The organism is Rhodanobacter spathiphylli B39 (assembly GCF_000264295.1).
In the GTDB taxonomy this organism is placed as follows: domain Bacteria; phylum Pseudomonadota; class Gammaproteobacteria; order Xanthomonadales; family Rhodanobacteraceae; genus Rhodanobacter; species Rhodanobacter spathiphylli.
Window position 1 is genome coordinate 619085 of the sequence record NZ_AJXT01000004.1, and the last position, 56766, is coordinate 675850.

Here is a 56766-nt window from a genome sequence, read left to right on the forward strand (position 1 = left end):
GGCGATGAACTCGTTGATCAGATAGCCTTCCGAGCCCATCACCTCGACACCGTCGTAGCCGGCCTCCCGCGCTAGCCGGGCGCAATCCACGAAGTCATTGATGGTGCGCTCCACCCCGCGGGTGGACAGCGCGCGCGGCGTGAACGGGGTGATCGGCGACTTGATCTTCGACGGTGCCACCGACAACGGGTGGTAGCCGTAGCGTCCCGCGTGCAGGATCTGCATGCAGATCCGTCCGCCCTCGGCATGGACGGCGTCCGTGAGCTTGCGATGGCGGGGCTTGTGCCAGGGCATCGTCAGGCGGCCGCCGAACGGCTTCAACCAGCCCTCGATGCTGGGCGAGATGCCGCCGGTGACCATCAGCCCCACGCCGCCGCGGGCGCGCTCGGCGAAATACGCGGCCAGCTTGTCGTAATCGCCGGCCTTGTCTTCCAGCCCGGTGTGCATCGAGCCCATCAGGATGCGGTTGGGCAGGGTGACATGGCCCAGATCGAGCGGGGCAAACAGGTTGGGGTAGTTCATGCGATCCACGGCAGACTCAAACGATCGTATGAATGTGCCGGTGTTCGCTATCCGAAAGCAAGCACCATCTGCGGGTGCAGGCGGTGCTTTAGGCCAGCAGTTGCTGCACCAGCGCGATGTAGCGGCGCATGGCCTCGTCTTGCGGAACACCGCTCAATTGGGCCCACGCCTCGTGTTTGGCCGTGCCGACAAAATCGAAGAAACCGGGTTGGGTGCGCTTCAGATCACCCTCCGAACCCTGTTTGTACAGGGCATACAGCTTCAGCAAGGTGTCGTTGTCGGGGCGCATTCCCAGTCGCTGGATGTCTGCGGCAGCCTGTTCGAACTCGCGGCGAAGATCGGTCATAAGGCAGTTCGACAACGCAGACAGGCAAGGTGGGATCGGCTAGATAGCACGCGTCCGGTAGCGGGTCAACGCGTTAAACTGCGCGCTTTGCCGTTCAGCCAGGATACGCCATGAGCCATGCCCCAGCCCCCGTACTCACCATCGACGGACCATCGGGATCGGGCAAGGGCACCATCAGCGCGCTGGTGGCCGAGCGGCTGGGCTGGCGCCTGCTGGACTCGGGGGCGCTCTATCGTGCCGTGGGTTACGCCGCGGGGATGGCCGGGCTCGACCTTTCGGACGTGGAGGCGGTGACCCGTTGCGCGCAGGGGACGAAGATCCAGTTCCGGGCCGCGCCCGATGGCGGCGAGACCCGGGTGATCGTCAACGGCCACGATGCGACCGACGAATTGCGTACCGAAACCGCCGGTGCAGCCGCTTCGGCGATCGCCTCGATGCCCTCGGTGCGCGAAGCGCTGGTGGCGCTGCAACTGGGCTTCCGCAAGCTGCCGGGCCTGGTGGCTGACGGGCGCGACATGGGCACGGTGATCTTCCCCGATGCCCGGTACAAGGTTTTCCTCACCGCCAGCGCCGTGGAACGGGCGAAAAGGCGCTATAAGCAGTTGAAGGAAAAGGGACTCAGCGTTACACTTGCTGGCCTTCAGCGCGAAATTGAGGCGCGTGACAGCCGCGATGCTTCGCGTGCCGTGGCGCCGCTCAAGCCTGCCGCTGATGCCTTGCTGGTGGATACCACCGGCATGGGCATCGACGAGGTCGTTGCGAAAGTATTTGCCGTCGTGCAGCCCTGAACGGGTTGCGCGGCGGCTTTTGTGCCCCTGCCATGGCAGGGGGTTTTGGCCAACGGTGATGGCGGTCGGTTCCTTGTTGGAACCCCTCATGCACCCTCAACCGGTGGATCGGAAGTTCGCGCACCAACCATTCCAGCGCAATGAACCACGATCCTTTCCCACTATGGAATCAACATGACTGAAAGTTTTGCCGAACTGTTTGAACAGAGCCAGCAGGCCATCTCCAAGCTGAAGCCCGGCGCCATCGTCACCGGCATCGTTGTGGAAATCCGCAACGACGTCGTCGTGATCAACGCTGGCCTGAAGAGCGAAGGCATCGTCCCCATCGAGCAGTTCAAGAGCGAAGAGGGCGTGCTGGAGGTGCAGGTAGGCGACGAGGTGAAGGTAGCCCTCGAAGCTTTGGAAGACGGTTTCGGCGAGACCAAGCTGTCGCGCGAGAAAGCCAAGCGCTCGATGGTGTGGGACGACCTGGAACAGGCGTTCGACAAGGAAGAGACCATCAAGGGCATGATCTCGGGCAAGGTCAAGGGCGGTTTCACCGTCGACATCAAGGACGTTCGCGCGTTCCTGCCCGGTTCGCTGGTCGACGTGCGCCCGGTGCGCGAGCCGACCTACCTCGAGGGCAAGGAACTCGAGTTCAAGATCATCAAGCTCGACCGCAAGCGCAACAACGTGGTGGTCAGCCGCCGCGCCGTCGTCGAGACCGAGTTCTCCGCCGAGCGCGAGCAGCTGCTTGAGCGCCTGACCGAGGGTGCCGTCGTCAAGGGTGTGGTGAAGAACCTCACCGATTACGGCGCGTTCGTGGACCTGGGCGGCATCGACGGCCTGCTGCACATCACCGACATGGCGTGGAAGCGCGTGCGTCATCCGTCCGAAGTGGTCAACGTCGGCGACGAGCTGGACGTGCGCGTGCTGAAGTACGACAAGGAGCGCAACCGCGTTTCGCTGGGCCTGAAGCAGCTGGGCGACGACCCGTGGGTCGCCATCGCCCGCCGTTACCCGGTCGGCAGCCGCCTGTTCGGCAAGGTCTCCAACGTCACCGATTACGGCTGCTTCGTGGAGATCGAGCCGGGCGTGGAAGGCCTGGTGCACGTGTCCGAGATGGACTGGACCAACAAGAACGTCAATCCGGCCAAGGTGGTTCAGGTCGGTGACGAAACCGAAGTCACCGTGCTGGACGTGGACGAGGAGCGTCGCCGCATCTCGCTGGGCATCAAGCAGACCCGCTCGAACCCGTGGGAAGCGTTCGCAGCGATGCACAAGAAGGGTGACAAGGTGTCCGGCCAGATCAAGTCGATCACCGACTTCGGCGTGTTCATCGGCCTGGACGGCGGCATCGACGGCCTGGTGCACCTGTCCGACATCTCCTGGCAGATGTCCGGCGAAGATCTGGTTCGCAACTTCAAGAAGGGCGACGAGATCGAGGCCGTGGTGCTGGCGGTTGATCCTGAGCGCGAGCGCATCTCGCTCGGCATCAAGCAGATGGAGCAGGATCCGTTCGGCCAGTTCATGGCGGCGAATCCGCGCGGCACCATCGTCAACGGCACCGTCAAGGAAGTCGATGCGAAGGGTGCGGTGATCGATCTGGGCGAAGGCGTCGAGGGTTACCTGCGCGCCAACGACATCGCCAAGGAGCGCATCGACGATGCCACGCTGCATCTGAAGGTGGGCGACAAGGTCGAGGCCAAGTTCACCGGCATGGATCGCAAGGGTCGCCAGCTGGCGCTCTCGATCCGCGCGAAGGACGAGGAAGACGCACCGGATACGTCGGTCGACTATTCGTCTGCCGCCAGCGGCACGACCAAGCTTGGTGCGCTGCTCAAGGAGCAGTTCAACAAGGCTGACTGATCGCGTTGCATCCGTCTGACACGGGGCGGCTTCTGCCGCCCCGTTGTTTCACGTCACGGACATTGGGGCCCATGACTAAATCCGAATTGATCGAGGCGCTGGCCAGGCGTCAGACCCATCTTGCGTTTGCCGATGTCGAGATGGCCGTCAAGAGCGTCATCGAACAGATGAGCCATGCCCTGGCTCATGGCGAGCGTATCGAGGTGCGTGGTTTCGGCAGCTTCGCGCTGCATTACCGGCCACCGCGCATGGGGCGCAACCCCAAGACCGGCGAAGCCGTGGCATTGCCCGGCAAGCACGTTCCGCACTTCAAGCCAGGCAAGGAGCTGCGTGAACGGGTCAACCAGGATCTCGAGACAGGCACCGTCTGACCGGCAGGTCATGCACAGTGCCATGGAAACAAGGCAGGCGACGCGAGTCGGCCTGCTTTTTTTCGTCTTTGATCCGGGCCGGCGCACACGCATGAATCATCGCCGCACGGAATCCCTGTGGCGCCTGTGCCAGTCATCACCAATCGGGTAAAGTCGCCCCATGCGACTGCTCGCCATCATTCTCCTGCTGATCTTCATCGCCGCCGGCATCGTCTTCGGTGCGCTCAACGCCGACCTCGTCGGCTACGACCTGGGCATTGCGCAACTCCGTCTGCCCAAGGGCGCAGCGCTGCTCGGCGCGGTCGTGATCGGATGGCTGCTCGGTGGACTGACCGCCTGGCTGGGCGTGAGCATGCGCCAGGGTCGCCAGCAGCGCCGCCAGTCGCGCGCGGACAAGAAGTCGCCGGTCAAGCCATGAATCTCGTGCTCGTGCTGGTTTCCCTGGTGCCGATCGCGTTCGTGCTGGGCTGGTGGACTTCGCGCCAGTTCGGCGCACGCCGCTCCGGCGCCGAGGTCAGCGCGTTGTCGTCGGACTACTTCCGTGGCCTGAACTACCTGCTCAACGAGGAGCAGGACAAGGCGATCGAGGTGTTCCTCAAGCTGGCCGAATACAACCGCGATACGGTCGAGACGCACCTGGCCCTGGGCAACCTGTTCCGCCGGCGCGGCGAGGTGGATCGGGCGATCCGCCTGCACCAGCACCTGGTTTCGCGCCCCGGCCTCACCGATGCAATGAAGACGGTGGCGCTGCTGGAACTGGGTGAAGACTACATGCGGGCGGGGCTGCTCGATCGCGCCGAGGCGCTGTTCTGCGACCTGGTGGCGATGAACGCACACGCGCCCTCTGCGCTGCGGCACCTGATTGCCATCTACCAGCACGAACGCGACTGGCACAAGGCGATCGAGCACGCACGCCGCCTCGAGGTGATGACCGGCGAGGACGAGGCGCCGATGATCGCCCAGTTCTATTGCGAGCTGGCCGACCGCTCGCGCCAGCACGGAGCGCGCGCCGAAGCACGCGACTATCTCAGGCAGGCCTTCGACTGCCAGCCGGATTGCGTGCGGGCATTCATGTTGACCGGCAGGTTGCTGTCCGAAGATGGCCAGCACGCCGACGCCGTGACGGCGTATGAATCGGCGATCCAGGCCGATATCGCATTCACCCCGGAAATCCTGCCGCCGCTGCTCAACAGTTACGCCAGGTCTCAGCAGATGGAACGTGCGGAAGTTTTTCTGCGCGAGATGATCGGTCGCTACCACGGCGTCTCGCCGGTGCTGGCGCTGGCCCACCTTTACAAGGAGCGCGACGGCGAGCGTGCGGCGATCGATTTCCTCACCACCCAGCTGCGCCAGCGGCCTTCGGTGCGCGGCCTGATGGCGCTGATCGACGCGACCATGGACAAGATCGAGGGGGAGGCACGCGAGAACTTCCTGATCCTGCGCGACCTTACCCGCAAGCTGCTTGAAGGGCAGGCGATGTACCGCTGCAGTCGATGCGGTTTCGGTGCCAAGGCCCATCACTGGCAGTGTCCGAGCTGCAAGAGCTGGAGCACGATCCGGCCCATCCATGGTGTGGCCAGCGAGTGAGCAGCGGATGTTCGTGACCATCGGATGGTTGTCCTGCAGTTTCCTGATCACCTTGCTCGTGGTCCGAGCTTCGATCAGTTATGCCCGTCGACGCGGCATGCTGGATCTGCCCGGGCAGCGACGATCCCACAGCGTGGCCACGCCGCGCGGCGGCGGGATCGGCGTGGTGGTGGCCATGCTGGGGTGTCTTCCGGGCGTGTTGTGTGCGGCGCCGGCGGGCTGGCCCCTCGGCGTGACGGCCGGGCTGCTCGCCGGATTCCTGCTCGTCGCCGTCGCCGGGTGGTGGGACGACCATCGCTCGTTGCCGGTGTTGCCACGGCTGTTTGCCCAGTTGCTCGGCACGGGCCTGTTTTCGGCAGGCTTGCTGGCGACTGGCATGCCGGCGTGGTGGTTGCCCCTGCTGCTGGTAGGTGGCGTATGGAGCATCAACCTGCACAATTTCATGGACGGCATCGATGGTTTGCTGGCGCAACAGGCGATCTTCCTCGGCGCGGGGCTGGCCCTGTTGGCATGGCAGGCGGCGCAGCCGGCCCTGGCGCTGGCGGCGGCGGTGATGGCGGTGTCGCTGGCAGGATTCTGGTGGTTCAATCGCCCGCCCGCGAAGATCTTCATGGGTGATGTGGGCAGCGGCAGCATCGGCCTGCTGATCTTCGCCTTTACCGCCATGCTGTGGCGCGTCGAGGCGGCGCTGGTCTGGCCCGCTCTGATCCTGTCCTCGGCGTTCGCGGTGGACGCCAGCCTGACCCTGTTGACGCGCATGTGGCGGGGGCGGCGCTGGTACACTGCGCATCGCGAGCATCTCTACCAGTGGACGGTACGTCGTGGTGCCACCCACGCCCAGACCGATCTCGCCTATCTGGGCTGGAACCTGCTTGTTGCCGCGCCAACGGCCTGGTTGGCCTGCAGTCATCTGCGCCTGGCCCTGCCGATTACCATGGCGGTCTATGCAGTGGCGTCGACCGTGTGGCTGGCGCTGAAACGTCGTTGTCTGCGGCGCAACTTGAACGGGACATCTCATGTCGCTGCGTAAGCTTGTCGGTTTCATCCATCCCCGCATCGCCGTCGTCCTGCACGACTTGATGATGGCCGCGCTGGCCTGGTGGATTGCCAAGCTGTTCCGCTATGCCTTGAAGCCCGATGAAGTGGTCAGCTTCCAGCTGCTGGAGTTTCCCATCGTGCTGCTGGTGCAGGGCCTGATCTTCCGCTGGACCGGGCTGTACAAGAGCGTATGGCGCTTCGCCAGCCTGCCTGATCTGTGGAACATCGTGCGCGCGGTGCTGGCGGGTACGATCTCCATCGGCGTGACGCTGTTCCTCTACGAGCGCCTGGAAGGCGTGCCGCGCTCCGTGCTGGTGCTCTATCCGCTGCTGTTGTCGATACTGCTTGGCGTACCCCGACTGGCTTATCGCTACTGGAAGGACAGCCGCAACGACCTGCTGCAGAACCAGAGCGTCAAGCGCGTGCTGATCGTGGGCGCGGATCGCGCCGGCGAGGTGCTTTCGCGCGACCTCCATCGCGACCGACGTTACGCGGTGGTCGGTTTTGTCGACGACAAGTCCAGCCTGCGTGGCGCCAGCATCAACGGACATCCGATCCTGGGACGACTGGAGCAATTGCCCGAAGTGGCACGCGAGGCGGCGGTCGACATGCTGCTGATCGCACTGCCGGGCGCTTCCACGATCGAGATGCGACGGGTGGTCGCGCTGTGCGATGCCACCGACCTGCCATACCGCACGGTGCCCCGGCTGGAGGACGTGGTTGCCGGCCGGGCCCAGTTCAACCAGATCAAGGAAGTGGCGATCGAGGACCTGCTTGGTCGCGACGCGGTCGAACTGGACTGGACGGCCATCCGCGAAACGCTCAGCGGCCGTCGCGTGCTGATCACCGGTGGTGGCGGCTCGATCGGTTCGGAGCTGTGCCGGCAGGTGGCTCGTCTGGGGGCGCAGTCGCTGACCGTGGTGGAGCAGAGCGAGTACAACCTGTACCGCATTGGCCAGGAACTGCGCGCCGAGTTTCCCGAGTTGATCTTCGACGGCGTCCTGGCTCGCTGTGGCGACCGGGTGGCCATGCGCAAGGTGTTTGCCGACCTGCAACCTCAGGTCGTGTTCCACGCGGCAGCGTACAAGCACGTGCCGATGCTGCAGGGGCAGCTTCGTGCAGGCTTCGACAACAACGTGCTGGGTACCTGCGTGGTGGCCGATGCCGCACGCGAGACGGGCGTCGAATGCTTCGTGCTGATCTCCACCGACAAGGCGGTCAACCCGACCAGCGTCATGGGCGCGTGCAAGCGCGTGGCCGAGATCTACTGCCAGAACCTCAATGCGCAGACCACCACCCGTTTCATGACGGTGCGCTTCGGCAACGTGCTGGACTCGGCCGGATCGGTGGTGCCGCTGTTCCGGCGGCAGATCCGTGCAGGTGGCCCGGTCACCGTCACCCATCCCGAGGTGTCGCGCTATTTCATGACGATTCCCGAAGCCTGCCAGCTGATCCTGCAGACTGCGAGCATCGGCACGGGCGGCGAGATCTATGCCCTGGACATGGGCGAGCCGGTGAAGATCCGCGACCTGGCCGAGCAGATGATCCGCCTGGCCGGCAAGAAGCCCGGCAGCGAGGTCCCGATCGTGTACACCGGCCTGCGCTCTGGCGAGAAGCTGTTCGAGGAATTGTTCCATCCGCTGGAAAACTATTGCGCGACCACCCACGCCAAGATTTTTCTGGCCCAGCACCGCGAAGTGTCGTGGGAGCTGCTGCAATCCCTGCTGAAGAAGGCCGCCGAAGCGGTGGACGCCTTCGATGAGGAAGAACTTCGCCGTTGCGTGTCCAGCCTGTTGCCCTCGTTCCGCTGGAGCGAGTCGGCGCAGCCGGACAACGTGGTGTCCATCCGTCGTGCCAATCCGGAGATCAATGAGTGAGCAAGCCTCTGCGCAAAGTGGTGTTCCCCGTCGCCGGCCTCGGCACGCGCTTTCTGCCGGCGACCAAGGTCGTCGCCAAGGAAATGCTGCCGGTCCTGGACAAGCCCCTGATCCAGTACGCCGTCGACGAGGCTGTCGATGCCGGCGCGGACACGCTGATCTTCGTCACCAATCGCTACAAGCACGCCATCGCCGACTACTTCGACAAGGCCTACGAGCTGGAGTCGAAGCTGCAGGAAAAAGGCAAGGCCGAACTGCTGGCGCTGGTGCAGGGCACCCTGCCGCGCAACGTCCGGGCGATCTTCGTGACGCAGCCCGAAGCGCTCGGCCTGGGCCACGCCGTGTTGTGCGCCAAGCCCGTTGTCGGTGACGAGCCGTTCGGCGTGGTGTTGCCCGATGACCTGATCTGGAACGGCCCCGGCAAGGGCGCGCTGCGGCAGATGGCCGAACTGGCCGATGCGCAGCAGGCCGGCGTGATCGCGGTCGAGGAAGTGCCGCACGACGAGACGGACAAGTACGGCATCGTCGACGCCACCCCGATCGATGAGCGCAGCGCGCTGATCCGCAGCATGGTCGAGAAGCCCAAGCCGGCAGACGCCCCGTCGAACCTGGCCGTGGTCGGTCGTTATGTGCTGCCTGGCCGGATCTTCCAGTTGCTGGAACAGACCACGCCGGGGGCAGGGGGCGAAATCCAGCTCACCGACGCGATCGATGCCTTGCTCAGGGAACAGGGCAAGGTGCTGGCGCATCGTTTCGAAGGCATCCGCTTCGACTGCGGCAACAAGGCCGGACTGGTCCGCGCCACCATGCACATGGCGATGCAGGATCCGAAGCTCGCTCCGACGGTCCGCGCGTTCCTCGAACAGCTTTGAGCGTTACCGCGCCCGCGTCTGCACCGGCCAGGTCAGCAGCGCGGGCATGGGCCACGGCCTCGGCATGAATCAGGTTTCCCTTCCTTCGTACTACCGCGCCACGGCGACGCCTTACCCGGCGTACGCCCCGTTGCAGGGCAGCGGACGTGCCCGGGTGGCGATTGTCGGTGGCGGCTTTGCCGGACTGAACACGGCACTCGGACTGGCCGAGCGCGGTGTCGGCGAGGTGGTGCTGCTGGAGCGCGAACAGATCGGTTTCGGCGCCTCCGGTCGCAACGGCGGTTTCGTGTTCGCCGGCTATTCGCTGGGCGAGCAATCGCTGCTCGATCAGCTGGGCGAGGCGCGCGCGCAGGCCATTTTCCGGCTCACCACCGAAGCGGTGCAGCGCATTCGACGGCGCATCGCCGACTACGCCATTCCCTGCGATGCTGTCGACGAGGGCGTGATCTGGGCCAACTGGTTCCGCGATCCCGCGGTGTTGCGCCAGCGCCAGCAGTTGCTGGCCGGGCACTACGGCGTGCAATGGCAATGGCTGGCCGAGGCGGAACTGCGCCAGCGCATCCACAGCGAGCGCTATCACGATGGCCTGTATGAGCGTGACGCGCTGCACCTGCATCCGCTCAACTATGCGATCGGGCTTGCCGCGGCCGCAGCCGGAAAGGGCGTGCGCATCCACGAGCACAGCGGTGTCCGCAGCCTCGAACGCGAAGGCCTGCAATGGCGCTTGCGCACCGCGCAGGGCGACCTGCTGGTCGACCAGGTGGTGCTGGCCTGCGGCGGCTACCTGGCGGGCCTGCAGAAGCCGATCGACCGGGCGATCCTGCCGATCGCCACCTATGTGATGGTGACCGAACCGCTGGGGCCACGCATGGACGACTGCCTGGCCACCCGTGCCGCGGTCTACGACAGCCGTTTCGCATTCGACTACTACCGCGCGCTGCCGGACACCCGATTGCTGTGGGGCGGCCGCATCTCGATCCGCAACCGCTCGCCCCAGGCGGTGCAGCGGATGCTGACGAAAGACCTGCTGCGGGTGTTTCCCCAATTGCACGGGGTGAAGATCGACTACGCGTGGTCGGGCCTGATGAGCTACGCGCGCCACCAGATGCCGCAAATCGGCGGCAGCGACAACGGGCTCTGGTGGGCACAGGCGTTTGGCGGCCATGGCCTGGCGCCGACCTGCGCGGCCGGCGAACTGCTGGCGGCGGCGATCGCCGATGGCGACCAGGGCTGGAAGCAGTTCGCCGACTACGGCCTGGGCAGCACGCACCGGCCGTTCGGTTATCTTGGTGCGCAGGCGACCTACTGGTGGCAGCAGGGCCGCGACTGGTTGAAGACGAGGCTGGAAGGATGAGCGAAGCAGGGCAGGGTGAAATCAGCTGGGCCGATTTCGAGAAGGTGCGGATCGTCGCCGGTACGGTGACACGGGTGGAAGCGTTCCCCGAGGCGCGCAAGCCGGCCTGGAAAGTGTGGGTGGATTTCGGCGGGTACGGCGAGAAGAAGACCAGCGCGCAGATCGCCGCGCTGTACAGCGCCGAGCAACTCGTGGGCCGGCAGGTCGTCGGCGTGATCAACTTTCCCGAAAAGCAGATCGGCCCGTTTCGTTCGCAGTTCCTGCTGACCGGGTTTCACACCGACGACGGGGTGGTGTTGACCGCCGTCGAGCGGCCGGTGCCGAACGGTACGCGCCTGGCCTGAGTCGTCAGCGGTCCAGCCAGACCTCCAGCCCCTGCGCATTGAGTTCGATGTCCATGCCCAGCAACTGGCGCAAGCTGCTGCGTCCGCGGTTCCAGCCGTGCGCTTCGGCGCGGGTGGCGTAGAGATCGGTGAGCGATTCCATCAACGCGGCGTGTCGGTCAGGTTGGCCGTGCGCCGCGCGGGCCAGCGCGACCATCGCGTCGATCTGCGTGTGCAGGTCGGTGGCCAGCCGCTCCACTGCCTCCACCCGGCCGTAGTGGGTGAGGTACATCGCCTCGGGGCGCAGCGCGATCAGTCGCTCGATCGAGGCATGCAGCGCTTCCGGGTCGAACTGCACCGGCGAGGTGGTGGGCAGGATGAACGGGCCCTGCGCCGTGTCGAAATCGCGATACGACAGGCCGAATACGTCGCCGGTGAAACAGATGTTGGCACGCTCGTCGTAGACGGTGAGGTGGTGCTTCGCATGGCCCGGAGTATCGATGCACGACAGCGGCCGCCCGGCCAGGTCCACCACGTGCCCGTCCACCGCCTCGATCACCCGTTCGGCCGGAATGGGCCGCAGCCGGCCGTAGGTCTGTTCCATCACCGCCTCGCCGTAGACGGCGCTGGCGCCGGCCCACAACACCGACGGATCGACCATGTGGCGTGCCCCGCGCGGATGCACCACCAGCTTCGCGTTCGGCAGCTGCGCGATCAGCTCGCCGGCACCGCCGGCATGATCCAGATGCACGTGGGTGAGGATCAGCCAGTCGACATCGGCTGGCGTGATGCCGGCGCTGCCCAGTGCATCCAACATCCGCGGCACCGCGAAGTTGGTGCCGCAGTCGATGAATGCGCCGCGACCGTTCTCGACGACCAGGTAGGCCGCGTCGAACCGTGGCCGCACGAAGCCGGTGTCGATGGTGTGGATGCCGTGTTCTGCCATGCCTGCCTCGCGATCGGTGGGTTCCGCGAGGGTAGCAAGTTGCCGGGGCCCGGGCACGATCGCCCGGGTTGATTCCGGTGAATCCGGCCAGCAGGCAAACTGCGGTAGGCTAGCTGCCAATGAGGGGATCGGGGGACTCCGTCAATGCGCTGCCTGCTCGTGGTTGCGTCACTGCTGCTGGGAAATGCATGGCCGGTGCTGGCGGCGGAGGTCACCGTCCACCTCGACGATGGCCGCGGCCATGCGGTGAGCGATGCGGTGGTCATGCTGATCCCGGATGCGGCTCCGGCTGCGGCAGCCGCGCCCCCGGCACCGGCCACCCACGTCGTCGACCAGCGGGACGAGACCTTCGTTCCCTACGTGCAACTGCTGCGCCCCGGCGACGAGGTGGTGTTCCGCAACAGCGACAGCACCCGCCATCACGTCTATTCGTTCGCCGCGATCAGGACGTTCGAATTCGTGCTGCGGCCGGGGGAAAGCTCGCCGGCCCTGGTGATGGACAAGAGCGGCATCGCCGCGGTGGGCTGCAACATCCACGACCACATGATCACCTACCTGTTCGTGTCCGCGGTGCCGGCGATCGCGCTGTCCGGTGGTGACGGCAACGCCACCATCGGCCATCTGGCGCCGGGTCGCTACACCGCGCACGTCTGGCACCCGCAGTTGCATCCCGGTCATCCGCAACCGAGCCAGAGCGTGACCATCGGTGGTGATGCCGACATCGGGCATCTGGATTTCACGCTGTCGCTGATGCCCGATCCGCGCATGTTCATGGATCGCGAGCACCTGGACTACTGAGCCGACCATGCGCACCATGGGTTTCCGCCTTCGCCTTGCGCTGTTTTTCGTCGCCACCCTGGTGACGGTGCAGCTGCTGACCGCCGGCCTCGTCTATGAGGTGACCCGGCGCGCGCTGGTGACCGAGGGCGAGCGCCAGCTGACCGCCAACGCGCAGGCATTCGTGGCGCAGATGGATGACATCTCGGCGCGGATCGGCGGCAACGTCGAAGTGCTGTCGCTCGACTACGCGCTGCGCTCGGCCATCGCCGAACGCGATCGCGGCACCGTGTTGTCGGTGCTGCGCAACCACGGCCGGCGGGTGGGCGCCTCGCGCATGCTGCTGATCGGCCTGGACGGAACGGTCGAGGCCGATACTGCCGCCACCTCGAGCACGCCGCAGCGCTTTCCGTTTCCCGACCTGATCGATGACGCCTATGACCGGCGCACTGCGGCGGTGGTTGCGCTGGACGGCAAGGCGTCGTGGATGGTGGTGGTGCCGATCTACGCGCCGCAGCCGGTGGGCCTGGTGGTGGTCAACGTGCCGCTCGATGACGTGCTGCTGGCGCACATGCAGCGGCTTTCCGCCTTGCCACGCGACATCGAGCTGGCAACGCAGAGCGCACCGGGGCGCTGGGACGTGGTGGCGCGGGGCGATCGCCACACCGGGCTGGTCGACAGCCTCGCCAGCGCACATCGCGGGCTGCCATGGAAACCGCTGCTGACCGAAGTCGACGGCAAGGAATACATGGTGCTGGCGCAGCGCCTGAAGCAGCCGAAGCAGGGCGCGCCGGTGGTGGCGGTGCTGGGCTATTCGCTGGACGACGCGTTGAGTCCGTTCCGCTCGATCGCGATCGCGTGGGCGACCCTGCTGGCGCTGGGCCTGGGCGTGGGCCTGCTCGGCGCGTGGTTCACCGCGCGCAGCGTGTCGCGCCCGGTCGAGGCGCTGGCCGCCGCGGTGCGACGCATCGGTGCGGGTGATTACCGCACTCCGGCCGGCACCCGGCGACATGACGAAATCGGCCAGCTGGCCGGCGCCTTCGACGCCATGACCGAAGCGGTGCGCCAGCGCGAGCTGCGTATCCGCCACCAGGCCATGCACGACAGCGTCACCGACCTGCCCAACCGGCTGGCCGCCGAAGCCAGCATCGATGAGAGCCTCGGCGGCCAGGCGGGCGGGGGTGCACTGCTGATGGTCGGCCTGACGCGGGCCCCGGAAATCATCAAGACGATGGGGCACGCCCTGTGCGACCGGCTGATGCGCGACGCCAGCGAACGCATTCGCCGGGTCGCGATGGATGCCTTCCTCGCCCGCACCAGCGACACGCAGTTCATGCTGTGGCTGCCGCGCGCCGGGCAGGACGCCGCGATCGCCGCCGGGCTGCGCGTGCTCGACGCACTCAACGAGCCGTACCAGGAAACCGACGTCAGCATCGACCGGCTGCCGTCCGTGGGCATCGCGATGGCGCCGGCCGATGGCCGGCAAGCCGACACGTTGCTGCGCCATGCCGAGGTGGCCCAGTTCGCCGCCGCCGGTTCGGCCAGCGCGCTGAGTTTCTATGACGCGGCCACCGACCCGCATCGGCCCGAGCGGTTGTCGCTGATGGGGGACCTGCGCGAAGCACTCGACCGCGACGGCCTGCTGCTGCACTACCAGCCCAAGTTCGACCTCGCCAGCCAGCGCACCGACGGCGCCGAGGCGCTGCTGCGCTGGAACCACCCGCGACGTGGCTGGGTGGCGCCGGACACGTTCGTCGGCATGGCCGAGGAAACCGGCAACATCCATCGCGTCAGCCGCTGGGTGCTGGCCAGCGCGCTGGCGCAGGTTCAGCGCTGGATCGAACGTGGGCTGGCGCTGCACATCGCGGTGAACCTGTCGACCCGCGACCTGGAGGATGCCGAGTTGCCGGCGTGGATCGCCGCGCTGCTGTCGATCCACCGGGTGCCGGCATCCTGCCTGACCGTGGAAGTGACCGAGCGGGCCGTGATCGGCGAACCGGACACGGCGATCCGCATCCTGCGGGGGCTGGCCGAGCAGGGCATCGGCATCGCGATCGATGATTTCGGCGTGGGCCAGGCCACCTTCGCCTATCTGCGCCACCTGCCGGTCAGCGAACTGAAGATCGACCAGATGTTCGTCAGGCACCTGGCCACCGATGCGAACGACCGGATCATCGTGCGTTCCATCGTCGAGCTGAGTCACCAGCTGGGCTATCGCGTCACCGCCGAAGGCGTGGAGGACCAGGGCGCGCTGGATTACCTGGCCGCGGTCGGCTGCGATCATGCGCAGGGCTTCTTCATCGCCCGGCCGATGCCGGCCGAGGCTTTCGCGACCTTCGTCGGCGGACAAGCCGGGCAGGCCGCCGGGGGATCGCGACGATGAGGCGTCGGATATTTCTGTGCTGCCTGCTGGGCCTGTACGTGCCGGCGGGTCTCGCCCAGGATTTCAAGTTGCATGCATGGCTGGACGGACGCCTGGTCGCTGCACCCGCCGAAACCAGCTGGACCCACGGCGGTCTGGGCAAGACGCGTTTCGGCGGTGGCGGCGTCGATGCCCGCTTCGGCGGTGCGGGCGTGGTCGGCACCGCCCAGTTCACGCCCGCGCTGATGGCGCTGGCCTCCGTCCAGTGGCAGGACACCGACTACGCCACGCTGGACACGATCGAGGCCTACCTGCGCTACCGCCCGGTGTCGCTGTCGCGCTGGCGCTGGTCGCTGCAGGCCGGCGCCTTCCTGCCGCCGATCTCGCTGGAGAACGATGCGATCGGCTGGACCAGCTCGTGGACGCTCACGCCCTCGGCGATCAACAGCTGGGTCGGTGAGGAATTGCGCGCGACGGGCGCGGAGGGCCGGCTCGAATGGCGCGGCGACGACGCCAGCTGGGAACTGCGCAGCGCCCTGTTCCAGCGCAACGATCCGGCCGGCAACCTGCTGGCCGTGCGTGGCTGGTCGCTCAGCGACCTCACCTACGGGCTGGGCAGCCGCCTGCACGAGCCCGACGCGGTGGTGCGCCGAAACGGTGGCCAGCCGCCGGGACGCTACGATCCGTTCCAGAACATCGGCCATCGCAGCGGCTGGTACGCGAACCTGGACTGGCGAACGTCTGTCGGCGGCAGGCTGAGCCTGATGCGTTACGACAACCGCGCCGATCCGGCCGCGCACAGCGACAGTGGCGTGTTCGCCTGGCACACCTGGTTCTGGAGCCTGGGCGCCTCGGCCGACACCGGCCCGATCCGCTGGATCGCCCAGGCGATGGACGGCGCCACCGTGATCGAGCCGGTGGACGGATTGCAGTTCGAAACGCGCTTCCGCTCGGCCTTCCTGCTGGCGGGATGGAACCGCGGGGCATGGCGTCCGGCATTGCGCATCGAGCACTTCAGCACCCGCGAACTCGCCGCCGCCGTGGGCACCGGCCAGGGCGAGCACGGCAACGCCGTCACCGCGGCGCTCAACTGGCGCCCGCGCGACTGGCTGCGGTTGAGCGCCGAGGTGCTGCGCATCGACAGCGTACGTAAGCAGCGCGTCGAGGCGGGGCTGGCACCAGCGTCGGCGGTCACCCAGGTGCAGCTGGGCGTGCGGCTGATCTACTGAGAGGTTGTGAGTTTTACAACCTCTCAGGTCGGCCAGGCACGGCCGACCGCGGATCGGTCACGCCAGTGACTGATTCGCGTGAGCGAGTCCGGGCGTGTACCGGACTCGCGATAGAAGAAAACCACAGGACGTGGTTTTCTTCACAGGCTCTGAGCGGCTTCCGCGAGATCCTCGCCCGGCATGCGGGAACCTCCGGCGCATGACTGCATCCGATCCATGACGATCCGCTTCATCCATGCCATGCCACGAGGGGAGAACGACATGTTGCTCTATGCAGTCCTGATTTTTGCGGTGGCCGCCATCGGCGGCCTGGTGCTGGCCTCCAGCGTGCTGCGCGGCAAGCTGGCGCCGTGGGCGATCTCGGCATTGCACGCCTTGCTGGGCGCCAGCGGCCTGGTGCTGCTGATCCTGGTCGCGCTGCAGGGCGCGGCGCCGGGACGGCTCACTGCGGCGCTGGCCTTGCTGGTGCTGGCGGCACTGGGCGGCTTCTTCCTCGCTTCGTTCCACATGCGCAAACAGGTGGCGCCGAAAGCCGTGGTGCTCGTGCATGCCGGCGTCGCGGTGGTCGGCTTCCTGACCTTGCTCAGCCTGCTGCTGGGCTGAGCGGCCATGCGCCATCCGCTACACCCCGCACTGGTCCATTTCCCGATCGCCTGCTGGTCGCTGGCCACGGCGGCGGATCTGGCCAGCCTGGTCTGGGGTGAGCCGGCGTGGCATCTTGCCGGCGTGTTGCTGGTGGCGGGGATCGGCTTCGCGATACCCGCCATGCTGGCCGGTTTCCTGGAGCTGGCGAAAGTCGCCGCGGACCACCCGGCGATCCGCGACCTCAACCGGCACATGATCGCGGTGATGAGCGCACTGTCCTGCTATGCGGCCAGCCTGTTCCTGCGCCTGCAGGGCGCCCGGCTGACCGAACCGGGCGTGCCGGCGATCGCGCTGAGCGTGCTGGGTTTCGTCGCGCTGGGCGTGGCCGGCTGGCTCGGCGGCAAGCTGGTGTATGGACACCGGCTCGGCGTCACTCCGCCGTCGGCGTAGTGGTCCGCTTTGCCTTCACCGGTCGGGGCACGCGCCACAGGTACCACGCCGCGGCCGTGCGATGCGGGCTCCACGCCTGGCCGATCAGCGCCATCGCCTTCGGCGTCGGCGCCGCGTCGAGCGACTTCAGCAGCCGGTAGCCTTCGCGCACGCCGAAATCGTCAGCCGGCAGGATATCGGGCCGGGCCAGACTGTAGATCAGGAACATCTCCACGGTCCACCGACCGATGCCCTTCAGCGCGCCCAGGCGGGCGATGAGCTCGTCGTCGGCGAGCGCCTGCGCGGTGGCGAGGCCGGGCACCACGCCTTCCAGCGTGGCCGCGGCGATGCCCCGGATCGTCTCGATCTTGCGCGCCGAGAAACCACAGGCGCGCATCGCGTCGAAGCTGGCGTCGAGCAGTTGCCGCGGCGACGGAAACGCCGACCGTGGATGCAGGGTGAGCAGGCGGGCGACGATCGCATCGCCGGCCTTGACGTGCAGTTGCTGGTAGGCGACCGCGCGCACAAGCGCCTCGTACGGTTCGCGGGCGGGTTTCGGTTCGTGCCCGCAAGGACCGAGTTGCGCCACCAGTTGCGCCCAGTCGGGGTCGATCGATGCCAGATGTTTCGATGCATCGACGGATGCCGGCTTGCGGCCTTTCATCGGGCGAACTCCCTGGCTAGCCGGCGCGGCGAAAGGTGAGGTTGATGCGGCATTCGCCCAGCGCTTCGTGATGGTTCGGCTTCAGTGGCAGCACGCCGTGATGACGCAACCGCGCCGGGCCGCCCCACACGACCACGTCGCCGTGAGCCAGCGGCACCCGCATCGCGGCGTCGCTGCGTTGATCGCCACCGAACAGGAATATGGCGGGAATGCCCAGCGACACGGAAACGATCGGCTGGCCGAAGTCGCGCTCGTCGCGATCCTGATGCAGGCTCAGCCGGGTGCCTGGCTCGTAGCGGTTGATCAGGCAGGCATCCGGCGCGAAACCGGCAAAGCCGGCCTGCGCGGCCGCGCTGGTGGCGAGCTTGCGGAACACGTCGGGCAGCGGCGGCCAGCGCTTGCCGCTGTCCGGATCGACCGGATCGTAGCGATAGCCGCGCCGGTCGCTGACCCAGCCCAGCGATCCGGCGTTGGTCATCGCCACCGACATGCGCAAGCCGCCGGGGGTGATCAGGTGGCGGAACGGCGCCTGCGCCACGATCGCATCGATCGCCTGCAGCAGCGGCGCCTCGTCGGCCAGCGCAAAGCCGCGCAACACCACCGCGCCCGCGCACAGGGACTCGTCGCGCCGCGGCGCCTGGATGCCGGCGAACAGGTCGGTGGTGATCATGTGGCGTCGTGGAAGATGATGCCCAGCGTGTGGCGATGGCCGCTGCGCAACCGGCTGACGCCATGACGCTGGTTCACCCGGTAGCTGCCCCGCGTGCCCTGCACCGGGCGCTGGTGCACCGCGAACACCACCGCATCGCCCTGGTGCAGCGGCACCACGTCGGCGCGCGACTGCATGCGCGGGCGCTGTTCGGTCAGCACGAATTCGCCGCCGCTGAAATCCCGCCCCGGCTCGGACAACAGGATCGCCACCTGCAACGGGAACACGTGCTCGCCGTAGAGATCCTGGTGCAGGCAGTTGTAGTCACCGGCGCCGTACTGCAACAGCAGCGGCGTGGGCCGCCGCTGGCCGGCGCCATGGCAGCGCGCGAGAAACGCCGCGTGGGAATCGGGATAGCGCACGTCGATTCCCATCGCCGCATTCCAGCGATTCGCGATCGGTGCCAGTCGCGGATAGATCGCGCCGCGCAGACTGGCCACGGTGTCCGGCAGCGGGTAGGCGAAATACTGGTACTCGCCGCGCCCGAAACCGTGCCGGCCCATCACGACACGGCTGCGGAAGATCGTCTCGTCGGCGTAGAGGCCGGCCAGATCGCGGCACTCCCGCGGCGACAGCAGGGCTTCGAGCATCGCAAAGCCCTGCGCGTCGAGGTCGTCCGCGACGTCGGCCCAGTCGAAAACCTGCAGTCGCGCAGCGGCGTCATCCGTCATCGCGTCAGGCATCGCGTTCATGCCTTGGCCTCGCGTGCGAGCAGGGTGCGCTTGCGTTCCACGCCCCAGCGATAGCCGGACAGGCCGCCGTCGTTGCGCACCACGCGATGACAGGGGATCGCCACCGCCAGCATGTTCGCCGCACAGGCACCGGCCACCGCCCGCACCGCCCTGGGCGAACCGATGCGCTGGGCGATCTCGCTGTAACTGACGGTGGCGCCGGCCGGAATGTCGCGCAGCGCCCGCCAGACCCGCTGCTGGAACGCGGTGCCGCGCACGTCCAGTGGCAGGTCGAGGCCGAGTGCCGGCGCCTCGACGAAACCGACTACCGTCGCCACCAGCTGCTCGAAGGCGCGATCGCCACCGATCAGGTTCGCCCTGGGGAAGCGGTCCTGCAGGTCACGGGCCAGGGTGTCCGGGTCGTCGCCGAACAGGATCGCGCAGACCCCACGCTGGCTCTGCGCGACCAGGATGGCGCCCAGCGAGCACTCGCCGATCGCAAAGCGGATGTCGTGGTCGACGCCGCCGGCGCGGTAGCTGGACGGCGTCATGCCGAGCAGCTGGTTCGAGCTCTCGTAGAAACGGCTGCTGGCGTTGTAGCCGGCGTCGAAGATCGCCTCGGTCACGCTGCTGCCGCGACCGAGTTCGCTGCGCACCCTGCTGGCGCGGTGTGCCGCGGCATATTGCTTCGGGGTCACCCCGGCGATGGCCTTGAAGATGCGGTGGAAATGGAACGGGCTCAGGCCGGTCGGTTTCGCCAGTTGCTCCAGCGTGGGCGCGGTCTCTGCGTTCTCGATCAGGCGGCAGGCCGCGGTGACCATGGCCGCGTGCTGCTCCTGCAGCGACAGCTGGTCGGGCTTGCAGCGCTTGCACGGACGAAAGCCGGCGCGTTCCGCCGCCGCGGCCGAATCGTGGAACGCCACGTTCTCGGGCCGGGCCGGGCGGGCTGCGCAGGAAGGGCGGCAGTACACGCCGGTGGTCCTGACCGAATAGAAGAAGCTGCCGTCGGCGCCCGCATCGCGCGCCTGCAGCGCGGCCCAGCGGGGGTCGCTCAGGGTGGCGGCGGCCTGTTCGGCGATTTTGTCGGCGGTTTTCATGGGCGTGCTCCCGAAGATTATCTCGTGCAGCCAATCTACGGGGCGGTGGTCGTGGCGGCACTCCGGGTCTTGCGGTCGAATTCCCGCGGCGGCGCGCGTGCGGGAGGTGGCGATTTACCGCGGGCGCGAACGCGTATACCTTCATCGAGTCGCCGCCACGCCACATCCGCGGCGACACTACTGTTCAGGGCCGGGGGTTCGCGATGACCAAGCAGGGGACGCGAGCGGGCAGGGATGCGCCAGGCACGGCGTCCCTGCGGTGCTGCGCCTGCGTGGTGGGCCTGATCCTGGCGCTCTGGGCCGGTGTCGCGGGCGCGGCCACGCAGACATTGTCCAGCGGCTGGCGCTTCCGCCTCGACCCGCATTCGCCAGCCACGCAGACCCACCCGGAAGCTGCGGGCTGGCGCGCTGCCCAGGTGCCGGGCAGCGTGCAGACCGACCTGCTGACGGCGGGCGTGATCGTCGATCCGTTCCAGCGCGGCAACGAGGCCGCGCTGCAATGGATCGGCCTGGCCGACTGGCAATACCAGTTGCCACTGGCGATCGATGCGGCGACCTTGCGGCATGACCACGTCGACCTGGTCTTCGACGGCCTGGACACGTTCGCCGACGTCTCGCTCAACGGCCAGCCGCTGCTGGCTGCGGACAACATGTTCAGGCGCTGGCGCGTGCCGGTGAAGGACGTGCTGCACGCGGGCAGTAATACGCTGCAGGTCACGCTGCATTCGCCGATCGCCCGGATCCAGCCCTGGCTGCTGAAACAGCCCCACGCCTTGCCGGGCGAATTCGATTCCGCGTTCGGTGACGAGCCGAAGGGCAGGCAGACGGCCAACTACGTGCGCAAGGCGAACTACCAGTATGGCTGGGACTGGGGCCCGCGCTACGTCACCGAGGGCATCTGGCAGCCGGTGCATCTGGAAAGCTGGGACGAACTGCGGCTGGCGGATTTCCACGTCGCCCAGCAGCACGTCGATGCGCAGGCCGCGCAATTGCTGGCGCAGTTCGATCTTCGTGCCGACCATGCCGGCGAGGCCGGGCTGCGGGTAACCTGGACGGCGCCGGACGGCAGCCAGCGCAGCACGACCCTGGCGACCTCGCTGACTGCCGGCGACAACCATGTCGAGCTGCCGTTGCGCATCGAACATCCGCAGCGCTGGTGGCCGGTCGGCTACGGCGAGCCGAACCTGTATCGCTTCCATGCCGAAGTGGTGGTGGCCGGCAAGGTCATCGCCAGCGCCGAGCGCGATACCGGGCTGCGCAGCGTGGAGCTGCGGCGGCAGCGCGATCGCTGGGGCCGCAGCTTCGCCTTCGTGATCAATGGCGTGCCGGTCTTCGCCAAGGGCGCCAACCTGATCCCGCTGGACAGCTTCCCCGAGCGCGTCACCGGATCGCGCCTGCAACAGATCCTGCAGTCCGCCCGCGACGCCAACATGAACATGCTGCGCGTGTGGGGTGGCGGCTATTACCAGAGCGATGCTTTCTACGCGCTGGCGGACCGGCTCGGCCTGATGATCTGGCAGGACTTCATGTTCGGCGGCGCGATCCCGCCGTACGACGCGGCGTTCCGCGAGAACACGAGGATCGAGGCCACCGAACAGGTCATCCGCCTGCGCGATCACCCGAGCATCGTGCTGTGGTGCGGCAACAACGAGGTGCAGACCGGTTGGGAGTCCTGGCCTGACCGCAAGCAGTTCGCCGAGGCGATCGGACCGGTCGAGCGGGCGCGCGTTGAGCAGGGCATGCGCACCCTGTTCGGCGAAACCCTGCGCGACGTGGTGCAGCGCCATGCGCCGGACGTGCCGTACTGGGCCAGCTCGCCCGGCACGGATTTCGACGGGCCGGCCAACGTGCCGGACGATGGCGACATGCACGTGTGGGACGTCTGGGCCGGCTCCGCTCCGATCGAGGACTACCTGAAGACCACGCCGCGCTTCCAGTCCGAGTACGGCCTGCAATCGTTCCCGGCGCTGGCCACCCTGCGCAGCTTCGCCGCACCGTCCGACCTGTCGCCGGAGTCGCCGGTGATGCGGGCGCACCAGAAATTCGACGGCGGCAACGGCAACCAGCGCCTGCTGTCCTACATCCGCAAGTATTACGGCGAGCCGAAGGATTTCGCGTCCTTCGTCTACCTCAGCCAGGTGATGCAGGCCGAGGGCATCGAGCTGGCCGCCGACCACCTGCGCAGCGCGCGGCCGCAAAGCATGGGCTCGCTGTACTGGCAGCTCAACGACGTGTGGCCCGGCGCCTCGTGGTCGAGCGTCGACTACTTCGGACGCTGGAAGGCGCTGCAGTTCCACGCGCGCCGTTTCTACGCGCCGCTGCGGGTGGCGCCGATCCGTCGAGGCGGACGTACCGAGGTGTTCCTGGTGTCCGACCGCACCGCGCCGCTGGACGCCCGGCTGCGCCTGCGCGTGATGGACATGGATGGACGGCTGCTGCACGAGCGCGTCGAGCCGGTGCGTCTGCCCGCGTCGAGCAGCACCCGCGTGGCGGAGCTGAATGATGCGGCGTTGCTGCAAACTGCCGATCCCCGTCGCAGCTTCGCCGTGTTCGAGCTGGTCGGGCAGGGCAGGACGCTTTCGCGTCACCTGCTGTATTTCGAGCCAGCGCTCGCGTTGCAGCTCCCCGATCCCGGCCTGCATGCCGAGCTGGCCGAAGATCATCAGGGCACCGTGCTGAGAATTCGTGCGAAGCGGCTGGCACGCGAGGTCTGGGTCGACTTCGGCTCGCTCGACGCGCAGCTGTCCGACAATGCGTTCGACCTGCTGCCGGGCGAGCAGGTCGAACTGCGGGTTGCCGGCACGGCCGACATCGCCTCGCTGCGCAACGCGCTGCGGGTGCATTCGCTGGTCGATGCCACCGCCCATGCCGCAAGCGCCCAGGAGAGTGCACGGCCATGATCACCACGCGCCGCGCGCTGCTGAAGTTGATGGCCGCCACCGCTGGCGGGATGCTGCTGGGGCGTGTGCCGACGGCGCGGGCCGCATCGCGCCACGCGAGTCACCGCCCGCCACCCGGCCAGCGCCGGTTTGCCAGCCCGGCCGTGGAGGCGCTGATCGCCCGCACCCGGGCAAAAATCGGCGATCCCGAACTCGCCTGGCTGTTCGAGAACTGTTACCCGAACACGCTGGACACCACGGTGCAGCTGGGCAGCCTGGGTGGCAAGCCCGATACCTTCATCGTCACCGGCGACATCGACGCGATGTGGCTGCGCGATTCCTCGGCACAGGTGTGGCCATACGTGTCGCTGGCAGCGCACGACGAAGCGCTACGCCGATTGTTCCGCGGGCTGATCCATCGCCACGCGCGGTGCATCTCGATCGACCCGTACGCCAACGCGTTCCTGCCCGATCCGCGGGCGAAGACGCCGCTGTCGTGGGCCCAGCACGACCTCACCGACATGCGCCCGGGCGTGGCCGAGCGCAAATGGGAGATCGATTCGCTGTGCTATCCGATCCGCCTGGCGCATGCGTACTGGCAGGCTACCGGCGATCGCCAGCCGTTCGACGACGACTGGCGCGCCGCGATGCATGCCGTGCTGGCGACGTTCCGCCAACAGCAGCGCAGGCATGGCCCCGGTCCGTACCGTTTCCAGCGGCCATCGGCCAACCCCACCGATACCCAGTTCCTCGGCGGCTACGGCCAGCCGACCCGCGCAGTCGGGCTGATCCATGCGATGTTCCGGCCATCGGACGACGCCTGCGTGTATCCGCTGTCCATCCCCGGCAACCTGTTCGCGGTGAGTTCGCTGCGCCAACTGGCGCGGCTGTCGATCGCGCTGCACGACGACCGCACCTTTGCCGGCGAATGCACCGCGCTGGCCGACGAGGTGGAACAGGCGCTGCAGGAGTTCGGCGTGATGCATGACGAGCAGGGCAACGAGATCTGGGCCTACGAAGTCGACGGTTATGGCAACCAGCTGTTCATGGACGATGCCAACGCGCCGGGGCTGTCGAGCCTGGCCTACCTTGGCTGCTGCCCCGGCGACAACCCGCGCTACCGGCGCAGTCGCGCACTGGCCTGGAGCCCGCGCAACCCGTATTTCTTCCAGGGCCGCGCGGCGCAGGGCATCGGTGGTCCGCACGAGGGCTTGCGCATGATCTGGCCGATGTCGATCATCATGCGGGGCCTGAGCAGCGACGACGACGGCGAGATCCGCCAATGCCTGCACTGGCTGAAGACCACCCACGCCGGCACCGGCTTCATGCACGAGGCCTTCGATCAGGACGATCCGGCACATTTCACCCGCGCGTGGTTCGCCTGGGCCAACACCCTGTTCGGCGAACTGATCGTGCAAGTGGCGGCGCAGCGACCCGAACTGCTGCGGCACGCATGAACCCCGAACACGCAACGGAGAACGCATCATGGTGACACGCAGACGTTTCCTGCAGGGCGCAGCCGCCCTGGGCCTGTTCGGCACCCGGCTGGAATCGCTGGCGGCGTTCGCGGCGCCGCGCGGCGGCCAGGCGATGTCGCCGGCGCCCGAGCCCGACGGTTTCGCCCGCCATGTGGATGTCTTCATCGGTACTGGCGGCCACGGCCACGTCTATCCCGGCGCCACCTTGCCGTTCGGCATGGTGCAGCTCAGCCCGGACACCAACGACGCCGGCTGGGATGCCTGCTCGGGCTACCACCAGGGCGATGGCTCGATCATGGGTTTCTCGCACACGCACCTGAGCGGCACCGGCGCCAGCGACATGCTCGACGTGCTGGTGATGCCGGCACAGGGACCGGTGCTGTTGCAGCCGGGCGGGCGTGGATTGCCGGACCTGAACTACCGTTCGCGCCACGACGGCGCCGATGTCGGCGAGCGGATTTCGCCCGATGCGATGGCGCAGCCCGGCCCGGGCTACCGCTCGACATACGATCAGGAACAGGCGCAGCCGGGCTACTACCGGGTGCACCTGAAGAACCACGACATCCTCGCCGAGCTCACGGCGACCCTGCGCACCGGACTGCATCGCTACACCTTCAACGGCGACGGCAGCGGCCACCTGCTGGTCGATCTCGCGCACGGCTACCACGACGACGCCGCGGTACCGAGCAAGGTCAGCGATGCGCAGCTGAAGCTGGTCGGCAACGACACCCTGGTCGGCGAGCGCCGCGTGCACCAGTGGGCCGGCGGCCGGCACATCCATTTCGCGATGAAGCTGTCGCGCCCGATCACCCAGGCCACGCTGTACAACGAAGATGCCGCCCTGCCGGCCGGCACCGGCGAAACGCGGGGTCGGCACCTCAAGGCGGTGCTGCACTTCGACGACATCGCCAGCGCGCCGTTGCTGGTCAAGGTCGGCATCTCCGGCGTCGACGTGGCCGGCGCGCTGCGCAACCTCGATGCGGAAGTGCCCGGCTGGGACTTCGAGCAGGTGCGCAAGTCGGCGGCCGCGACGTGGGAGCGCGAGCTGGGCCGCATCCGCATCGACACGATGTCCGAAGACATGCGCAGCATCTTCTACACCTCGCTGTACCACACCATGCTGGCGCCGACCCTGTTCAGCGACGTCGACGGTCGCTACCGCGGCATGGACCTGGCCGTGCACCAGCTGCCGCCGGGCGCCAACAACTACAGCACCTACTCGCTGTGGGATACCTACCGGGCGCAGCATCCGTTGCTCACGCTGTTCCAGCCCGATCGCGTGCCCGACCTGGTCAACGGCCTGGTGCGGATGGCAGGCGAAAGTCCCGATGGCCCGCCAGTGTGGCCGCTGCAGGGGGTGGAAACCGGTTGCATGATCGGCTACCACTCCGCCGCGGTATTGGCCGAGGCACATGCGAAAGGCTTCACCGGCATCGACTACGCGGCAGCCTGGCCGCTGTTTCGCCAGCGGGCGATGGACGACGACTACCGCGGCCTGCCGTACTACCGCAAGCTCGGCTACATCCCCAGCGACAAGGAAGGCGAGGCGGTCAGCAAGACGCTCGAATACGCCTACGACGACTGGGCCGTGGCCAGGCTGGCCGATGCCGCCGGCGCGCATGACGAAGCCACCCGGCTGCGCGAACGCTCGCGCAACTACCGGCACGTGTTCGACCGCCATTCGGGTTTCGTGCGGCCACGCGCGAAGGATGGCCACTGGCTGGAACCGTTCGACCCGCGTGGCATGGGCCACTCGAAGAGGTGGCGAGACTTCACCGAATCGAACGCGTGGCAGGCGACCTTCCTCAACCAGCACGACCTGTACGAGTACATGAAACTGTTCGGCGGCGAGCAGGCGTTCGAGCGCAAGCTGGATGAACTGTTCAACACCAGTTCGGCGCTGCCGGCCGATGCGCCGCCGGACATCGCCGGCATGATCGGCCAGTACGCGCATGGCAATGAACCCAGCCATCACGTGGCCTACCTGTACGCGTACACCGGCGCCCACCACAAGACCCAGGCACGCGTGCGCATGCTGCTGGAAAGCATGTACGAGGCGCAGCCCGACGGTCTCGCCGGCAACGAGGACTGCGGCCAGATCAGCGCCTGGTACGTGCTCGGCGCACTGGGTCTGTACGCGGTCGATCCGGTCAGCGCCAACTACGTGTTCGGCAGCCCGCTGGTCGATCGCGCGGAGATCGAGCTGGCCGACCGGCGCAGGCTGATGGTGCTGGCGCCGGGCAACGGACCGGACAGTCCGTACATCCAGTCGGTCAGCTGGAATGGCCAGCCGTGGAGCCGCAGCTGGATCAGCCACGCCGAGCTGGCCGCCGGCGGCACCCTGGAATTCCGGATGGGCGACACGCCCAACACCGCGTTCGGCGCGGCGCCGGCAGACCGGCCGCCATCATTCGGCGGAGCCGCCGTTTAGGTTCGCTGTCTGCCAGGTTGTGTCCGACATCCTCGACGGCGTCGATCCGGACACCGTCTTGCCGTGAATTCGATGGGGGCGCCCGGTTTCACGCCCGGCATCCCATCATGGCCGCGAAAGCCCGTTTGAGCGCATGCGGATCAGGTCCGCTGATGCACGGCGCCTAGCCATTACTTTTTTCACCTTCATGACCTTTGACCCTTAGGCCGACGTTCGGGCTGGCGTAGTCTGCGCGCCGTCGGCCGGTTGGGGGCGATCCGTGCATCAACTGGCCGAGTGGACGCTGAAACATTGCCTGTGACTGACCGTGACCGGTCAGTCCCACCATCGCATCAGGCTGTCCGGAAGTCCCCCATGAGTCCTCGGCAAAATTGCCGGGCAAGCTCATGTTCCATAGCTGTCACCCATAAAAGGAAGCCCCATGAAAACCAACACTTCTCACCTGAACAACCGCTCTTCTCGCCGCAACGCCTTCTCTGTTCGAAGCCTCGCAATTGCCGCTGTCATCGGGATTTGCGGTGTGGCAGGTTCTGCCACGGTTTATGCGCAAGCCACCGCAGGCAAGATCTTCGGTACGGCACCGGCCGGTGAGACCATCTATGCGAAGAGCGTCACGACAGGCTTCAAGCGCCACGTCCAGGCGGATTCCAAGGGGCGTTACAGCATCGGAGCATTGCCTGTGGGCGTCTATACGGTGACCTTGGAAAAGGACGGCAATCCCATCGAGAAGCATCCGAATGTCGGGGTGATCGTGGGACGGGGCGTCAAGGTCGACTTCGCTGATTCGGCAGCCAAGGAATGACGTGATGCGCGTCGTGACCGGGGGCTCGTCCCCTGTGGGACCCGAGCCTTCGCCGTACGCGATCACCTGAAGTCACATTGACCTTTGATTGCCCGACGCTGAAAGGCGTTGGGCAATCTCGTTTTACATGCAGGAGCACAAGTCATTCACTTTTCTTCCGACGTTTCGTCGTGACTTCCCGCTTTTCGTGGGTCGCTGTCGCCTCGTCAAATTAAGGCGGCCACCGATGTTGTATCGTTTGATCCGGCCACCACCCGTCCAGACGCACATGGACGGCTCGGAACCGGTGTTTGCCAAGGCAGGTCAACCGAAGCCTGTGTTCGATCCTGCGCACATGCCCGCAGGCGAAGGTCAGTCATTCAATTCATTCAGACGTAAACACGAAAAAACAGGGAGTTCCATGAAGAATCGCAGTCATCTCGGCACTCGCACCAATGGCCGCCGTGCGGGTTGGTCCTTGCTTGGCCTGTCCGTGGCAATTGCTGTCAGCGTGTCCGGAACGGCAGGAGTCACCGCTGCCCATGCCCAAGCAACTGTTGGCAAGGTTTTTGGCTGGGCGCCCGCGGGTGTCACCATCACCGCGCACAGCAACACCGGCGTCCATCGTCACACCACGGCCAACGACAAAGGCCGCTACACCATCGGAGCACTGCCCATGGGTGTCTACGAAGTGGCGCTGGAAAAAGATGGCAAGGCCATCGATACGCGTCCGAACATCAAGCTCACCGTGGGTCGCGGTGCGGAAGTCGATTTCGCCTGCGATCACGACCAGTGCGCGAAACCTTCCGGTAACTAGAGTTGCGTGCTTATCGCGCTGCGACAGTGCGATAAGCATCCGGAAAGGCATGGGGCATGCTTGCCCGTCGACTTGAGGTGACCGCCCGGTGCGCAAAGGCGCCGGGGTTCCGACCTGGAATATTCAGAGTTCGCTTTGCAGATTCACCAGTCGGTCGGCTTGTAGTCCTTGAGGAACTGCCCCCACACATGCTCGCCGGTGTTGATGCCGTGGATGATCGGGTCGACGATGCGTGCGGCGCCGTCGACGATGTCCAACGGCGGGTGGAAGCGTTCTTCCGCCACCTTCCTCGCGGCCAGCTCGGCCGGGTCCTCGTCGGTCACCCAGCCGGTGTCCACGCTGTTCATGTGGATGCCGTCGTTGTGGTAATCGGTCGCCGAGGTGCGCGTCATCATGTTGAGCGCGGCCTTGGCCATGTTGGTGTGCGGGTGCCGGGTGGTCTTGAAGTTGCGGTAGAACTGGCCTTCCATCGCCGACACGTTGACGATGTGCTTGTCCCGATTGGCCGTGCGCAGCATCAGCGGCTTCAGTCGCGCATTGATGATGAACGGCGCGATCGCGTTCACCAGCTGCACCTCCAGCAACTCCACCGACGGCACCTCGGCCATCAGCAGGCGCCATGAATTGCGCTGGCGCAGGTCGACCTGCTGCAGGTCCTGGTCGAGCCGGCCTTCGGGGAACAGGTGGCTCTGCGCCAGCAGTTCCTCCGGCAGCAGCGCCACCTGGGACAGCTCGGCGGCGCGGGTCAGGCCGGGAACGGACGAATCGTACCGGGCTGGCGCATCGCCTTGCGGCAGGATGTTCGAGCTGCGCAAACCCTCGTAGTGGCCGACCAGCTGGCGCACATGCTCGGGCATGTCGTGCAGCGCGGCGGTCTCGCCTTCCATCATGTGGGCGTAGAAGTCCGGCGGTCGGCGCACGGTCTGGCAGGCGTTGTTGATGATGAAGTCCAGCCGCGGTCGGGTGGCCACCAGTTCCTGGCAGAACGCTTCCACGCTGGGCGTGTGGCGCAGGTCCAGGCCGTAGACCTGCAGCCGGTGACCCCATTCGGCGAAGTCCGGTTCCGCCGCGTAGCGCGCCGCCGAATCGCGTGGGAAGCGCGTGGTGACGATAAGCTCGGCGCCGGCGCGCAGCAGTTTCAGGCCGGCCTGGTAGCCGATCTTCACCCGGCCTCCGGTGAGCAGGGCCACGCGTCCGCTGAGGTCGGCCAGTTCGTCGCGCTTGGCGTAGTTGAATGCGGCGCAGTCGGGGCACATCTGGTCGTAGAAGAAGTGCAGGGTGGCGTATTTCTTCTTGCAGACGTAGCAGTGCCGGGGCTCGATGGCTTCGCGCGGCTGCGCGGCATCGGCCTCCGGTGGGATGTCGTGCGGCTGGAACCCCTGCGGCGGGAACAGGTTGGCCGTGGTGAACACGGGGCGACGGCGCAGCGTGCGGATGCCGGTCTGGTTGAGTACCGATTCCTCCGCCTCGACCTTGCTGGCGTAACGCGCCTTTTCGGCCGCCTTCAGCTTGATCCGGCGCGCCACCGGGTCGGGGTGGTAGACCTGTGCCACGGCCTGGTGCAGGCGCTGGCGATCGTCAGCCGGCAGCCGATCCAGCAGCTCGCGATCCGCCGCTACCGATTCCAGCAGCTCAGCCGCTTCGCGCAGACGTTCCAGCAGGCGGGCATCGGTGTCTTCGGGCGGGGAGGCGGGGGGCACGTTCAAGGCGGTCATTCTTCGTCGGTCATCGGCAGGGAGGGGAGAGCACGCGGGGTGGCGTGCCGCAACCGCCTATTTTGCCTGTTTTTCCCCGCCAACCGGGAAATTCGGGGCGTTCGGGGCGTGCGATGTCCCCGATCCGACCCGCACGAGCTTCCAGCGATGGGAGCCAGCGCACATTTTGTTGGCGTGGTCGATGCAAGAGTGGCCCCGTAGTTGTCCAGGCTGGACGGCAGGTATTCGGGTGACGGGCGCTGGCAGAGTCGAGAGCCGTGGTCGCCCAAGCAGGCAGGGTTGTTTTGTGAGTTTGTCGATTTCTGCAAGTGCGCCAGTGCAAGAGGCCGCCATGGCCGATCCGTCCGTCGTATTGCCGACCATCAAGAGCGTGCTCGACAGCCTGCCGACCGCGCACCGCGCCCTGCCGATCGGGCGCCGGATCGTCGGCCAGGGCTGCCACGGGGCCGCCCGCAGTGACGAGACCACGCCACGCGTCCGTTTCGTCTATTTCCCGGCCGGGGCCGAGCATGACCGCCATGCCGCCTACCATCGCCATCTGATCACCGCCGAAATCCTGCTTGAGCGCGTACTGGCGGCCCACGCCGCCGGGCTGCGCTCGATGGCCCCGTCGCTGGATTACGCGGCCGAGGCGCGCGCCACGGTTCCGCCTCCGCCTGGCCTGTTTCATCGCGCCACGCTGGAACACCGGCGCTGGTACCGCGCCGACGGCAGCGCCCGCCCTGTGCCGCTGACGCAGGAGGCACTGTCCCTGCGGATGGCGGCCACCGACGAGTTGTCCATGCGGGAAGCCCGGGCCCGCACCGCGCAGCGTTCGCATGCTTTGCCGGCACGCGACCAGGCCTGGCTGGTGGCCCGCCGAGGCATTCCGCTGGGCCAGCGCCCGCTGAACCAGCCGGAGTGCCGCAGGCTGGCCGCTGCCCTCGACGGGATCTGGCAGGCATCCACAGGCAACTCGCACGTGGAACGGACCAACCGGCGGATCGCGCTGAGCGTGGTGGCCGTGCTGGGCAGCCTGCTGGATGAATACGTGGCCTCGCCCTTCCAGTGCGCCGCCTTGAGCGAGGCGTTCAACACGAGCCACCTGGCCCATCTGCGCCAGACCATCGCGAACTCGCGCCGGACCGAGTCGGCATCGGACAGCCTGCGGGCCGGTCCGAAGGCCTGGTTTGCCGCCAAGGCCGTCCGCATGCGCGCCGAACACCAGCTCGGCCTGTCGATGTCGCCAACGGCGTCCGCCAGCATCCGGCTGTCCGGCCGTGCCGTGGTGACCATGATCGGCGGTCGTCTGTACACCTTCATCGACGGTCGGCGCTCGGGCTCGCGCCGGTTGCCGTCCCTGCTGGCGGCGGACGCGCTGTCGGCCTGAGCCGATGGCCCAACGCGGAGCCCGACCGGGCCATTGCAGGGCCGAACAAGGCACGGATTACCGGCAAAGGCGTACCATGCGGCGCTAAGGATGGCGGCTGCAGGGAGGTGCTCGTCGTGTCCGATTCCCGACCCCTGGCCAGCGACGGTTCCACCGACGCGCTGTTCGTCGTGGTGTACGCGCGACTCAAGGCGATGGCCGCCCGACAGTTGTCGAACCGTCGCCAGGCCACCCTGGATACCACCGAACTGGTGCACGAACTGTACCTGCGCATGGGCCAGCGCGAGGCCCTGCATTTCGACCATCCCGCCCAGTTCTTTGCCTACGCCGCGCGCGCCATGCGCCACCTGCTGATCAACCGCGCCCGTGATCGCCTGCGCCTGTGCGCGGGCGGGCAATGGTTGCGCGTCACCCTCGACGACCAGGATCTGAAACTGGCGCTCGACACCGCCGAGCAGACGCTGGCGCTGGACGCCGCGCTGGACGCACTGGAACAGTCCGATGCCCGTGCTGCCCAGGTGGTGGAGCTGCGTTACTTCGCCGGGCTCAGCCTGGAGCAGGTCGCCGATACGCTCGGTGTGGCCCGGCGCACCATCGATCGCGACTGGCGCTTCGCCCGCGCGTTCATCAAGGCGCGCATGGGTTGAGAGGATGCCGGGGTTGAGGATGCCGAACCCGGCATGCCGCCGTGGTGGCGGCGAAGCGCAGCGGGGGGCGAGGTCGCAAACGGGGCATGTTCGGGGTTAACCGTGGCAAGGCATACCGTGGGGAGTTCGGCGTGGAGCCTGCAACGACAATACGCGACGTGTTCGAAGCGGCGCTTGGCCTGCCCGCCGCAGAGCGTGCGCGCCTGCTGGACGAGCGCTGTCCCGATCCGCTCCGGCGCGCGGAGATCGAACGCCTGCTCGCCGCCGACGCCACTGAAGGCGAGCTGCTGTCCACCGGCGACGCCGCCTGCGCCGCGCGGGCCATCGGCGACACCAGCGTCGCCCAGGCGCTGCCGGCCGGCAGCCGCATCGGTCCGTTCGAGCTGGTCGAGGTGCTGGGCGAGGGCGGTTCGTCCACGGTGTTCCGGGCCTTTCGCCAGGTCGATGGCGTACGCCAGGAAGTGGCGATCAAGCTGCTGGCGCGCGGCCTCTATACCGCCGACGCGCAGCGCCAGTTCCGCCGCGAGCGCGAGGCGCTGGCACGCCTGCGTCATCCCGGCATCGCCCGGCTGATCGAGGGTGGCATCACCGAGGCCGGCCTGGCCTATATCGCACTGGAGCTGGTCGACGGCCTGCCAATCACCCGCTATGCCAGCCAGCACCGGCTGGACTTGCGCCAGCGGCTGGTGCTGTTCCTGATGGTCTGCCGTGCGGTGGAGACGGCGCATCGGGCACTGATCGTGCACCGTGACCTGAAGCCTTCCAACGTGCTGGTCACCGCCGACGGCCACGTCAAGCTGCTCGACTTCGGCATCGCCATGCTGCTCGACGAGGATGCCGCCGAGCAGATCCATACCCAGCATCGCGCCTTGACACCCGCCTACGCGGCGCCCGAACAGTTCGCCCAGGAGCCGGTCAACGCGGCGACCGACGTGTATGCGCTGGGCGTGTTGCTGGACGAACTGATCACCGGGCAACGGCGCGCCAGCGCGGATGCCGGTACGCCATCGTCTCGGCTCAGCCCGGATACCGTCACCACGGCTTACGGCACCGTGCCGGCCGGCGTGTCGACGCTGCGACACAAGCTGCGCGGCGATCTCGACAACATCGTGCTGAAAGCCACCGCCAGCGAAGCGGAGCGTCGCTACGCCTCGGCCGGCGCGCTGGCCGAGGACATCGAGCGCCACCTGGACCGCCAGCCGGTGCTCGCCCATCCGCCGTCGCGGTGGTATCGCACCAGCAAGTTCGTGGCCCGCCATCGCGGTGGCGTCGTGCTCACCGCGTTGTTCATGGCGGCCGTCCTCACCTCGTTGTCGATCGCGCTGTGGCAGGCACAGGTGGCCCGCCAGCAGGCCGCACGCGCGAACATGGTGCGGGATTTCGTCGAGAGCCTGTTCGCGCCGGTGCGCTACGGTACCGCCCCCTCCGAACAACCCAGCCTGGACGAATTGCTGGCCCATGGCGTCGCGAAGCTCGACAACGCGCCGTCGATGGATGACGGCAGCCAGGTGGACCTGCTGGCGATGTTCTCGCGCCTGTACGAGGATCTTGGCGATGTCGCGCAAGCGCGGCAGCTGGCGAACCGGGCCGTCGCCCTGTCGGAACGGACGCTGGCGCCGTCCGCCATCGAATCGATCCGTGCGCTGACCGCCAGGGGCTACGCTGCGGTGCGCATGGAGGACTACGCCGACGGTGGCACCGACCTGCGGCTTGCCCACCAGCGCATGCTGGCACAGGGCATCCGCGGCGAAGCGCTGATCGACCTGCTCGGTCCGCTGGGCGCGGTCGAGAACAGCGAAGGCCATGGCGAAGCCGCGCTCGATCTCGCCCGCGAGGCGCTGGCCGAACGGATCGACAGCTGGGGACCGGACGATCCGCGGGTCGGCATCGGCTACAACGACGTCGCCTCCGCGCTGGAAGGCCTGGAACGCTACGACGAGGCGATCCCGATGTGGCGCAAGACGTGGCAGTTCGAGCTCGCGCATTTCGGACCGTCCAGCAGCCAGACGACGCTGGCGCTGGCCGGCCTGGCTTCGTCCAGCTTTCGCGCCGGCCACTGGACGCAGGCGCATGCACTGTTCGGGCAGGCCCTGGCGATGTACGCCCGCAACGGCAACGCGCCCCAGCTCACCCAGGTGTATGCGGCGCAGAAAGCTTGCGTGCTGGAAGGGTTGCGCGCCGATCACGCCAGCGCGCAGGCGCGTTGCGGGCAGGCGCAGGCCTGGTCGGCCGCTGGCTTCGGCGCGGACACCGCCCTGCATGGCGACTCACTGGAAGCCACGGCGTTCGGCGAGGTGGAGGCAGGCGATCTCGTCGCTGCGCGCAAGCTGTTCGACGCGGCCCGCAAGCTGTACGGCAGTGACCCGGCCAACCGCATGCGGATCGGCCGGGTGGACAGCGAGCTGGCCGGCATCGCCCTGCTGGAAGGCCAGCCTGCCGTGGCGCGCGAGCTGCTGCCCGAGGCCATCGCCGGCCTGCGCACGCGCAAGTACCGGATGCCGCCGTTGATCGCCGAGGCGCGCCTGCTGCTGGCCTGCACCCGGACGCCCGCCACGCCGTGTCCGCCCGACCTGCAGGCGACGGTCGAGCATGACCTTGCTGCGGTGGCGTCGCGCAACGACCCGCAACTGCTGTGGGTGCACACGCTGCTGGCGCAGGTCGAGCTGGCGCATGACCAGGCCGGCGCGGCAAGGGCCCGGCTGACAGCAGCGATTCCCCGTGCCGCCGGCGATTTGCCACCGGCGCATCCGCGTCGACTCGCGGCGCAGCTGTGGCTTGCCGTGGCCGCGGCGCGCAGCGGCGACTGCGCCGATGCCGAAGCGCAGGCCCGCGCTGCCAGCGCGACCATCCAGCTTGGCGGCCTCGCTGCACATCCCGAACTGGCCAGCGCCAGCACGCTGCTGCGCCACCCCCTGGCATCCTGCGGCCCGCTGCTGAACTGACCCGCGCTTGCAGCGTTCCACCCGTCGCCCCGCCTGGCCTGCGTGAACCACGCGTGGGCGTGTCGCAACTTGTCGCCCTTCGGTGTTCTCCGTCTTGCCACGACCACGCGGTCGGGCGGGGCAGGGGCTGCATCAACGACAAGCCAAGGGGGCAAACCGTCATGTTCCATCAGCGCACTTTCGTATCCGTCGCAGCCGGCCTGGTCCTGCTGGCGACCGTCGTCGGCACACCGGCGCAGGATCGACGTCACCAGCCATCACCGGCCAACACGCTGGTCACCGCCAACCCTTCGGGCTGGCTGCAGACCACCACGCCTGGTGGCAGCATCGACACCGCCAACCCGTTCTTCCAGAGCTTCGGGCCCAACGGTCGCACCTGCGATTCCTGTCATCGGCAGGCCCAGGGCTGGTCGATCACCCCGGACGAGCTGCGCCAGCGCTTCGCCAGGACCAACGGCAACGATCCGATCTTCCGCCTGGTCGATGGTGCCGTTTCGCCGCGAGCCGATGTGTCCAGCCTCTACGCGCGGCGCATCGCCTACTCCATGCTGCTCAACCGGGGCCTGATCCGCGTCGGCATGCCGATGCCGGCGAATGCCGAGTTTCGCCTGACCCGCGTCGATGATCCCTACGGTTACGCCAGTGCGAGCGACCTGTCGCTGTTTCGGCGCCCGCTGCCGTCGACCAACCTGATCTGGCTCACCGCGGTCATGTGGGACGGGCGTGAGACCGTCGCGCCGTTCAAGCCGCCGATGGATGCCGGCATCAATCACGAGGACATCATCGAGAGCCTGGCCTCGCAGGCACGCGATGCCATCCTCGGCCACGAGGAGGCCGCGGTGGCACCCGACGCCAGCGTGATCGATCGCATCGTGGATTTCGAGCTGCATCTGTTCACTGCCCAGCTGATCGACCAGGACGCCGGCAAGCTCAATGCCGAGGACGGCATGGGCGGCGCCAGCATCCTGGCGCAACAGCGCTTCTGGGTCGGCATCAACGATACCCTGGGCGGCGATCCCACCGGCGATGCCTTCGACGAGAAGGCGATGCGCCTGTTCGACGAGTGGAACGTCCCCGGCGCCCAGTTCAGCCACGATCGCGGCGAGCGGGCGCGGGCCGCGGTCGCCCGCGGCGAGCAGCTCTTCAACACGCTGCCGATCGCGATCAGCGGCGTGGCCGGGCTCAACGACGTGACCGGCCTGCCCGTCATCCAGGGCAGCTGCAGCAGCTGCCACAACGCGCCGAACATCGGCAACCACTCGGCGGCGCTGCCGGTCAACATCGGCATCGCCGACGCTAGCCGACGCACGCCGGACATGCCGTTGTACACGTTGACCAACAACGCCACGGGCAGGAGCGTGCAGACCACCGACCCCGGCCTGGCATTGCGTACCGGCAAGTGGGCCGACATCGGCAAGTTCAAGGGGCCGATCCTGCGCGGGCTCGCCGCACGCGCGCCGTACTTCCACAACGGTTCGGCCGCGACGCTGATGGACGTGGTCGACTTCTACGACACGCGCTTCAACGTGCACATGAGCGGGCAGCAGAAAAGCGATCTGGTCGCGTTCCTGTCGGCGCTCTGAACCCCCTTGCCCGGGCCGGCTAGCCCGGGCTGGCCGGGCAGCGGGCCATGTGCAGCAGCACGCCGGCCAGGCTCTTCAGGTCCTGCGCGTTGTGTGCCGCCACCCGCCGCAGGTTCCGGGCAGGGCCGCCGCGCAGGTAGGTGAGCCAGGCTGCCGGCGCCTCGGCGCCGGGCAGGTCGTCCTCGCGCACCACACCCAGCAGCTGGCGTTCGGCCGTGGCCAGGCGGCAGTCGGGCCACTGCCGCTTCCAGTGCCGTCGCACCGGATGCAGCAGATCCAGGTGAGCCAGGCCGGCCAGCGGATTGGGCAGGCGCGCCAGGCGATAGCGGGTCGCCAGCAGGGGTGCGTCGTAACACTTGCCGTTGTAGCTGACGAGCACGGTGTCACCGCTCAGCCACTCGGCGAACGTGCGCAGCATCGCCGTCTCGGCAGCCATCGTGGTGAGGGTGAGCTGGCGGATGCGGAAGCGGCCGTCGAGCCAGTCCGCGGCGCCGATCATGAAGGCGCGGGTGCCGGTACCGCCGGCCAGGCCGGTGGTTTCGGTATCGAAGTGCAGCAGGCGGTAGTGATGGACCGGCGCCATCCGGGCGAAGCCGGTTTCGACGACCGCCGGCGGATCGAGCCAGTCGACCAGGGCTTCGGTGTAGCGCAGGCCCGGCGCGATCTCGATGCCGGGCACCTCGCGGTCGCCGGACGAGATCGTGGCGGGGCCGCGCCTCATTTGCGCGTGACGCTGCAGCAGACGGCGTAGCTCGGGCGAGATCGCGCGATCGGTTGTCGCAATGCCTGCAGAAGGCGGACGTTGCGCGACGGGCGCGGAAGCTACGGAACCCGTCAGGCCGGCTGGCAAGTCCAGGTTCGGCGCACGGCTACCGACCTTGCCGGCCTCCGCCCGCAGCTTGCGCATCCGCGCGGCCAGCGCGCTCACAGTGCCACCAGCAAGGCCAGCACGCGCAGCGCCAGTGCCTTCGGCGTGCTGGCTGCCGCTTCGTCCGCGGCCAGCACCGGGCCGACACAGGCCGGGCAGCCGGCGCGGCAGTCGCAGCGTTCGATCAGGCTGATCGATTGCGCTACCAGATCCTCGCGACGCTGGAACAGCGGCTCGCTCTGGCCGATGCCGCCGGGGAAGGCGTCGTACAGGTAGACGGTGGGCGTGAACGGCGCACCTGGTGCCGGCGTGGCGGGTTGGCCGTCATTGCCGCGGATCTGGCCGCGGCCGCTGAAATCGGCGCTGACGAACCACGCACCATCGCCCGAGCCCACGGATTTCTGCAGGTCGCGCGCCTCGGCCATCACCGCCACGGTGGCCACGATGTGCAGCGCGTAAGCCGCGCCGAGGAAACCGTCCAGCGCCTGCTGGCGCTGTTCGAACGCGGCATCCAGCACCGCCTGCGGCAACTGCCACCACACCGCGGTGGTATGCAGTTCCTGATCGGGCAGGGTGACCGGGCCGTAGCCGATGTTCTCGTGCGAGTAGAAGCGGATCTTCTTGTAGCCGGGCACGCGGCGCACCACGTGCACCTCACCGTGGTGGGCCTGGCCGCAGCCGGCGTGCGAACTGTCGAAGCAGTCCAGCACTTTCAACCTGGTGTAGTCGATGGCGTCGGTGTAGTAGTCGACCTGGGTGCGGGTGACATAGGCCTTGCGGCCTTCCCAGTCCAGCTTCTCGACCTGGTAGGGCAGCGACTGGATCATGTGGATGGCGCCCTCGTACAGCGTCACCGCGGCGGCGGAGTAGTCGACCTCGGCAATGATGGTCTGGCGACCGTCGGTGCGATCGACCACCACGAAATTGCCGTCGGCGACCGAGCGCAGCGATACCGCGATGGCCGGGTAGCTGTCGGCAATCCATTCCCGGCGGTCGCCCTCGCGGTGCAGCACGCCTTCTTCACCCAGCAGGTCGAGCCAGGGGGTCGCCACTTCGGTGCCGAACATCTCGTCACCGATGAACGGCAGTTCGAACGCGGCGCAGCGGATGTGGTCAAGCAGGATCAGCGGCTGATCGGGCTGGATGCGCGCGTGCTCGGGCGTGGCGTCCTGGAAGAACTCCGGATGCCGCACCAGGTACTGGTCCAGCGGGTCGGAGCTGGCCACCAGCACGCCCAGGGCCGACTGCTGGCGCCGCCCGGCGCGGCCGAAGCGCTGCCAGGTGGCGGCGACCGATCCGGGGTAGCCGTTCAGCACCACCACGTCGAGGCTGCCAATATCCACGCCGAGCTCCAGCGCGGACGTGCTCACGATGCCGTCGATGCTGCCCGCACGCATCTCGCGCTCGGCGGCGCGGCGCTCCTTCGGCAGGTAGCCGCCGCGATAGGCGCGGATACGCGGCGGCTTGCGCGGGTCGTGGTCGAACACGTCCTTGAGGTATCTGGTAAGCACCTCGACCATGCTGCGCGACTGGGCGAATACCAGGGTCTTCAAGCCCGACTTGATCGCCAGCCTGGCGATGCGGTTGGTCTGCGAGCGCGCCGAGGCGCGCAGGCCCAGATCGGGATTGATCACCGGCGGGTTCCACAGCAGCACGTGCTGGTCGCCGGTGGGCGCGCCGCTTTCGGTGATCGCGGTGACCGCGTCCTCGATCAGCGCCTCGGCGTGCTCCTGCGGGTTGCCGATGGTGGCCGAGCACAGGATGAACTGGGGAGTGACACCGTAGAACGCGCAGACGCGTTTCAACCGTCGGATCACATTGGCTACATGCGAGCCGAACACCCCGCGATAGGTATGCACCTCATCGATCACCACGTAGCGGAGGTTCTCGAAGAACTGCGCCCACTTGGTGTGATGGGGCAGGATCGCCTGGTGCAGCATGTCCGGGTTGCTGACCACGATGTCGCCATGCAGGCGGATCGCCTGCCGCGCATCGCCGGGCGTATCGCCATCGAAGGTGAACGCCTTCACGCCCAGCTCGCCAGCCTTGTTCAACTCCAGCAGCTCGGCCACCTGGTCCTGCGCCAGCGCCTTGGTCGGGAACAGGTACAGCGCCTTGGCCTTGTCCTGCATCGCCGCGCTGATCACCGGCAGCGTGTAGCACAGCGACTTGCCCGAGGCGGTGGGTGTGACGATGGCCACGTGCGCGCCCGATTGCGTGGCCGTCCACGCCTCGGCCTGATGGCTGTAAAGCTGCTCGATGCCCCGCGTGTGCAGGGCTTGCGCCAGTGCCGGCGGAAGATCCGCGGGCAAGGGCGCGAAGCTGCCCTCGCGAGCGGGCACCACGAAGGCGCCGGTGATCCGCGCCGCGTAGCGCTTCGACAAGCGCTGGGCCAGCGTGCGGCCATCGCCGGGATCGCGCAGGACGAGGTCATCGGTGGCGTAGCGGTCGGGCAGTGCATTCATGGTCGGACATCCGCAAAAGGTCTTCGCGGATTAGGCCGGTGCGTTGTCTCACTGCATGAGATGAAGCCATTCGTCTGCCGCCATGGCCGGCGAGCAGGCAGTGTATCGCTTGGGTCTGCTCAGATCCCCGGGCAACGATGCCACCACCAAGCGTAGGCTCGCCATCGGACTCAGCCCGGCAGGATGTCCCGGATCCTGCGCCGCAACGCGTCCAGCGAAAACGGCTTGGTCAGCACGTGCATGTCCGGCTCGAGGTTGCCGTTGCCGACGATGGAATTTTCGGCGTAGCCGGTCATGAACAGGATCTTCAGTTGCGGGCGGGTGCTGCGTGCGGTGTCGGCCATCTGGCGACCGTTCATGGCGCCGGGCAGGCCCACGTCGGTGATCAGCAGGTCGATCGTCGTGCCGGTCTGCAGGATGCGCAGGCCGGCGCTGCCGTCGCCGGCCTGCAGGACGGTGTAGCCGGCGTCGGCCAGGACTTCGCAGACCAGTTCGCGGATCGAGGGTTCGTCCTCGACCACCAGCACGGTGTCGCTTTGCGGCGCCGCTTCGGCCAGGCGCGCCGGCTGCGTGGTTTCGGGGTCGACGGCGGCCTCGTGATGGCGGGGCAGGTAGATGCACAGGGTGGAGCCGATGCCCGGTTCGGAATGAATGCGCACCTGTCCGCCGGACTGCCGGGCGAAGCCGTAGACCATCGACAGGCCCAGGCCGGTACCCTGGCCGATCGCCTTGGTGGTGAAGAACGGGTCGAAGGCGCGGGCGATGATCTCGGGGGTCATGCCGCTGCCATTGTCGGTGACGCTGAGCGAGACGTACTGGCCCGCGTCGAGCTCGCAGGCCGTCGCCGCGCTCTCGTCCAGCGAGCGGTTGGCCGTCTCGATGGTGAGGCAGCCGCCGTCCGGCATCGCGTCGCGCGCGTTGATGCACAGGTTGAGCAGGGCGCTTTCCAGCTGCGGCGGATCGACCAGGCTGGGCCACAGGCCGTCGGCGCCGACCACTTCCAGCTGGATTGCCGGGCCGATGGTGCGGCGGATCAGCTCTTCCATGCCGGCCACCAGCCGGTTGACGTCGGTGGAGCGCGGATCGAGGGTCTGCTGGCGGGAAAAGGCCAGCAGTCGCTGGGTCAGCGAGGCAGCACGGCGCACCGCCGTTTCGCTGAGGGCCAGGTAGCGCGGCACGTCCTCGATCCTGCCCTGGTCAAGCTTTGCCCGCGCCGCTTCCATCGCACCCATGATGCCGCCGAGCAGGTTGTTGAAGTCGTGCGCCAGGCCGCCGGTGAGCTTGCCCACGGCTTCCATCTTCTGCGACTGGCGCAAGGCGGCCTCGGTGCGCGCCAGCGATTCGGCGGCTTCCTTGTCGGCCGTGATGTCGCGCGCGCTGCAGTAGATCCTGTCGTCCTCGGGAATGGCCACCCACGACAGCCAGCGGTAGCCGCCATCGGCGTGGCGGTAGCGATTCTCGAAGCACAGCGCCGGTTCGCCCAGCTCGATGGCGCGGGCGAACGCCAGCCGGTTGCGGGCCAGGTCGTCGGGATGCAGGAAGTCGAAGAACGGGGTGCGCGCGATGGTCTCCTCCGGCCAACCCAGCACCGATTGCCAGGCCGGGTTGGACTGCTCGAAGATGCCCTCGGCATTGAGCACGCCCATGAGGTCGGTGCTCAGCTGCCAGGTGCGTGCGCGACCGTGCATGCGTCGGGCCACCTGCAGTTCCAGGTCGGCATTGAGCGCACGCAGGCGTGCCTCGCTGGAACGCAGCGCGTTTTCCGCCAGCGCGCGTTCGGTGACGTCGGTGCCTTCGACGAAGATGCCGGTGACTTCGCCCAGCGCATTCCTGATCGGCTGGTAGACGAAGTCCAGGTAGCGCTGGCTGATCGGTGCACCCGGCGCCGGCTGCATCGCGAACGGCGTCGCCATCGCCACGTAGGGCTCGCCACTGTCGTAGACCGTATCGAGCAAGTCGACAAAGCCCTGGGCGGCTGCGTCGGGCAGGGCCTCGGCCACCGAACGGCCGAGCACGTTGCGCTCGCCGATCAGGCGGACGTAGCTCGGGTTGGTCAGCTCGAAAATGTGCTGGGGCCCGCGCAGCAGGGCCATGAACGACGGCGCCTGCTCGAACAGCTCGGCCAAGCGCTGGCGCTCCTCCACTGCTCGGCGGGACACCAGTACCTGTTCGGTGGTCTCGGTGCACACCACCAGCACGCCGCCCACGCCGCCGGGTGCGGACTCGTCGTCGATGGGGCTGTAGCTGTAGGTCCAGTAGGTGTCCTCGTCGCGACCGTTCCGCTGCAGGACCAGATGCTGGTTCTCGTGCCAGGTGGCGCTGCCGCCGGCCATCACCTGGCGGACCTGGCCGCCGATGTCCGCCCAGATCTCCGGCCACACCTGGCGGCCGGGCAGGCCGAGCGAGCAGGGATGGCGCTCGACGGTGAGCGTCTGCGCATAGGCGTCGTTGTAGAACCAGATCGCCTCGCTGCCCCAGAACATGCCCATCTGATGGCGCGAATTGAGCATCAGCCGGATGGCCGTGCGCAGCGCCTGGGGCCACAGTTCCGGCTTGCCCAGTGGATGCGATGCCCAGTCGTGGGCACGCATCAACGCGCCCATTTCGTCGCCGCCCGCCAGAAATGAAGCATCCGCCATGAAATCAGGCCACCGGGGTCAGAGAAGCTGCTGCAGGTTGCAACCGTTGCGGCAGGCTACCATCGCGGCGCCAGGGCCGTGAACGCCCTGGGGCAGATCTCTCGCTGATGAGTCCGAGGCTGACGAATCCGAGGCTGACGAATCCGGGGCTGACGAATCCGGGGCTGGCGGATTCTCGACGACAGGAGAAAACCGGCGCGTCGTGACGCGCCGGAACCGGGCGGACTCGGTGCCCAGGTGTCAGTCGCGCGATTTGGCCACCACGCTGCCGTCGTCCGGATCGACCAGCAGGTCGACATCGTGGCCGTGCGAGGTTTCCGCGTCGGCACTCCACAGGCCGTGCTCGTACTCCACGTCGTGGATCTTCTGGTAGCCGGCGGCAGACAGCTTGGCGCTGACTTCGTCCTTGTCCAGCTTGGAGGGCGCGTCATCGACATAGACCTTGCCGTTGACCGGCCCCACGGCCAGTTTCACCCACTGCTTGTTGCCGCCGCGGGCCTTGCCGTGCCACACGCCGTCCTTGAATTTCAGGCCCTTCACTTCCTTGTAGCCGGCGTCGGCGATCGCGGTCTTGATCGCGTCCTCGCTCAACGCCCCGCTGGGCGGTTGCGTGGTCCAGGTGGAAACCGTGGTGGTGGTCTGCGTGGTCGTGGTTGCCGACTGGCTGGTGGCCGGCATGTTCTGCGCGAGGGCCGCACCGCAAACCGACAGGCCAATCAACACGGGAAGCAGGCGCTTGATCATGGTGAACTCCTTGGGGCTGGTGAGTACGAGCAGTGTCGTCGGCGCACTGGGCGAAGGTTCGCGACGTGCATGTCGGGCGCCGATTCGCCGGCCGACTCGACGCGCACGATGGAAGCACCGTGGTCAGGACGGCGGCGTGAAAAGCGACGTGATTTCCGGGTGAACGCGGGTCGCGGTTCACTTGGAGGTCATCCCTCGTGCAGCACGGCCCGATGCGCCATGACCGACGGTCATGGCGCATCGGGCCTCCTCGGCTCAGCCTTCGCCCATGCCCTCGGCCGGTTCCGCAGCGCTGCCGGCGCGCACCTTGGCCTCGATTTGCTGGCCGACCTTCGCGTCAACGTTTTTCCAGTACGCAAAGGCGCGCTCCAGTACCGGGCTGCGCACGCCGCCGAGCAGGCTGCCGGCGACCTGGTCGACGAATTGTGCGCGCTGGGCGTCGTTCCACACCTCGCGCACCAGGGTGCCGGCCTGGCCGAAGTCGTCGTCCTCGGCGTGCAGGGTATACGCGCTGCGCACCATCTCGCCGTCGGCTTCCCAGCCGTTCTCGACCGGGCCGGTGTCGTCCGACCACGGGCGACCGCCGCTGTTGGGTGCATGCACCGGCGCGTTGCCGCTGTGGTGGTAGGCCATCTGGCCATCGAACATGTACGTGTTCACCGGCACCTTGGGCTGGTTCACCGGCAGCTGGTGGAAGTTGGTGCCGATGCGGTTGCGCTGCGCGTCGGCGTAGGCGAAGGCGCGGCCCAGCAGCATCTTGTCCGGCGACAGGCCGATGCCCGGCACCGTATTGCCCGGCGAGAACGCCGCCTGCTCGATCTGCGCGAAGAAGTTTTCCGGGTTACGGTTCAAGGTCATCGTGCCGACCCTGATCAGCGGGTAATCCCTGTGCGACCAGACCTTGGTCAGGTCGAACGGATTGAAGCGGTAATTCTTCGCCTCCGCATACGGCATCACCTGCACCGACAGATCCCACACCGGGAATTCGCCGCGCCTGATCGCGTTGAACAGGTCGGCGCGGTGGAAGTCGGCGTTCTCGCCGGCCATCGCGGCCGCCTCGGCGTTGTTGAAGAAGGCCATGCCCTGGCGGGTGTGGAAGTGGTACTTCACCCAGAACTTCTCGCCCTTGGCATTGATCCACATGTAGGTGTGCGAGCCGTAGCCGTTCATGTGCCGCCAGGTGCGCGGCAAGCCGCGTTCGCCCATCACGTAGGTGACCTGATGGGCGGTTTCCGGATTGGACGTCCAGAAGTCCCATTGCATGTGGTTGTCGCGCAGGCCCGAGTCGGGCAGGCGTTTCTGGCTGCGGATGAAGTGCGGGAACTTCATCGGGTCGCGCAGGAAGAACACTGGCGTGTTGTTGCCGACCAGGTCGTAGTTGCCTTCGTCGGTGTAGAACTTCAGCGAGAAGCCGCGCACGTCGCGCCAGGTATCCGGGCTGCCCGATTCGCCGGCGACGGTGGAGAAGCGCGCCAGCATGTCGGTCTTCGCGCCCTTCCGGAACAGTGCCGCTTTCGTATAGGCCGATATGTCTTCGGAGATTTCCAGCACGCCGAACGCGCCGGCGCCCTTGGCGTGCGGCTGGCGCTCGGGCACCTTCTCGCGGTTGAAGTGCGCCATCTGTTCGAGGAAGTGCACGTCGTGCAGCAGCAGCGGGCCGTTCGGGCCGATGCTCAGCGAGTTGCGGTCGCTGACGGCTGGGGCACCGGAGCCGGTGGTGGAGGTGCCGGGCTTGTTCGGGTCATGGGACATGGGGATTGCCTCCTTGGTTGATGGCCAGCCGGGGTAACCTGATCGAGTCTGCCCCCATGCACCCAAACAAGCCATTCGGTTTTTCCGATCGGGACGATAGGCGGTGTCATCCCGGTCCGCGACCCGGCACCGGCTTTCACGGCCGCTGGCCGGAAGGATGGAGAAGATGGGCGATCAGGAATATCGTGTAGGGCTGATCGCCTGATCCTGCTGACTCCACTGATACCCCAACCCAAGGAAATGCCATGACCACCAAAGCCTACGGCGCCCACGCCGCCGACAAGCCGCTGCAGTCCCTGGACATCGAGCGCCGTGCGCCCGGCCCGCAGGACGTGCAGATCGAGATCGCCTATTGCGGCGTCTGCCACTCCGACCTGCACACCGTACGTTCGGAGTGGGGCGGCACGCTGTATCCCTGCGTGCCCGGCCACGAGATCGTCGGCCACGTCAGCGCCGTGGGCCATGAAGTCACCGGCTTCAAGGTCGGCGACACCGTGGGCGTGGGCTGCCTGGTCGGCAGTTGCCAGCATTGCGCGGCCTGCGACGAGGGGCTGGAGCAGTATTGCGAGAACGGTTTCGTCGGCACCTACAACGGCCCCACGCCGGACGCGCCGGGACACACCCTGGGCGGCTATTCGCAGCGCATCGTGGTGGACAGGAAGTTCGTGCTGAAGATCCGCCATCCGGAAGAGCAGCTGGCGGCGGTCGCGCCGCTGCTGTGCGCAGGCATCACCACCTATTCGCCGCTGCGCCACTGGAAGGTCGGCCCCGGCAGCAAGGTCGGCGTGGTCGGCATCGGCGGGCTGGGTCACATGGGCGTGAAGCTTGCCCACGCGATGGGTGCGCATGTGGTGGCCTTCACCACCTCGGACGGCAAGCGCCAGGCGGCTTTGGACCTGGGCGCGAACGAGGTGGTGGTGTCGCGCAACGCCGACGAGATGAAGGCGCACGCCAACAGCTTCGACTTCATCCTCAACACCGTGGCCGCCAGCCATTCGCTGGATGCCTTCACCAGCCTGCTCAAGCGCGACGGCACCATGGTGCTGGTCGGCGTGCCGGAGCATCCGCATCCGTCGCCGAATATCGCGAACCTGATCTTCAAGCGCCGCGCGATCGCCGGTTCGCTGATCGGCGGCATCGCCGAAACCCAGGAGATGCTGGATTTCTGCGCCGACAAGGGCATCGTCTCCGACATCGAGATGATCCGCGCCCAGCAGATCGACGAGGCCTACGACCGCATGGTCAAGGGCGACGTGAAGTACCGCTTCGTGATCGACAACAGTTCCCTCGCGGGCTGATCTCGCTTCCGCTCCCTCCCCTGCAACGCAGGGGAGGGCTGGGGTGGGGTCGCTCCCGGCTCACCCGCGCCAGTTCGCATGCCGCTCCCAGAACGCCACCGCTCGCCGATACGCCGCGCGATCCAGCGGCACGCCCGAACCGCCTTCCTCCACGCCCAGCGCATTGCGCAGCATGGTGATCGGCACCATCGGAATCTCTTCCGGCTCAGCGGTGTAGAGGCAGCCCACCACGCCCCAGTCCGCGTCGATCGGCGCGCCTTCCTTCGCCAGCTGCTCGCGGGTGTAAAGGATCGGCAACAGATAGTTCGCGACCGGCGGATCGATGCCTTCGAACCAGCGCACCAGTACCGGCAGTTCGTCGGTGCTGCGCGCCTCGTAGGCGGAACGAAGCAGGTGGCGATTGGCCTCGGTGATCGGCGTGGCGGTGCAGCGCGTGGACGTCCAGTTGCGGTGCACGTGCAGCTTGCAGAACGGGGCGTAGCCGTCGAGTACGTGCAGCGGTGTTTCGCTGTTGAGGCGCCGCTCGAACGCCTCGGCGCTGCAGTCCTGGATCGCGCTGGGTCGCTGGTCGCGGGGGAACAGGCGGGTGCGCGCGAATCGGGTCAGGACGATGGACATGGCGTGTTCCGGCCCGTCCGTTCAGACGCGTCCGGTCACCGGGATCAGCGCGCCGGTGATCGCGGAGGACTGTTCCGACAGCAGGAACACGATCACGTCGGCGAGTTGCTCCGGCCTGACCCAGCGGGAGAAGTCGGCCTTGGGCATGTCGGCGCGATTGGGTGGCGTGTCGATGATGCTGGGCAACAGCGCGTTGACGGTGATGTCGCGTTCCTTCAGCTCCTCGGCCAGCGCTTCGGTGAAACGCATCACACCGGACTTGGAGGCGGTGTAGGCGCCGACGCCGGCACCGGCCTTCACAGCGGACGCGGCGCCGATGTTGATGATGCGGCCACCCGCCTGCAGGTGTTCCAGCGCAGCCTGGCTTGCCGCCACGGCGCTGCGCAGATTGACCCGATACAGCAGGTCCCAGGTATCCACGCTGCCGTCGGCGACGTTTTCGTAGCGGAAAGTGCCCGCGATATTGACCAGCGCGTCGAGGCCGCCCATGGCATCGGCAGCCGCCGCCAGCGCCTGCTTCGCCGCCTGCGGATCAGCCAGGTCGACACCGCCGAGACAGGTAGCCTGGGCAAGGCCGCCAGCCGGCGGATCGGCCCGATCGATGGCCGCCACCCTGGCGCCGGCGTCGAGCGCCGCGCGCACCGCCGCCAGGCCGAGTGTGCCGAAACCGCCGGTGATTGCGATGCGTCGCTGCTTCAGTTGCATGGTGCTCTCCAGGGATGTCCACCGAACAGGATAGCCGCCCCGCCGGTTGCCTGAAAGCGGCGCCGACCCGCCCAAGCGATGCCGATGCCCTGTGTCAGGCCACGAACTGCAACCGCGCCAGCTCGGCGTACAAGCCGCCTTCGGCCAACAGGCTTTCATGCGTGCCCTGCGCCACGATGCGGCCACCGTCGAGCACCACGATGCGGTCGGCGCGCTGCACGGTGGCCAGTCGATGCGCGATCACCAGGGTGGTGCGGCCTTTCTCCAGGCGTTCCAGCGCCTGCTGGATCGCCGCTTCGGATTGCGCGTCGAGCGCCGAGGTGGCCTCGTCGAGCAGCAGCAGCGGCGCGTCGCGCAGGATCGCGCGGGCGATCGCGATGCGCTGGCGCTGGCCGCCGGACAGGCGCACGCCGCGTTCGCCCATCTCGGCCTGGTAGCCGTCGTGCAGGGCGCTGATGAAATCGTGCGCCTCGGCGGCGCGGGCCGCCTCGTGCACTTCCGCGTCGCTGGCGCCGTCGCGGCCGAAGCGGATGTTGTCGGCGGCGCTGCCGCTGAAGATCACGGTTTCCTGGGGCACCAGCGCGATCGCGCCGCGCAGGTCGTCCAGCGTCACCGCGCGCAGGTCGACGCCGTCGAGGCTGATGCGGCCGGACTGCGGATCGTAGAAGCGCAGCAGCAGCGAGAACACCGTGCTCTTGCCGGCGCCGGACGGGCCGACCAGGGCGACGGTTTCGCCGGGGCGCACGTCCAGGGTGAAGTCGTGCAGCGCGGCGGTGTCGGGGCGGGTCGGGTAGTGGAAGCTGACCTGCTCGAAACGCAGCGCGCCGCTGACCGGCCGGGGCAGGGCCAGCGGTTGCGCGGGCGCCACGATTTCGGGACGCTCGTCGAGCAGTTCGCCCAGCCGTTCCATCGCGCCGGCCGCACGCAGCACGTCGCCCCACACCTCGGACAGGCCGGCGACCGAGCCCGCGGCGAATACCGCGTACAGCACGAACTGGCCCAGCACGCCGGCATCCAGCGTGCCGGCCAGCACGTGGCGCGCGCCGGCCCACAACACCAGGGTGATCGCGCCGAACACCAGCACGATCACCGCCATGGTCAGCAGCGCACGCATGCCGATGCGCCGGCGCGCCGTGGCCAGCGCGCGCAGGATCGCGTTGCTGTAGCGGGTGCTTTCGATGTTCTCGCGGGCGTAGGCCTTCACCGCGGTGGAGGCGTTCAGCGTTTCGTTGGCGATCGCCGCGGCGTCGGCGAGGCGATCCTGGCTGGCGCGCGACAGTTTCTGCACGCGCCGGCCGAACACCAGGATCGGCAGCATCACCGCGGGGATCACCAGCGCGGTGAGGCCGGCCAGCGACGGTGCGGTCCACACCATCATGGCGCTGGCGCCGACCAGCATCACCACGCTGCGCAGCGCCACCGACACGCCCGAGCCGATCAGCGCCTGCACCACCTCGGTGTCGGCGCTGAGCCGCGACAGCAGCTCGCCGACGCGGCTGCGCTCGAAGAAACCCACGTCGAGCCGGATCACCTGCGCATACAGCGTCTGCCGCAGCGAGGCCAGCGCGCGTTCGCTGAGCAGGGTGATGCAGAAATAGCGGGCGGCGGTGGCGAAGGCGAGCACCAGCGCCACGCCGAACAGCGCGATGAAGGTCTCGTTGATGACCGCGTTGCTGGAGTGGCCGAAACCCTGGTCGATGATGTGGCGGAACGCCAGCGGCAGCACCAGCGACGCGCCCGAGGAAAGGCCGAGGAACAGCAGCCAGCCCAGCGCCAGCACCCGATGGGGTTTCAGGAACGGCCACAGTCCGCGCAGGGCACCGATGCGACGGGAAGGGCGGGGTGTATCGGTGGTGGCGTCGCTCATGGGTACTCGCAGATGGGGGCGGGAATGACGCGGGCAATGCCATTCAAAGTGGGGCGTGGCACGGTCGATTCAATCGTCGTGCTGGCGATTGCCCGGACGGTTGCCGGCTGCGACGGTCAATCCAGGCGTTTCGCGCTGCTGCGGCCGCGGCTGATGTCGCTGATGCGCAGGCAGGCCTCGGCGATGTGGCTGTCCGGCAGGCGCAATTCCAGTTCGACGCCGTCGGCACCGAACGACTCGTGTTCGACCTCGGCCTGCAGCTCCTTCAGGCGCGCCTTGAGCAGGGCCAGTTCGGCGAAGTCGCAATGCAGGGCCAGGCGCACCATCGCCACGATCGGGGTGCGCTCGGCGCGGCGCAGGCATTCGGCGGCGGTGCCGCCATAGGCCCGCACCAGCCCGCCGGCGCCGAGCTTGATGCCGCCGTACCAGCGCGTCACCACCACGACCACGCCGTCCATCTGCTGGCCCTCGATCGCCTGCAGGATCGGCCGGCCGGCGGTGCCACCGGGTTCGCCGTCGTCGTTGAAGCGATAGTCCTGGCCGATGCGGTAAGCCCAGCAGTTGTGCGTGGCGGCGGGGTCGGCGATGTCGCGCAGGAAGTCCAGCGCCTGCCCGGGCGTCGTCACCGGGGCGGCGTTGGCGAGGAAACGGCTTTTGCGGATTTCTTCCTGATGAGCGCAGCGCTGGACCAGGGTCGACAGCGGCTCGCTCATGGTTCCTGCAGTTGCGCCTGCAGCTCGGCTGGCAAGGGCCACTGCGGATGCGCCTGGCGGAATGCGCGCAGCCGCTGCAGCGCCTCGTCATGCTGACCTTGCGCGAACAGTTGGCGGATCTTGTCCAGCTCCTGCGCCGGCGTATCGCCGGGCCGGGCGGCGGTGGCCTGTTCGCCGGCTGCGGCGCTGGAGGCAGCCGGTTGGTCGGCCTGGTCGAGCATGCCGCTGGCCGTCGCATTGGCGGACACTTCCTGCGGCGGTGCGGGCGGTGCGGGCGGCGCCGGGGGCGGGGGCGGTGCGTACTGCACCTGCGGCGCGGGTGCGGCCACTTCGGCGAGCGGTGGGGGCGCCGCCATCGGTTTGGCCGCGGCCGCGCGTCGAGCCGACTGGACCGCGCTGTCCTGTTTCATCTTCTTCGCCGCGGCTGCCTGCAGCGCGGCGCGCTGATCGGCGAGCCGGGGTGTCGGCTGGGCGGCGGGCGCCGTGGTGCCCGCCAGCGGCGTTGCGGCTTCGCGACCGGCCATGTCGGAGGTGGCGGGCGTGGTGGCCTCCGGCGCGGCGACCGGTGCCGACGGTGGCGGGCTGGATTCGCGCAGCTGCCAGGCCAGGCCGGCCACCAGCACCAGGCTGGCGGCGCTGCCCAGGGTGATCAGCCACGGTGGTGCGCGCCGCCGCCGCGGGGCGCCGTCGATCGAAGGAATCGCCTTTGCCGTGACCGCCGAAACCGGCTTCGGATGAACCCAGTCGCCGGGCTCGCGGGGACCCTTGCGCCGCTCGGTAACGGTGGGGTCGCCGGCTGGGGCGAGGGCCGCGGCGGCCGCACGCAACACCGCCGCATCCAGCGCGGGCGAAGGCTCGCTGCGCGGCAGCTCACGATACAGCGCGGCCAGCTCGGCTTCGCCGGGCAACGGCTCGTCGGCTGAGGGCGGATCGTTCGGGGGCAGGGGCGTGGTCATTCGGACAGCACTTCGCGTAGTCGATTCATGGCATAGCGCAGGCGCGACTTCACCGTTTCGCGCCCGGCACCGGTGACCACGGCAATTTCCTCCAGGCTCAGCTCCTGCTCCAGCCGCAGCAGCACGGCGGTGCGCTGTTCGTCCGGCAACTGCTCGATCGCCAGCTGCAGGTTGCGTCGGCGTTCGAAGGCGGACAGCGCGTGCTCGGGCTGCTCGCGTTCGGGCGTGGCCAGGCTGGCCAGTGCCAGCTCGGCTTCGTCGCCATCGGCCATCGGGCGCTGGCGGCGGGTGCCGTCGATCATCAGGTTGTGGGCGATCTGCAGCAGCCAGGTGCTGAACTTCGCCTGTGGCTGGTAGCGTTCGCGGGCGCCGATCACCCGGCTCCAGGTTTCCTGGAACAGCTCGTCGGTGCGATGCGGATCGCGCACGCTGCGCAGCAGAAAGCGGTACAGCATGCCGCGGTGGCGCGCATACAGCGCCTCGAACGCGGCAAGATCGCCACGGGCGTAGGCCAGCATCAGCAGGGCATCGGGATCGACCGCGGCATCCATGGAGTGCGAGGGTAAGGCAAATCGTCGGGGAGCGGGGAGGTTGTGATGTTTCCCGCGAAAAGCGTCACCCCCTCCCAACCTGCCCCCGCATGCAGGGGCAGGAGAAAGGGCAGATGGTGGCGCGCTCCTCCTGTCCGACAGATTTCGACGGCACGGCCAGGCTGCTCCCTCTCCTGCACGCAGGGGAGGGTCGGGGCGGGGTGCTCTTGCCGGTTCCAGCCCCGCTGCGCGGTGGTGGCCGGGGAAGGGCAGCGGGGAGAGCCTGCCCATGACCGCCACCGCCGCAGCGGGGCCGGAAACCTCAGCGCGCCGCGGTGTCGCTGGCGCCGTCATGACCGCGCGTGGCCAGCCCGCTGGCCAGTTTCACCAGTTGCACGAAGCCGGCGCGGTAGCCGTCGGCATCGTCGCCCCGGGCGTCGTTGGCCAGTTTCGCGATCTGGGTGTAGCCGTAGCCGTCCAGGTATTTGCCGCCGCGCAGGGCGTCGGCGAAGGCGGCCACCGCGGCGGCGTAGCGCAGGCGTTCGCTGGCCTGGGCTTCGGCGTGTGCGGCAATCGGTTGTTCGACGAGCTTGCTGTCGGATTGCCCCGGCAGCTTGTAGCGCAGGCGCAGGAAGGCCAGTTCGTTGCCGCTTTCACCCGTGGCCACGTGTTTGCCGTAGCGCAGCGGATCGATGCGCGCGGCGTTCGAGCCTTTCGGGGTGATCTCGTAGATCGCGGTGACGTTGGCACCCGCGCCGATCTCGCCGGCGTCGACCTTGTCGTTGTTGAAGTCCTCGCGCTTGAGCATGCGCTTCTCGTAGCCGATCAGGCGATATTCCTGCACCTGCGCGGGATTGAACTCGACCTGGATCTTCACGTCCCTGGCGATCGTCAGCAAGGTGGCGGACATCTCGTCGACCAGCACGCGGCGGCCTTCCTGCAGGCTGTCGATGTAGTGGTGGCTGCCGTTGCCCACGTCGGCCAGCATCACCGCCATCGCGTCGTTGTAGTTGCCTTCGCCGAAGCCCAGCGTGGTCAGCGCCACGCCGCTCTTGCGGTGGTCCTCGATGGTGGTCTTCAGCGCTTCCTCGTTCACCGTGCCCACGTTGAAGTCGCCGTCGGTGGCCAGGATCACCCGGTTCACGCCGCCCTTGATGAAGCCCTGTTCGGCCTGCGCATAGGCCAGCTCGATGCCGGCGCCGCCGTTGGTGGAGCCGCCCGCCGACAGTCGGTCGATCGCCGCGTCGATGGTGGCGTGCTGGTCGCCCGCGGTGGAGGGCAGCACCACGCCGGCGTAGCCCGCATAGCTGACGATGGCCACGCGGTCCTGCCTGCGCAGCTGGCGCACCAGCTGTTTAAGCGAGGCCTGCAGCAGGGGCAGCTTGTCCGCCTCGTCCATCGACCCGGAGGTATCGATCAGGAACACCAGGTTCGAGGCGGGGATCTGCGCGGCCGGCACGCGGTAGCCCTGGATGCCGACCAGCAGCAGTTGCCGCTTCGCGTTCCATGGCGCGGGCGCCAGCTCGGTGGTGACGCTGAACGGCTGCTCGCGACTCGCCGGCGGCGTGTAGCCGTAGTCGAAGTAGTTGATGAATTCCTCCGCCCGCACCGCGTCGGCCGGCGGCAACTGCCCCGCACCCAGCATGCGGCGCACGTTGGTGTACGAGCCGGTGTCGACATCGATGCTGAAGGTGGACACCGGCTGCTCGCTGACCAGCTGCACCGGGTTGGTGTCGCGATGGGTGTAGTTCTCGGTATTGACGTCGCCCGGCATCGGCTGCATCAAGGTGGGTGACGGCATGTAGGCCATGCGTTTCGCGCTTTGCGCGTTGTAGGACATCGCGGCAACCTCGGCCAGCGCCGGTGGCGCAGGAGGTGCCGGCGGCGCCGCGGGCATCGGAACAGCCCGGCCGGCGGGGGCGGCGCGGTCGGCGGGACTGCCGCTCGGGCCGTCGCTTCGGGACTTGGCTTGCGCCGTGGCCTGGGGATTAGTCGGCGCGGGCTCCACCACCGGCTCGGCGGTTGGCGTGGATGCGCCGTCGTTCTTGCGCGCGTGGGTATCGGTGGCGGGTCGCGACACGCTGCAGCCAGTGACGATCACCAGCAAGGCCAGCAGCAGGCTGCGCAGCAGGGCTTTCAGTTTCATCGGGCGGTTCTCCTCTCAGAGTTTGTGAAGAAAACCACGGTCCTGTGGTTTTCTTCTATCGCAAGTCCGGTACACGCCCGGACTCCCTCACGCGAATCAGTCACTTGCGTGACCGATCCGCGCCCGCCCCTCCGTGGCCGGGCTTCGAGGTTGAAAAGCACAACCTCTCAGCGGTGAAAGGTGAAACGCCGTGAACGGGGAAACGGGGTCAAACCGGTTGCGGCGCGGTAGCATGGCGCCCCTGCGCGACATCCACCGGACCGACATGATCAACAACGACGTACTGCGTTCCATCCGCTACATGCTCGACCTCAGCGACGGCAAGGTGGTCGAGCTGATCCACCTGGCCGATGCCGACGCCCCGGTGACGAAGGAAGACGTGCAGGGCTTCCTGAAGAAGGACAACGAGCCGGGTTATCTGGAATGCGGCAACCAGACGCTGGCGCTGTTCCTGGACGGCCTGGTGTTCCACCGCCGCGGCAAGGACGACAGCCGTCCGGCGCGGCCGCCGGAGAAACGCGTCACCAACAACGTGGTGTTGAAGAAGTTGCGCGTGGCCTTCGAGCTGAAGGACGTCGACATGCACGAGATCCTCGAAGCCGCTGGCCTGCCGATCTCCAAGCCCGAACTCAGCGCGCTGTTCCGCCAGAGCGACCACAAGAACTTCAAGCTGTGCGGCGACCAGCTGCTGCGGAACTTCCTGAAGGGGCTGACCATGCGGGTGCGCGGCAACGGCTGAGCGGGGAACGCGTTCGGTGTCCTTCTCACCGATTACAGCGACACCGCCGGATAGTGTTCGACATAGGACTCGCCGTTGCAGCCGTAATAGGTCACCTGCCGTTCGAGCAGGTCGACCTCATAGCGCACCACGCCCGCGTTCCAGCTGGCCTGCAGGAAGTCCGGAAAGCTGCTTTCCCCGGCCTGGTCGGTGCGCAACGCGCGGATCAGCGCGGGCTGATCGAAGCCGGGCACATCAGCCATGCCGGACACCAGCGGCGTGCCTTGTTGCAGCACCGCGCCGCGCCCGGTCAGGTACAGACTCTGGCAGGCGGGCAGTTGCCACACATTCCGTGTCACGCCCGCGCGCCTCAGCGTTTCGGCGAGGTACGGAAAGCCGCCCACGCGGGGACGAACGGCCATGGCTTGCGCTTGCGCGGCTTGAAGGTGGGCCATCGCCTCACTCATGGGGCTTCTCCCGGTTCGTGCATGGAAGGATGAGGTCAGGGTGTCGACGCGTGCGGCCTAATCGACAGGTGCCGCGCTGAACGGGTGGGCATCGGCAAGTTTCTGCAGAAGTCTGCGCAGCTCGCTCCGCTCGCTGGCGGCCAGGACGGAGAAGAAGCGGTTGTCGTTGCCGTTGGCGATGTCGGTGAGCGCGGGCAGCAGGCGCTTTCCTGATCGGGTCAGTGCCAGCAACTGCGCGCGGCTGTCCTGCGGGCTCGGGGTGCGCAGCAACAGGTTCTTGGTCAGCAGCTTGTCCAGCACCTTGGAAACGGCGCCGCGGGTCATGCCCATCGCGTCGGCGAGCGATGCGGCGGTGATGTCGGGATGCATTTCGACATGGTTGAGTGCGACCCATTCGGCGACGGAGAGCTGCCGTTCCTGCAGGGCGCTGGCGAAAGAGCCGGACACCTGGTTGGAGACCAGCCGCAGCCAGTAACCCAGGTGTGCATGCAGCGGATTGGGCGGGACTTTTTCCTTCGATGCGTTCGGCACGTCCGGTTCACCAGAAAGGTTCCATGGAACGCATATTGTTTCCATGGAACCTGTATGTCAAGTGCCGCGCACGAGCGCCGGTTGCCTCAGGACGCCATCGTCTCGTCGGTTGTCACCGTGGCCTTGCGCTCCTGCTTGCCCCAGCCCACCGACGGGCCCTTGATGGCCGTCCAGACGGAACGCACCACCACGTAGTACATCAGCTGGCGATAGCCGAAGCGTTGCAGCACCAGCCACCACAGCAGGCTCCACTTCTCCTTCCTCTCCATCGCGAAGGCCAGCGCGCAGGCGGCCAGGTCGATGGCCATGAAGGCCGCGTAGAACACCAGCATGCGGATCAGGTTGGTGTCGTCGAACTGGCCGCGGTGCTGCAGGTAATCCAGCGCGGTGCTGACGATCTGCCAGACCAGCACCAGGTCGACCAGCGGCGAGACCACCGAGAACAGGATCTGGAACAGCCACACCTGCGGCAGCGCAATCGTGCCCAGTGAACCGTAGCGGGGATTGAAGGTGGCGTTGCGGTGCTTCCACAGGCATTGCAAGGTGCCGTAGGCCCAGCGGAAACGCTGGCGAGCGAGGCCGCGGGCGCTGTCGGGCGCCTCGGTCCAGGCAACCGCCTCGGCATCGAACAGGGTCTTGAAGCCGGCCTTCTGCACGGCGATGGTCAGGTCCTGGTCTTCGGCCAGCGTATCGGCGGGGAAGCCGCCGAGCT

49 protein-coding genes (2 of these 49 only partly in view) are annotated in these 56766 nt (G+C 67.6%); 26 read left to right on the forward strand and 23 right to left on the reverse strand.

What is annotated here, in order from left to right; translation table 11 throughout:
* Both UU7_RS03585 and UU7_RS03590 read right to left on the reverse strand, forming a co-directional pair.
* Nucleotides 1-522: the 5' portion of an NADPH-dependent 2,4-dienoyl-CoA reductase gene (locus tag UU7_RS03585; RefSeq protein WP_007805429.1), read on the reverse strand. 1497 nt of this gene lie to the left of the window's left edge; the window shows 522 of its 2019 coding nt (coding positions 1-522); it begins with the start codon at nucleotides 520-522; its stop codon lies off the left edge, out of view.
* An 88-nt stretch (nucleotides 523-610) separates the two neighbouring features.
* Nucleotides 611-868, reverse strand: a complete 258-nt coding sequence (locus UU7_RS03590) for an acyl-CoA-binding protein (RefSeq protein ID WP_007805431.1) — start codon at nucleotides 866-868, stop codon at nucleotides 611-613.
* Between the two features lie 110 nt (nucleotides 869-978).
* Here UU7_RS03590 and cmk point away from each other — a divergent pair, with 110 nt between their 5' ends.
* The 10 genes from cmk to UU7_RS03640 all read left to right on the forward strand — a co-directional run bounded on the left by cmk (nucleotide 979) and on the right by UU7_RS03640 (nucleotide 10947).
* On the forward strand, nucleotides 979-1656 hold the full coding sequence (gene cmk / locus UU7_RS03595; RefSeq protein ID WP_007805433.1) for a (d)CMP kinase: 678 nt from the start codon (nucleotides 979-981) through the stop codon (nucleotides 1654-1656).
* 174 nt (nucleotides 1657-1830) lie between these two features.
* Nucleotides 1831-3504: a 30S ribosomal protein S1 gene (gene rpsA / locus UU7_RS03600; RefSeq protein WP_007805435.1), complete on the forward strand. Its 1674-nt coding sequence runs from the start codon at nucleotides 1831-1833 to the stop codon at nucleotides 3502-3504.
* 71 nt (nucleotides 3505-3575) lie between these two features.
* Entirely contained in the window at nucleotides 3576-3875 is a 300-nt protein-coding gene (locus UU7_RS03605) for an integration host factor subunit beta (protein WP_007805437.1), read from the forward strand.
* A 160-nt stretch (nucleotides 3876-4035) separates the two neighbouring features.
* Nucleotides 4036-4293, forward strand: a complete 258-nt coding sequence (locus UU7_RS03610) for a lipopolysaccharide assembly protein LapA domain-containing protein (protein ID WP_007805439.1) — start codon at nucleotides 4036-4038, stop codon at nucleotides 4291-4293.
* Nucleotides 4290-5462 (forward strand): lipopolysaccharide assembly protein LapB, encoded by a 1173-nt coding sequence (lapB, locus tag UU7_RS03615; RefSeq protein WP_007805440.1) that lies wholly within the window; start codon nucleotides 4290-4292, stop codon nucleotides 5460-5462. Before UU7_RS03610 ends, lapB begins: the two co-directional genes overlap by 4 nt.
* Nucleotides 5463-5469: 7 nt before the next feature.
* Nucleotides 5470-6492 carry an MraY family glycosyltransferase gene (locus tag UU7_RS03620; RefSeq protein WP_007805442.1) on the forward strand — a complete coding sequence of 341 codons (1023 nt, stop codon included), beginning with the start codon at nucleotides 5470-5472 and terminating at the stop codon, nucleotides 6490-6492.
* Nucleotides 6479-8377 (forward strand): nucleoside-diphosphate sugar epimerase/dehydratase, encoded by a 1899-nt coding sequence (locus tag UU7_RS03625; protein ID WP_007805443.1) that lies wholly within the window; start codon nucleotides 6479-6481, stop codon nucleotides 8375-8377. Before UU7_RS03620 ends, UU7_RS03625 begins: the two co-directional genes overlap by 14 nt.
* On the forward strand, nucleotides 8374-9249 hold the full coding sequence (gene galU, locus UU7_RS03630) for a UTP--glucose-1-phosphate uridylyltransferase GalU (RefSeq protein ID WP_007805444.1): 876 nt from the start codon (nucleotides 8374-8376) through the stop codon (nucleotides 9247-9249). Before UU7_RS03625 ends, galU begins: the two co-directional genes overlap by 4 nt.
* A 46-nt stretch (nucleotides 9250-9295) precedes the next feature.
* Entirely contained in the window at nucleotides 9296-10603 is a 1308-nt protein-coding gene (locus UU7_RS03635; protein ID WP_007805446.1) for an NAD(P)/FAD-dependent oxidoreductase, read from the forward strand.
* Complete coding sequence (locus UU7_RS03640) at nucleotides 10600-10947, forward strand: tRNA-binding protein (protein WP_007805447.1); 348 nt, start codon at nucleotides 10600-10602, stop codon at nucleotides 10945-10947. The genes UU7_RS03635 and UU7_RS03640 overlap by 4 nt, the downstream gene beginning before the upstream one ends.
* A gap of 4 nt (nucleotides 10948-10951) precedes the next feature.
* Here UU7_RS03640 and UU7_RS03645 read toward each other — a convergent pair whose 3' ends face one another.
* A complete protein-coding gene (locus UU7_RS03645) occupies nucleotides 10952-11872 on the reverse strand; it encodes an MBL fold metallo-hydrolase (protein ID WP_007805449.1) in 921 nt (306 codons plus the stop codon).
* 144 nt (nucleotides 11873-12016) lie between these two features.
* Here UU7_RS03645 and UU7_RS03650 point away from each other — a divergent pair, with 144 nt between their 5' ends.
* The 5 genes from UU7_RS03650 (at nucleotide 12017) to UU7_RS03670 (ending at nucleotide 17275) form a co-directional block, all read left to right on the forward strand.
* On the forward strand, nucleotides 12017-12670 hold the full coding sequence (locus UU7_RS03650; protein WP_007805450.1) for a cupredoxin domain-containing protein: 654 nt from the start codon (nucleotides 12017-12019) through the stop codon (nucleotides 12668-12670).
* 7 nt (nucleotides 12671-12677) lie between these two features.
* On the forward strand, nucleotides 12678-15032 hold the full coding sequence (locus tag UU7_RS03655) for a putative bifunctional diguanylate cyclase/phosphodiesterase (RefSeq protein WP_007805452.1): 2355 nt from the start codon (nucleotides 12678-12680) through the stop codon (nucleotides 15030-15032).
* Nucleotides 15029-16240 (forward strand): porin family protein, encoded by a 1212-nt coding sequence (locus tag UU7_RS03660; RefSeq protein ID WP_007805454.1) that lies wholly within the window; start codon nucleotides 15029-15031, stop codon nucleotides 16238-16240. The genes UU7_RS03655 and UU7_RS03660 overlap by 4 nt, the downstream gene beginning before the upstream one ends.
* Nucleotides 16241-16501: 261 nt before the next feature.
* Nucleotides 16502-16843 carry a hypothetical protein gene (locus UU7_RS03665; protein ID WP_007805456.1) on the forward strand — a complete coding sequence of 114 codons (342 nt, stop codon included), beginning with the start codon at nucleotides 16502-16504 and terminating at the stop codon, nucleotides 16841-16843.
* 6 nt (nucleotides 16844-16849) lie between these two features.
* Nucleotides 16850-17275, forward strand: a complete 426-nt coding sequence (locus UU7_RS03670) for a DUF2231 domain-containing protein (RefSeq protein ID WP_007805458.1) — start codon at nucleotides 16850-16852, stop codon at nucleotides 17273-17275.
* Here UU7_RS03670 and UU7_RS03675 read toward each other — a convergent pair.
* The 4 genes from UU7_RS03675 to ada are packed head-to-tail and all read right to left on the reverse strand — an operon-like array spanning nucleotide 17256 to nucleotide 20395.
* On the reverse strand, nucleotides 17256-17918 hold the full coding sequence (locus UU7_RS03675; RefSeq protein ID WP_007805460.1) for a DNA-3-methyladenine glycosylase family protein: 663 nt from the start codon (nucleotides 17916-17918) through the stop codon (nucleotides 17256-17258). The two genes, UU7_RS03670 and UU7_RS03675, sit on opposite strands and share 20 nt — an antisense overlap.
* 16 nt (nucleotides 17919-17934) lie before the next feature.
* Complete coding sequence (gene alkB / locus UU7_RS03680) at nucleotides 17935-18588, reverse strand: DNA oxidative demethylase AlkB (protein WP_007805462.1); 654 nt, start codon at nucleotides 18586-18588, stop codon at nucleotides 17935-17937.
* Entirely contained in the window at nucleotides 18585-19319 is a 735-nt protein-coding gene (locus UU7_RS03685) for a 2OG-Fe(II) oxygenase (RefSeq protein ID WP_007805464.1), read from the reverse strand. Before UU7_RS03685 ends, alkB begins: the two co-directional genes overlap by 4 nt.
* On the reverse strand, nucleotides 19316-20395 hold the full coding sequence (gene ada, locus UU7_RS03690; protein WP_007805465.1) for a bifunctional DNA-binding transcriptional regulator/O6-methylguanine-DNA methyltransferase Ada: 1080 nt from the start codon (nucleotides 20393-20395) through the stop codon (nucleotides 19316-19318). The genes UU7_RS03685 and ada overlap by 4 nt, the downstream gene beginning before the upstream one ends.
* 272 nt (nucleotides 20396-20667) lie before the next feature.
* Between ada and UU7_RS03695 the strand changes: the two genes are divergently transcribed.
* The 5 genes from UU7_RS03695 (at nucleotide 20668) to UU7_RS03715 (ending at nucleotide 28781) form a co-directional block, all read left to right on the forward strand.
* Nucleotides 20668-23295, forward strand: coding sequence for a beta-mannosidase (locus tag UU7_RS03695; protein WP_007805467.1), 2628 nt, complete (start codon nucleotides 20668-20670; stop codon nucleotides 23293-23295).
* Nucleotides 23292-24731, forward strand: coding sequence for a glycoside hydrolase family 125 protein (locus tag UU7_RS03700; RefSeq protein ID WP_007805469.1), 1440 nt, complete (start codon nucleotides 23292-23294; stop codon nucleotides 24729-24731). Before UU7_RS03695 ends, UU7_RS03700 begins: the two co-directional genes overlap by 4 nt.
* Before the next feature lie 28 nt (nucleotides 24732-24759).
* Nucleotides 24760-27183 carry a GH92 family glycosyl hydrolase gene (locus UU7_RS03705; RefSeq protein WP_007805471.1) on the forward strand — a complete coding sequence of 808 codons (2424 nt, stop codon included), beginning with the start codon at nucleotides 24760-24762 and terminating at the stop codon, nucleotides 27181-27183.
* Between the two features lie 421 nt (nucleotides 27184-27604).
* Nucleotides 27605-27985 carry a carboxypeptidase-like regulatory domain-containing protein gene (locus UU7_RS03710; RefSeq protein ID WP_157581810.1) on the forward strand — a complete coding sequence of 127 codons (381 nt, stop codon included), beginning with the start codon at nucleotides 27605-27607 and terminating at the stop codon, nucleotides 27983-27985.
* 226 nt (nucleotides 27986-28211) lie between these two features.
* On the forward strand, nucleotides 28212-28781 hold the full coding sequence (locus tag UU7_RS03715) for a carboxypeptidase-like regulatory domain-containing protein (protein WP_238530873.1): 570 nt from the start codon (nucleotides 28212-28214) through the stop codon (nucleotides 28779-28781).
* Between the two features lie 143 nt (nucleotides 28782-28924).
* On the opposite strand, the gene UU7_RS03720 is transcribed toward UU7_RS03715, so the two are convergent.
* On the reverse strand, nucleotides 28925-30496 hold the full coding sequence (locus tag UU7_RS03720; protein ID WP_007805476.1) for an SDR family NAD(P)-dependent oxidoreductase: 1572 nt from the start codon (nucleotides 30494-30496) through the stop codon (nucleotides 28925-28927).
* Nucleotides 30497-30827: 331 nt separating this feature from the next.
* Between UU7_RS03720 and UU7_RS03725 the strand changes: the two genes are divergently transcribed.
* The 4 genes from UU7_RS03725 to UU7_RS03740 all read left to right on the forward strand — a co-directional run bounded on the left by UU7_RS03725 (nucleotide 30828) and on the right by UU7_RS03740 (nucleotide 37037).
* Nucleotides 30828-31865 (forward strand): hypothetical protein, encoded by a 1038-nt coding sequence (locus tag UU7_RS03725; RefSeq protein ID WP_007805478.1) that lies wholly within the window; start codon nucleotides 30828-30830, stop codon nucleotides 31863-31865.
* Between the two features lie 116 nt (nucleotides 31866-31981).
* Nucleotides 31982-32512, forward strand: a complete 531-nt coding sequence (locus tag UU7_RS18615) for an ECF-type sigma factor (protein WP_040672800.1) — start codon at nucleotides 31982-31984, stop codon at nucleotides 32510-32512.
* Between the two features lie 131 nt (nucleotides 32513-32643).
* Nucleotides 32644-35454 carry a serine/threonine-protein kinase gene (locus UU7_RS17325; protein WP_162098631.1) on the forward strand — a complete coding sequence of 937 codons (2811 nt, stop codon included), beginning with the start codon at nucleotides 32644-32646 and terminating at the stop codon, nucleotides 35452-35454.
* Nucleotides 35455-35615: 161 nt separating this feature from the next.
* The gene (locus tag UU7_RS03740; RefSeq protein ID WP_007805484.1) at nucleotides 35616-37037 is read left to right on the forward strand and encodes a c-type cytochrome; all 1422 of its coding nucleotides are present in this window, start codon (nucleotides 35616-35618) and stop codon (nucleotides 37035-37037) included.
* A 19-nt stretch (nucleotides 37038-37056) separates the two neighbouring features.
* On the opposite strand, the gene UU7_RS03745 is transcribed toward UU7_RS03740, so the two are convergent.
* The 5 genes from UU7_RS03745 to UU7_RS03765 form a co-directional block, all read right to left on the reverse strand.
* Nucleotides 37057-37758: a ribonuclease H-like domain-containing protein gene (locus UU7_RS03745; RefSeq protein ID WP_007805486.1), complete on the reverse strand. Its 702-nt coding sequence runs from the start codon at nucleotides 37756-37758 to the stop codon at nucleotides 37057-37059.
* Nucleotides 37759-37961: 203 nt separating this feature from the next.
* Nucleotides 37962-40370 carry a DEAD/DEAH box helicase gene (locus UU7_RS03750; RefSeq protein ID WP_007805488.1) on the reverse strand — a complete coding sequence of 803 codons (2409 nt, stop codon included), beginning with the start codon at nucleotides 40368-40370 and terminating at the stop codon, nucleotides 37962-37964.
* A gap of 170 nt (nucleotides 40371-40540) precedes the next feature.
* Nucleotides 40541-43009 carry a hybrid sensor histidine kinase/response regulator gene (locus UU7_RS03755; RefSeq protein WP_007805490.1) on the reverse strand — a complete coding sequence of 823 codons (2469 nt, stop codon included), beginning with the start codon at nucleotides 43007-43009 and terminating at the stop codon, nucleotides 40541-40543.
* Between the two features lie 240 nt (nucleotides 43010-43249).
* The gene (locus UU7_RS03760; protein ID WP_007805492.1) at nucleotides 43250-43753 is read right to left on the reverse strand and encodes a PepSY domain-containing protein; all 504 of its coding nucleotides are present in this window, start codon (nucleotides 43751-43753) and stop codon (nucleotides 43250-43252) included.
* Between the two features lie 255 nt (nucleotides 43754-44008).
* On the reverse strand, nucleotides 44009-45505 hold the full coding sequence (locus UU7_RS03765; RefSeq protein ID WP_007805494.1) for a catalase: 1497 nt from the start codon (nucleotides 45503-45505) through the stop codon (nucleotides 44009-44011).
* A gap of 245 nt (nucleotides 45506-45750) precedes the next feature.
* Between UU7_RS03765 and UU7_RS03770 the strand changes: the two genes are divergently transcribed.
* Nucleotides 45751-46803 carry an NAD(P)-dependent alcohol dehydrogenase gene (locus tag UU7_RS03770; RefSeq protein WP_007805496.1) on the forward strand — a complete coding sequence of 351 codons (1053 nt, stop codon included), beginning with the start codon at nucleotides 45751-45753 and terminating at the stop codon, nucleotides 46801-46803.
* 60 nt (nucleotides 46804-46863) lie between these two features.
* Here the strand turns inward: UU7_RS03770 and UU7_RS03775 are convergent, their stop codons facing one another.
* From UU7_RS03775 to UU7_RS03805, 7 genes are all read right to left on the reverse strand, one after another.
* Nucleotides 46864-47421, reverse strand: coding sequence for a DUF3228 family protein (locus UU7_RS03775; protein ID WP_007805498.1), 558 nt, complete (start codon nucleotides 47419-47421; stop codon nucleotides 46864-46866).
* Nucleotides 47422-47442: 21 nt separating this feature from the next.
* On the reverse strand, nucleotides 47443-48126 hold the full coding sequence (locus UU7_RS03780; protein ID WP_007805499.1) for an SDR family oxidoreductase: 684 nt from the start codon (nucleotides 48124-48126) through the stop codon (nucleotides 47443-47445).
* A gap of 94 nt (nucleotides 48127-48220) precedes the next feature.
* Nucleotides 48221-49993: an ABC transporter transmembrane domain-containing protein gene (locus tag UU7_RS03785; RefSeq protein ID WP_007805501.1), complete on the reverse strand. Its 1773-nt coding sequence runs from the start codon at nucleotides 49991-49993 to the stop codon at nucleotides 48221-48223.
* Nucleotides 49994-50109: 116 nt separating this feature from the next.
* A complete protein-coding gene (locus UU7_RS03790; protein WP_007805503.1) occupies nucleotides 50110-50706 on the reverse strand; it encodes an IMPACT family protein in 597 nt (198 codons plus the stop codon).
* Entirely contained in the window at nucleotides 50703-51662 is a 960-nt protein-coding gene (locus tag UU7_RS03795) for a hypothetical protein (RefSeq protein ID WP_007805505.1), read from the reverse strand. Before UU7_RS03795 ends, UU7_RS03790 begins: the two co-directional genes overlap by 4 nt.
* A complete protein-coding gene (locus tag UU7_RS03800) occupies nucleotides 51659-52213 on the reverse strand; it encodes an RNA polymerase sigma factor (protein WP_007805506.1) in 555 nt (184 codons plus the stop codon). Before UU7_RS03800 ends, UU7_RS03795 begins: the two co-directional genes overlap by 4 nt.
* 301 nt (nucleotides 52214-52514) lie before the next feature.
* Complete coding sequence (locus tag UU7_RS03805; protein ID WP_007805507.1) at nucleotides 52515-54338, reverse strand: vWA domain-containing protein; 1824 nt, start codon at nucleotides 54336-54338, stop codon at nucleotides 52515-52517.
* Nucleotides 54339-54603: 265 nt separating this feature from the next.
* On the opposite strand from UU7_RS03805, the gene UU7_RS03810 reads away from it, so the two are divergent.
* Nucleotides 54604-55077 (forward strand): YehS family protein, encoded by a 474-nt coding sequence (locus tag UU7_RS03810; protein ID WP_007805509.1) that lies wholly within the window; start codon nucleotides 54604-54606, stop codon nucleotides 55075-55077.
* A gap of 32 nt (nucleotides 55078-55109) precedes the next feature.
* Here UU7_RS03810 and UU7_RS03815 read toward each other — a convergent pair whose 3' ends face one another.
* The 3 genes from UU7_RS03815 to UU7_RS03825 all read right to left on the reverse strand — a co-directional run.
* Nucleotides 55110-55478: a DUF1398 domain-containing protein gene (locus UU7_RS03815; RefSeq protein WP_202946782.1), complete on the reverse strand. Its 369-nt coding sequence runs from the start codon at nucleotides 55476-55478 to the stop codon at nucleotides 55110-55112.
* 102 nt (nucleotides 55479-55580) lie between these two features.
* A complete protein-coding gene (locus UU7_RS03820) occupies nucleotides 55581-56054 on the reverse strand; it encodes a MarR family winged helix-turn-helix transcriptional regulator (protein WP_007805512.1) in 474 nt (157 codons plus the stop codon).
* 86 nt (nucleotides 56055-56140) lie between these two features.
* Nucleotides 56141-56766, reverse strand: the end of a protein-coding gene (locus UU7_RS03825) for a trifunctional glycoside hydrolase family 18/polysaccharide deacetylase/glycosyltransferase family 2 protein (protein WP_007805514.1). It continues 2800 nt past the right edge of the window; only the last 626 of its 3426 coding nucleotides appear in the window; its start codon lies beyond the right edge, outside the window; the stop codon is at nucleotides 56141-56143.

Excerpts from the sequence above, each read along its gene's own strand:
- UU7_RS03770 (WP_007805496.1), top strand. The coding sequence starts at position 45,751 with ATGACCACCAAAGCCTACGGCGCCCACGCCGCCGACAAGCCGCTGCAG.
- UU7_RS03650 (WP_007805450.1), top strand. The coding sequence starts at position 12,017 with ATGCGCTGCCTGCTCGTGGTTGCGTCACTGCTGCTGGGAAATGCATGG.
- UU7_RS03640 (WP_007805447.1), top strand. The coding sequence starts at position 10,600 with ATGAGCGAAGCAGGGCAGGGTGAAATCAGCTGGGCCGATTTCGAGAAG.
- UU7_RS03755 (WP_007805490.1), bottom strand. The coding sequence starts at position 43,009 with ATGGCGGATGCTTCATTTCTGGCGGGCGGCGACGAAATGGGCGCGTTG.
- UU7_RS03765 (WP_007805494.1), bottom strand. The coding sequence starts at position 45,505 with ATGTCCCATGACCCGAACAAGCCCGGCACCTCCACCACCGGCTCCGGT.
- UU7_RS03800 (WP_007805506.1), bottom strand. The coding sequence starts at position 52,213 with ATGGATGCCGCGGTCGATCCCGATGCCCTGCTGATGCTGGCCTACGCC.
- UU7_RS03610 (WP_007805439.1), top strand. The coding sequence starts at position 4,036 with ATGCGACTGCTCGCCATCATTCTCCTGCTGATCTTCATCGCCGCCGGC.
- UU7_RS03660 (WP_007805454.1), top strand. The coding sequence starts at position 15,029 with ATGAGGCGTCGGATATTTCTGTGCTGCCTGCTGGGCCTGTACGTGCCG.
- UU7_RS03655 (WP_007805452.1), top strand. The coding sequence starts at position 12,678 with ATGCGCACCATGGGTTTCCGCCTTCGCCTTGCGCTGTTTTTCGTCGCC.
- UU7_RS03635 (WP_007805446.1), top strand. The coding sequence starts at position 9,296 with ATGGGCCACGGCCTCGGCATGAATCAGGTTTCCCTTCCTTCGTACTAC.
- UU7_RS03620 (WP_007805442.1), top strand. The coding sequence starts at position 5,470 with ATGTTCGTGACCATCGGATGGTTGTCCTGCAGTTTCCTGATCACCTTG.
- UU7_RS03745 (WP_007805486.1), bottom strand. The coding sequence starts at position 37,758 with ATGAGGCGCGGCCCCGCCACGATCTCGTCCGGCGACCGCGAGGTGCCC.
- ada (WP_007805465.1), bottom strand. The coding sequence starts at position 20,395 with ATGAAAACCGCCGACAAAATCGCCGAACAGGCCGCCGCCACCCTGAGC.
- UU7_RS03760 (WP_007805492.1), bottom strand. The coding sequence starts at position 43,753 with ATGATCAAGCGCCTGCTTCCCGTGTTGATTGGCCTGTCGGTTTGCGGT.
- UU7_RS03725 (WP_007805478.1), top strand. The coding sequence starts at position 30,828 with ATGGCCGATCCGTCCGTCGTATTGCCGACCATCAAGAGCGTGCTCGAC.
- lapB (WP_007805440.1), top strand. The coding sequence starts at position 4,290 with ATGAATCTCGTGCTCGTGCTGGTTTCCCTGGTGCCGATCGCGTTCGTG.
- UU7_RS03645 (WP_007805449.1), bottom strand. The coding sequence starts at position 11,872 with ATGGCAGAACACGGCATCCACACCATCGACACCGGCTTCGTGCGGCCA.
- UU7_RS03670 (WP_007805458.1), top strand. The coding sequence starts at position 16,850 with ATGCGCCATCCGCTACACCCCGCACTGGTCCATTTCCCGATCGCCTGC.
- UU7_RS03675 (WP_007805460.1), bottom strand. The coding sequence starts at position 17,918 with ATGAAAGGCCGCAAGCCGGCATCCGTCGATGCATCGAAACATCTGGCA.
- UU7_RS03605 (WP_007805437.1), top strand. The coding sequence starts at position 3,576 with ATGACTAAATCCGAATTGATCGAGGCGCTGGCCAGGCGTCAGACCCAT.
- UU7_RS03625 (WP_007805443.1), top strand. The coding sequence starts at position 6,479 with ATGTCGCTGCGTAAGCTTGTCGGTTTCATCCATCCCCGCATCGCCGTC.
- rpsA (WP_007805435.1), top strand. The coding sequence starts at position 1,831 with ATGACTGAAAGTTTTGCCGAACTGTTTGAACAGAGCCAGCAGGCCATC.
- alkB (WP_007805462.1), bottom strand. The coding sequence starts at position 18,588 with ATGATCACCACCGACCTGTTCGCCGGCATCCAGGCGCCGCGGCGCGAC.
- UU7_RS03775 (WP_007805498.1), bottom strand. The coding sequence starts at position 47,421 with ATGTCCATCGTCCTGACCCGATTCGCGCGCACCCGCCTGTTCCCCCGC.
- UU7_RS03790 (WP_007805503.1), bottom strand. The coding sequence starts at position 50,706 with ATGAGCGAGCCGCTGTCGACCCTGGTCCAGCGCTGCGCTCATCAGGAA.
- UU7_RS03715 (WP_238530873.1), top strand. The coding sequence starts at position 28,212 with ATGTTGTATCGTTTGATCCGGCCACCACCCGTCCAGACGCACATGGAC.
- UU7_RS03590 (WP_007805431.1), bottom strand. The coding sequence starts at position 868 with ATGACCGATCTTCGCCGCGAGTTCGAACAGGCTGCCGCAGACATCCAG.
- UU7_RS03785 (WP_007805501.1), bottom strand. The coding sequence starts at position 49,993 with ATGAGCGACGCCACCACCGATACACCCCGCCCTTCCCGTCGCATCGGT.
- UU7_RS03795 (WP_007805505.1), bottom strand. The coding sequence starts at position 51,662 with ATGACCACGCCCCTGCCCCCGAACGATCCGCCCTCAGCCGACGAGCCG.
- UU7_RS03710 (WP_157581810.1), top strand. The coding sequence starts at position 27,605 with ATGAAAACCAACACTTCTCACCTGAACAACCGCTCTTCTCGCCGCAAC.
- UU7_RS03750 (WP_007805488.1), bottom strand. The coding sequence starts at position 40,370 with ATGAATGCACTGCCCGACCGCTACGCCACCGATGACCTCGTCCTGCGC.
- UU7_RS03810 (WP_007805509.1), top strand. The coding sequence starts at position 54,604 with ATGATCAACAACGACGTACTGCGTTCCATCCGCTACATGCTCGACCTC.
- cmk (WP_007805433.1), top strand. The coding sequence starts at position 979 with ATGAGCCATGCCCCAGCCCCCGTACTCACCATCGACGGACCATCGGGA.
- UU7_RS03705 (WP_007805471.1), top strand. The coding sequence starts at position 24,760 with ATGGTGACACGCAGACGTTTCCTGCAGGGCGCAGCCGCCCTGGGCCTG.
- UU7_RS03805 (WP_007805507.1), bottom strand. The coding sequence starts at position 54,338 with ATGAAACTGAAAGCCCTGCTGCGCAGCCTGCTGCTGGCCTTGCTGGTG.
- UU7_RS03815 (WP_202946782.1), bottom strand. The coding sequence starts at position 55,478 with ATGGCCGTTCGTCCCCGCGTGGGCGGCTTTCCGTACCTCGCCGAAACG.
- UU7_RS03740 (WP_007805484.1), top strand. The coding sequence starts at position 35,616 with ATGTTCCATCAGCGCACTTTCGTATCCGTCGCAGCCGGCCTGGTCCTG.
- UU7_RS03720 (WP_007805476.1), bottom strand. The coding sequence starts at position 30,496 with ATGACCGCCTTGAACGTGCCCCCCGCCTCCCCGCCCGAAGACACCGAT.
- UU7_RS03665 (WP_007805456.1), top strand. The coding sequence starts at position 16,502 with ATGTTGCTCTATGCAGTCCTGATTTTTGCGGTGGCCGCCATCGGCGGC.
- UU7_RS03700 (WP_007805469.1), top strand. The coding sequence starts at position 23,292 with ATGATCACCACGCGCCGCGCGCTGCTGAAGTTGATGGCCGCCACCGCT.
- UU7_RS03780 (WP_007805499.1), bottom strand. The coding sequence starts at position 48,126 with ATGCAACTGAAGCAGCGACGCATCGCAATCACCGGCGGTTTCGGCACA.
- UU7_RS03685 (WP_007805464.1), bottom strand. The coding sequence starts at position 19,319 with ATGAACGCGATGCCTGACGCGATGACGGATGACGCCGCTGCGCGACTG.